Here is a 57,671-nt window from a genome sequence, read left to right as displayed (position 1 = left end):
ATGTCGTAGATGCCTTCGGCGGTGATCTCCAGGCCGGTGGCGTCGGCCACGGCCTGCACTGCGCGGCTGAACTCAATCTGCAGGCGGCGCGGCAGCACCAGGCCGTAATCCTGTTCCAGCAGGTAGGCCATGCCGCCCTTGCCGGACTGGCTGTTGACACGGATGACGGCGTCGTAGCTGCGGCCCAGGTCTTGCGGGTCGATCGGCAGGTAAGGGATCTCCCACAGCGCGCCTTCCTGCTGTTGGGCGAAGCCTTTCTTGATCGCGTCCTGGTGCGAGCCGGAGAAGGCGGTGAACACCAGGTCGCCCACGTATGGATGACGTGGATGCACCGGCAGCTGGTTGCACTCTTCAACGCACTTGCGCACTTCGTCGATGTCGGAGAAGTCCAGGCCCGGATGCACGCCTTGCGTGTACAGGTTCAAGGCCAGCGTGACCAGGTCGACGTTGCCGGTGCGTTCGCCGTTACCGAACAAGCAGCCTTCGACGCGGTCGGCGCCTGCCATCACGGCCATCTCGGCGGAGGCGACGGCGGTGCCACGGTCGTTGTGCGGGTGGACGCTGATGATCAGCGAATCGCGGCGCGCCAGCTTGCGCGACATCCACTCGATCTGGTCGGCGTAGACGTTGGGCGTGCTGCACTCCACGGTCGACGGCAGGTTGATGATCATCTTGTTCTGCGGGGTCGGTTCCCAGATCGCGGTGACGGCGTCGCAGATGTGTTTGGAGAAATCGAGTTCGGTGGTGGAGAACGATTCAGGCGTGTATTCGAAGCCCCATTCGGTCTGCGGGTGCTGCTTGATCAATTCCTTCACCAGCTTGGTGCCGGTGGTGGCGATGCTGGTGATCTCTTCGCGCGACATGCCGAAGACGACCTTGCGGAACACCGGCGCCACCGAGTTATACAGGTGGACGATGGCGCGCTTGGCGCCGGCCGCCGATTCCACGGTGCGGCGGATCAGCTCATCGCGCGACTGCGTCAGCACGATGATGGTGACGTCGTCCGGGATGCGGTTTTCCTCGACCAGCTTGCGCACGAAGTCGAAGTCGGTCTGGGAAGCGGAAGGGAAGCCCACTTCGATTTCCTTCAGGCCGATCTTCACCAGCAGTTCGAAGAAGCGCAGTTTTTTCTCGGCGCTCATCGGTTCGATCAGAGCCTGGTTGCCGTCGCGCAGATCGGTGCTCATCCAGATCGGCGGTTTCGAGATGACGTTGTTCGGCCACTGGCGGTCGGACAATTGAACTGGTGGGAAGGCGCGGTACTTCGCTGCTGGGTTCTGCAACATCATGGGGAACTCCTGTGTCTCAAATTGGGAAATGCTGGATGCCGCGGTCCGACGAATCGTCGTGCGCTGGCGCTGTGCTGTGGCGAAGGGCTGCCGTGCGGCCACGGGATACTAGGCTCGGCAACCGATCGGTAGTTTTAGCAGTAGCGACAAGGCTGGGAACATCGGTGCAAACTTTCCTGGGATTTGTAGACAGGTGCGGCTTGTGGCCGGCACTGGGGTACAGCTGGAACGCGGATTAAGCGCGTGCTAGTAGGCGCATCGCTAGCGATAGGGCGCTAGGCGACGGCAGCAGGAAAGCGGATAGGTGCAGATGCGAGGTCATGGCCTTAAATGTACGAGATCGGCGCCTTGGCTGTCAAGGAGAATTGACCTCGGTGGCATGAATGAATAATATCGTGGCATTTTTGATATCTTGAAAAAGGGGACATATGCCACTCAAGCTGCCATCCGCCATCGCGGGTTTTATCGGCGACGCCGTCCTGGAGCGGGACGAGATCGGCGAATCGCCTTGCCAGGTCCATCGCTTCCGGCGCGGGGACGAGGTGTTTTTCCTGAAGACGTCGCCCTTGGTGTACGCGTCCACCACCTACAGCGTAATGCGCGAGGCGGCGGTGCTGCAATGGCTGGCCGGACGGGTGAACGTGCCGGAGGTGGTCCTCGCCGCGCCGGCTGACGATGGCGAATGCATGATCACGCGCGCCGTGCCGGGCGTGCCGCTGTCGTCGCTGATTGCCGAGGGCCGCCCGGTGCTGGAGCTGTTCCGCGAAGCGCTGCGCCAGCTGCAATCGGTGTCCGTCGCCGATTGCCCGTTCGATTCCGGCGCGGCTGCGCGGCTGCGCGAACTCGATTACCTGGTCGGCAAAGGGCTGATCGACGAGGACTACGATTTCGAACAATGGCCCGGTCTGGCCACGCCGGCCGACCTGCTGGCGCGCTTGCGGGCCACCATCCCCAACGAGGATCTGGTGTTCTCGCATGGCGACCTGTGTGACAACAACGTGTTTGTCGACCAGCGCGGCGAGCTGCACTTCATCGACGCCGGGCGGGGAGGGCTGGCCGACCGCTGGCTGGACATCGCCTTCATCCACCGCAATCTGCGCGACGACGTATCGGAGCACAGCGCCGCGCAATTCCTTGATGGGCTGGGTGTGCCCGACGCGCTTGCAAAGCGGGAGTTTTTCGAGCAGCTCGACGAACTGTTTTGAGGGCGAGCAGTTATACTGTCGCCCTGCAAAATATTTAAGTTCGGGATATGTCGAAACAGAAGAAAGCGGTGGAAGCACCTCGGCTGCCGCCTACCAGGCAGGAGTCGGAGTCTGCGTGGTCCGCCGACCCTGCCGCTCAAAAGCTGGCGCGCGAGCACAGGGATGCGCAGGTGCGCGGCGTCACGTCGATACAGGCGATGCGCGAGGCGATCAAGCGCGTATCCCGCACGCTGCCCGCGATTACCGAAGTGCCGCGCATGCGGGCGCTCGACGCCGCCGCCTTCCGCAAGCGCGCGGCGGAAGGCCTGCCTTTCCTGATGACCGGGCTGGTCGACCGCTGGCCGTTGTGCGGACTGACGCCGCAGGCGCTGCGCGAGCACTACAGCCATCTGCCGGTGCGCGCGCGGGTGGGCGACTACATCAACACCGCATTCGCTCCCGACCGCGCCATGCAGGACATGTCGATGCTGGAGTATCTGGAGCTGGTAGCCGCCGGCACGCACGACCTGCCGCCGTATCTGGGCAATCTGGAGCTACGCGAGTTGAACCGGCTGTGCCACTGGCCCACGTACTTCGACAAAATGGGGCCACCGCGTTTCTGGCTGGGGCCTGCGGGCACGGTAACGCCGCTGCACTGCGATTACGACGACAATATCTTCGCGCAGATCTGGGGCACCAAGCGCATCTTCCTGGCGCCGCCGCACCACGACGAGTTCCTGTACCCGAACGAGGCGAACGCCATCCTGTTCGGCTCTCCGTTCGATCCCGAGGCGCCGGATTTCGAGAAGTTCCCGCTGGCGCGGCAGGCCACCACGATCGAAGTCATCGTCAATCCAGGCGACATGCTCTACGTGCCGGCCGGCTGGTACCATCAGGTGCGGGCGCTGACGTTCTCTCTGTCGTCCAACCGCTGGGCCAGGGCCATGCCGTTTGCATTGAACGGCGATACCTCTTTGCGGGCGCCGGAAGTTCAGTAAGATTGCGGTTGTTAAAAAAACACTCTTGTGGCGAAAACCGACTATCCGCCGACGCTCCTCGCGCGCCTGATGTCCCGCTGCGGGGGGGCGCCGAACAGGCGGCTATATTCGCGGCTGAACTGGGACGGGCTCTCGTAGCCGACCCGCGCGGCTGCGTTGCTGGCGTCGATGCCTTGGTTGAGCATCATCAGTCGTGCGCTTTGCAGGCGTAGCTGCTTCAGATACTGCAAAGGACTGATGCCGGCGAAGGCGCGGAAATGCTCCCTGAAGGTCGATGGACTCATGTGCACCATGGCGGCCAAATCATCGATAGGACTGCTCTCCGCGTAATTCGCCTTCAGCCAGTGGATCACGTGTGCGATCTGCCTCGCTGGTGTGCCGGCCGCGATCAGATGGTTCAAGGCCGTGCCCTGCGGCCCCAATAGCAGGCGCGCGAAAATTTCGTGTTGGATGAGGGGAGCAATCGACGCTGTGAGTTTGGGCTCGGCCAGTATCTGGATCAGTCTCCCCAATGCGTCGAGCACTCCGAGGTCCAGCGACAGCACGGACAGGGCGCGGAACGTCGCCCTTCGATTCGGCTTGGAGAGGTTCGCCGCTTCGGCAAACCGTGTGATCGTCTCCAACTCGAAATCCAGCCGTATGCCGAGATACGGAGCCGCCGCCTTCGCCCGCGTGACATGAACGGCGGCGGGCAGGTCGATCGAAGCCACCAGCGCCTGGCCTGGCCCGTGGTCGAACACCTGCCCGCCTTGCACGACCCGCTTGCCGCCTTGGATGGTGATGCCCAGCCCCATGGTGTACACAGTCGGCATCGGCTCCGTCACGGTGCTGCGGCGATAGATAGTCAGGGCCGGTATGGCGGTCGCATGGTCGCCGTCGATTCGTGCAATATCGGAAATTTGTCTGCCAAGTTTGTCCAGCTGCTCTTGCCTGGAGAGGAGCGCGGTATTCATTTGATGTTTGCGATTTATCGAGAGCTTCAGCGTATCACCTCTTGCGTGATTTACGCCGAAGTTTTTGTGAGGCTTCGTCGAATCAGGCAAGAAATTGATTGTATCCGGCAAAATGCTCCCTCCCTTTCGACCGATACTGATCGCACTGTCCACATCATCAGGAGATCAGAATCATGAGCAACCATATCAACGCAGTAAAGAAATTCTACGAAGTTTTCAGTACCGGCGATCTGACCGGCTTCGATCAGATCCTCGCCGGGGATTGGCAGCCGTTGCCTGCGGTGCCGGGCAATCCCGGCGGACGGGAAGGGCAAAAAGGCACTGTCGGGTATCTGCGCGCTGTGCTGTCGGATCTTACGTATTCGGTCGAAGAAATCTATGAATGTGCTCCCGACGTTGTGGCATGCCGGTGTGTGTTGCGCGGTGTGCAGCGCGGCCCATTCCTGGGTTTGACCGCGACCGGCGCCGCCATTGAGTTGGCGACGATGGAGTTCCATTACTTCCAGAATGGGCAGATCGTCGCCACGCGGCATCTGGAAGACTTCTTCGGCGTCTATCAGCAACTGCTGTCGGCGGGCGCTGCGCAGATTGCGTAAAATACAATGACAGCAATAGGACTCTTGAGGAGGCAAGCAATGACTGAAGTGGCGATGACCTTGTTTCAGGGCCGCGTGGCGGACCATAACAACCTGGCGATTCCCGGCGCGAAGTCGGTGGCGCGCGTGTTGGGCGAACAGTTGGATCTTGCCGTCACGGTGGTCGGCACGCCGGCGCCGGCACTCCACGAAGGCTGGCAGGTCGAGCTGGATGCGGCCAAGCCGGGACTGCGCGCGCTGGCCGAACAGCTCGATGCGGTCTTTGCCCGTCATGCCCGGCCGCTGACCGCGTTGAATCGCTGCGCCGCTTCGCTGGCGACCTTGCCGGTGGTGGCCAGGCATCGCCCGGATGCGTGCGTGGTGTGGCTCGACGCCCATGCGGACCTGAACACGCCAGCCACCAGCAGCAGCGGCTACCTGGGCGGCATGGCGATCTCCGGCCCTGCAGGGCTGTGGACGTCCGGACTGGGCGCGGGGCTGGCTTTGTCCAACGTCGTGCTGGTGGGCCAGCGTGATCTGGACCCGGCGGAAATCCACCTGATCGAGTCGGGCGCGGTGACGCATTTGCCGGTGGGCGCCGGGTTGGACGGGAGGTTGCGCGCCGCAGTCGCCGGGCGCGCCGTGTACATACACCTTGATTGCGACGTGCTCGATCCGGGCATCGTGCCTACCGATTACGTCAGCGACAACGGCCTGTCGCTGGACGACTTGCGCGCCGCCTGCATGGTCCTTGCGGAGCATGAGGTGATCGGCCTCGAGATCGCCGAGTTCCAGAATGCCTGGGAAGAGGGCGGCGAGCCGGTGTCCCCGGCGCCCCTGATCGATGCGCTTGCGCCTGTACTGAAGGCGCTGGGCCGCTCAGTCCAGCCTCAGGCTGCGGGATAGATGTCCGAACACCGTTGATACGCGCCGCAGGTGGCGCGATTCTGCGTGGCTGAGCAGCCATAGCTCGGTTTGCGCTTCGTCCAGCACGCCGCCCAGCTGCGCCAACTCCTTGCGCTGCCGCGCCAGGAACAGCGGCAGTATGCCCACGCCCAGTCCCAGCGCCACCAGCTCGGCCACGCTCAGGATGCTGTTGACGCGGAATTGCGGCGTCACCTTGGGATGATGTTTTTTGCGCCAGATGACCGAAGGGTGTTCGGGCAGCGCATCGTCCGGCGCGATCCACGGCGCCTTGTCGGCATTGGCCTTCTTCCATTTTCCGCCGCGCGCGGCGAACAGCGCCACGCGGATCGGGCCGATGTGTTTTCCGACCAGATGCGCGGGTGGCCGCTTGGTGGCGCGCACCGCGATGTCGGCCTCGTGGCGGGTCAGGTTCGCCAGCTGGTTGCTGGTGTCCAGCTCATAGGACAGCAGCGGGTGGCTGGCCTGCAGATCGCGTAGCGCGGACGCGATCAGCGCATGCAGGAAGGTGTCGGTGCTGGTGATGCGCACCGTGCCGTCCACCTGCTCGGGGCTTTGCAGCGCGGCCGCGCGCGCCGCGTCCAGCTGCGCCTCGACCTGCTCGCCGTGCTGCGCCAGCGACAACGCCAGTTCCGACGGCCGATATCCCTGGCGAGAGCGTTCGAACAGGCGCGTGCCCAGTCCTTTCTCCATCCGCTGCACCGAGCGGAAAACGGTGGAGGCGTCTACCGACAGCCGCTCTCCCGCCTCGGCCAGCGTGCCGCCGCGTACCAGTGCCAGGATGATTTCAAGATCCTGCGAGCCGAGTTTGTATTGCGTTTTTGCAGAGAGCATGTGCGTAGCCGCCTATTTTCATTGCGAAATTGAAATCGTATATTAACTCCATCGAACTTCTTGAGGGAGCAAATGATGAATGAAAAGACCAACAGCGCCGCTTATGGCGTAACGCTGCTGCGGGTGAGCCTGGGCGTGATGTGGATCGCGCATGCGATGCTGAAGTGGCTGGTATTTACGCTGCCCGGCACCGCGCAGTTCTTTGCCAGCGTGGGCTTCCCGGCGTGGCTGGCGTATCCGGTGTTTGCGGCCGAACTGCTGGGCGGCGCCGCGCTGGTGCTGGGTATTTATGCTCGCCAGGTCGCGTTCGGGCTGGCGCCGGTAATGGCCGCTGCTGCGTACGTCCATGCGGGTAATGGCTGGGTGCACACCAGCGCCGGTGGTGGCTGGGAATATCCAGTGTTCCTGCTGGCCGCGTCGTTGGCGCTCTGGCTGATGGGCGACGGCGCATTTGCGCTGCACCGCAGCCGCTCGATGGTGCCGGCATGAGGCCCGTCCTGGTCAGCCATCCGTTGTGCCCCTATGTGCAGCGGGCGGCGATTGTGCTGGCGGAGAAAGGCGTCGCGTACGAGCGGCGCGATATCGATCTGGCGGCCAAGCCGGACTGGTTCCTGGCTGTTTCACCGCTGGGAAAGACGCCGGTGCTGCTGACCGGCGGTGCTGCGGTATTCGAATCGGCCGTGATCTGCGAATATCTGGACGAGACCCATACGCCGCGCCTGCATCCGCCGGAGCCCTTGCAGCGCGCGCGGCAGCGTTCGTGGATGGAGTTCGGCTCTGCGCTGTTGAATGCGATTGGCGCCTTCTATAACGCCGCTGACGAGCGGGCATTGGCCGCCGGCGCTGCGGACATCCACCAGCGCTTCCAGCAGGTAGAGGCTGCGCTGGGTGACGGCCCGTTCTTCATGGACGGGCAGTTCGGCATGGTCGATGCGGTGTTCGGGCCGGTGTTCCGCTATCTCGACGTCTTCGATGGCATAGCGGATTTCGGCATGCTGGAAGGGCTGCCGCGAACGGCCGCATGGCGTACCGCGCTTGCTGCGCGGCCGTCTGTGCGGCAGGCCGTGTCGGCCGACTATCCGGACCTGCTGCGCGCCTTTCTGCGCAAGCGCGGCTCGGCGTTGACGGCCCGGATGGTTGAGTAATCAGGCCACCGTCACACGCGCGTCGCCTGCGGCCATGCGGCCGATGACGGCCGCTTCGCCGAAGCCTTCGCGGCGGAACAGCGCCAGCACTTCGTCGACGCTGCCGGCGTCGCATGACACCAGCAGGCCGCCCGAAGTCTGCGGATCGGTCAGCAGCATATGCTGCGCCTGCGATACCGATGGCGACAGCTCGACATCCTTGCCGTAGGCTTCCCAGTTGCGGCCAGAGGCGCCGGTGAAATAGCCGTCGTGTGCAAGCTGTTCAACGCCCGGCAGCAGCGGGATCTTGGCCATCTCCAGATGTGCGGCCAGCTTGGCGCCGCGCGCCAGTTCCAGCAGGTGGCCCAGCAGGCCGAAGCCGGTGACGTCGGTCAGCGCATGCACGCCCGCCATTTCCGACAACGCCTTGCCAGGTTTATTGAGCTTGGTGGTGTTGGCGATCATGGCCTGGTAGCCGGCGGCATCCAGCTTGTCCTTCTTCAGCGCGGCGGACAGCACGCCCACGCCCAGAGGCTTGCCCAGCACCAGCACGTCGCCGGCCTTGGCGTCGGCGTTGCGCTTCACCTTGGACGGATGCACGAGGCCCAGCACCACTAGGCCGTAGATCGGTTCGACGGAGTCGATGGTGTGGCCGCCGGCGATGGGGATGCCGGCTTCGGCGCAGATCGATTCGCCGCCCTTGATGATCTGGCCGATGGTTTCGATCGGCAGTTTGTTGATCGGCATGCCGACCAGCGCCAACGCCATGATCGGCGTGCCGCCCATGGCGTAGACGTCGGAGATGGCGTTGGTGGCGGCGATGCGGCCGAAGTCGAACGGGTCGTCGACGATGGGCATGAAGAAGTCGGTGGTGGCGATCAGCGCCTGCTCGTCATTGAGCTTGTAGACGGCGGCGTCGTCGGCGGTTTCGATGCCGACCATCAGTTCCTTCGGCACCGGGAAGCCGGACGAATTCTTCAGGATCTCGGACAGCACGCCCGGCGCGATCTTGCAGCCGCAGCCGCCGCCGTGGGAAAAGGAGGTCAGTTTGATAGCTTCAGTGCTCATGATGTCATTCCTAGGTTAGCTTTATGCAGCAGATTATCCACTAACTCCAGCAATGCCGCCTGCTCGGCGGCTGGTGCGAAGAGTGGGGCGCGTGCGTCGCACTGGGCGCGCAGCAGTTCGTAGTAGTCCGGATCCGCCAGCGCGCGGTCGATCAAGTGCGCCAGCGCTGCGGCGTCGCCGGCTGGGAAATAGCCTGCGTAGTCATCCCCCAGCATGCCCCGGTTGCCGCTGATGTCGCTGGCCAGCACCGGTACGCCGCTGCAGACGGCTTCGATGATGACGTTGGCGCCGCCCTCCATCTGCGAGGTGATCGCCATCAGGCGGCTGCGCTTGAGGCGCTGGCGCGTGGCCCCGTGCGGCAAGGCGCCCAGCCAGCGGTAGCGCGGGTGCGCGGCCTGCGTGGCGAGCGCCGCCTGCTCCAGCGACGGTTCCAGCGCGCCGCCGATGTGAACCAGGCGCGCTGCGGGCGCTGTCACCAGCGCGGCGGCACGCATGAAGGTCAGCGGATCTTTTTCCGTCCGCAGGTGGCCGATCATGCAGACGTCCAGGTGGCGACGGGAGCCTTGCGCGGCGGGCCGCAGCGTGGCGGCGGACTGGAAGATCACGCTGGCCTTGGCGCGCAGCGGCGCGGGCAGGGCGTCCAGGCCGGCCGGCTGCAACAGCACCAGCGCGCCGGCCTGGCGCAGCGACCGCTGGGCGCTGTCGTCGGTGTGGATGTCGCGATACAGGTCGGTCCCGGTCAGCAGCAGGATGGAAGGGCGTTGCGGGAAGGCCTGCGTGTATGCGTCCAGCGACGGCGCGGAGCGGCGCGCATGCAGGGCAATCAGCAGGTCGGGCGGCGGCAATGCGCCAGCGCCGGTGCCTGAGTCGGGCCACTGTTGCGAAATCGATACCCGGTAACGCGTGCGCAGAAACCGCGCCCAGCGGCTTGCGCTCTGCCAGTTGCCGTTGTTGGCGCGGGCCGAGGCCGGGCTGACGATCCAGATGTGGTGTGTGCTCACTGGTGTTTTGGCTGGAAGTCGTTACAATCGGCTCATGACTTCGAGCCCCTCTTCATTCAGGAACGCCACGCCGCAGCAGATGGCGCTGGCCCTGCGGCATGCGCGGGATTATACGCTGTCGCTGTTCGACTGCTTCGCCGCCGCCGGCATGGATGTGCCGATGCGGGTGCCGCAGCTGCGCATCGTCAATCCGCCGTTGTGGGAACTGGGCCACATCGCCTGGTTTGCCGAGTGGTTCATCCTGCGCGAGGCCAGCTCCAGCCATCCGGCCGACGCCCACGGCAACTGCCTGCTCAGCAAGGGCGATGACTGGTTCGACTCGGCGATGGTGCCGCACCGCAGCCGCTGGACGCTGGACCTGCCCAGCACCGGCGCGCTGAAGACCTACTGCCACGAGGTGCTGGACCGCGTGCTCGACAAGCTCTCGCGCGAACCGAACGACGACGCGGCGCTGTATCCATACCGGCTGGCGCTGGCGCATGAGGACATGCATGGCGAGGCGCTGCTCTATACCTTGCAGACACTTGGCCTGTCCGCGCCGGCGCAGGCGGCGCGCGGCGAGACCTCGTTGTTCGCGCCGTCGCAGATCGGTTTTCCCGGCGGGACCATAGAGTTGGGCAGCGCCGCCGGCCGAGGCTTCGTGTTCGACAACGAGCGCCAGGCGCATGCCTGCCGCGTGGCGGCGTTCACCATCGACAGCACCTTGGTCAGCAACGCGCAGTACGCCGATTTCGTCGGCGATGGCGGCTACGACAACCGCCAGTTCTGGAGCACCGCCGGCGCCGACTGGCTGATGCGCCAGGAGCGCTCGGCGCCGCGCTACTGGCAGCGTGACGGAGGCCAGTGGCGCACGACGCGTTTCGGCCAGCTTTCGACTTTGTCCGGCGCCGAACCGGTGCGCCACGTGAACCTGTACGAGGCGCAGGCCTACTGCGCCTGGGCCGGCCGCCGCCTGCCGACCGAGATGGAGTGGGAGTATGCCGCGCTGTCCGGCCATCCGGCGTTCCGCTGGGGGCAGTTGTGGGAGTGGACGGCGTCGCCGTTCGAGCCTTATCCGGGCTTCGAAGTGGATCGCTACCGCGAGTATTCCGAGCCCTGGTTCACCAGCCACCAGGTGCTGCGCGGCGCCTCGTTCGCCACGCCGCAGCGTTTCAGCTCGGCCAGGTTCCGCAATTTCTTCCTGCCCGAACGCGACGACATCTTCGCCGGCTTCCGCACCTGCGCGTGGCCGGGTTAATTTAAACAATAAGAACGATTTTTCGCGGGAGCTCTGCTATTCTTTTCTTTTCCAAGAAAAGGGCGCACCCGATGAAACTCAAGCATCTCCTGATCTCCGCCGCCGTCATGAGCGCCATGGGCGCGGCCGCGCCGTCGTTTGCCGATGCCGGCAAAGTGGTGGCGATACGCGCCGGTAAGCTGGTCGACGTGGTCGCCGGCACCGTCCTGAAGGACCAGACCATCGTCATCACCGGCGAGCGCATTACCTCGGTCGGCCCGAGCGCTTCGGCCAAGGTGCCTGCCGGCGCGCAGCTGATCGACCTGTCGTCGCAGACGGTGCTGCCAGGCCTGATCGACATGCACACCCATCTGACCGCCGACCCTTACCTGGGCGGCTACAACTCGCTGGGCGTGTCCGACACGCGCGCCGCGCTGTACGGCGTGCGCGCCGCGCGCAAGACGCTGGAGGCGGGATTCACCACCGTGCGCAACGTCGGCGCCGGCGGCTTCGGCGACGTCGCGCTGCGCGACGCCATCAACGACGGTGATTTCATCGGCCCGCGCATGCGCACCGCCGGCTACGCCATTGGCATCCAGGGCGGCCACTGCGACGAGAACCTGCTGCCGGCCGATATGAAGATCACCAGCCGCGGCGTGGCCGACGGCCCGTGGGAAGCCCGCGCCAAGGTGCGCGAGATGGCCAAGTACGGCGCCGACGTGATCAAGATCTGCGCATCGGGCGGCGTGCTGTCCAAAGGCGATGAGCCGGGCGCGCAGCAGTACACGCTGGAAGAGATGCAGGCCCTGGTCGGCGAGGCGCACAAGCTTGGCCGCAAGGTGGCGGCGCATGCGCACGGCAGCAGCAGCATCCGCGATGCGATCCTGGCAGGCGTCGATTCGGTCGAGCACGCGAGCCTGATCGACGACGAGGGCATCAAGCTGGCGCGCGAGAAGGGCACCTACCTGGTGATGGACATCTACAACGACGATTTCATTCTGCAGGAAGGCGAGAAGGCCGGTCTGCTGCCGGAATCGATCGCCAAGGAAAAGGTGGTCGGCCAGCTCCAGCGCGACAACTTCCGCAAGGCCTTCACCGGCGGCGCCAAGATGGCTTTCGGCACCGACTCCGGCGTCTACCCGCACGGCGACAATGCCAGGCAGTTCGCCTACATGATCAAGTACGGCATGACGTCGATGCAGGCGATCCAGGCGGCCACCATCAACGCGGCCGATCTGCTGGGTTGGAAGGACCGCGTCGGCTCCCTCACCGTCGGCAAGTACGCCGACATCATCGCGGTCAAGGGCGATCCGGCGGAAAACGCCACCGAGCTGACCAAAGTGACCTTCGTAATGAAGGGCGGCGAAGTCATCCGAAAGTAAGTCGTTTCAAAAAGCCCGCAGCGTCGTTGTGGCGCCTTGCCGTGCATACGCACTGTCTTCGGCGCCACGCCTAGCTGCGTGCATTTTGAAACAACTTACATAAAGGCTTGCCGGGTCATCCCGCTGGCTCGCGGGGCCATGCTGTTGTGGTGCGGATGGTATAGGGAGAAGATTGTTTTTCTATATACTTTTCGCTTTCAGACAGTGCACTGCGAGCCAGTATGAGTTTTCAAGCCTTCCCCCGTCATCTGGCCCTGCTGGCGATGGCCGCCGCACTTGCTGCCTGCGGCGGCTCCGGATCGTCAGCCAGCGGCACGCCGGCCGACACCACGGCCGGCACCTTCATCGACACCGCGCCCGACACCACCGCCAGCATCGCGCTCGACGGGCTGCCCCGGGTCGCTACGCTGCCGGGCGGTGCGGCGTTGAAGGGCATGAGCGATGCGCTGATCGTCGGCGACCATATCGTGATGCGCTCGTTGTCCGACTCCTCCATCACCGTCAACGGCAAGCAGGTATATGCGCGCACCCGTCTGAGCGTGATGGGCAAGGATGGCACGCTGCTCTCCAGCACCGATTATGGCTTCACGCTGGCCGCCGGCTACACCGGCGAGTGGGTGATGCTGCCGTCGCCCGATGGCTTCGTGATGGTGCAGTCCGGCACCGGCACCAAGCTGCTGCACTTCGACGCCCAGGCCAAGCGCGTCGGCGACGCCATCGACCTGTATCCGCCGGTCGCCGCGACATCGACCACCGAACTGGCGCCGGCCGAAGGCAGCGCTGCGGTGGATGGCAATGGCTTCTGGCATGTGGCGACCTTCTCGCTGCTGCCAATTACCGACAAGACGCAATACCAGCTCAAACTGTGCAAGTTCGATTTCAACGGCCGGCAGCTGACGCCTCCGTTCGAGATATCGACATCGGCCCTGCATCCGCATGTGGCGGCGACGGGTGGCGCGGTGCTGACCACCTGGCTCGAAGGCGGCGGCGCCATGGTCGGCATGTGGCCGAAAGGACTGGGCGCTCCGGTCCTGCGGTCGCTGGGCACGGGCGGCGCCCGGCCTTACGCGGTGGCGCTGGACGACAACGGCAAACTGGGCGTGATCTGGAATGGCAAGGCCACGCTGTCGAGCCCCGGCGGCGTGATGGGCGTGGCGCTCGACAAGAACGGCGTGGCTGTGCTGCCGGTCGGCCGCACCGATCTGGGACAGGAAACCCTGTCCAGCAAATGGGCCGGCACCAGCCGCGCACCGGAGATCGACGCCCGCCTCTACAAGGGCAGTTTGCTGCTTGCCGATGTGGTGGTCGGTTCCTACAACCCCGGCGATCCGGTCGGCGATGTGCTGGTGGTGGCCGATTATGGCGTCGGCACGGCGGCGCAATCGGCGCAGAAGTCAGCCATCCTGCGTATCAAGCTGTTTGGTCCGGGCTCCGAGATTGGCAACACGCCCGTGCTGCGGCAAATGGTGTTCGGCGATCACGCCGTGCTGTTGATCGGCGACGAGAATCATCTGAACATCCAGCAGTTGACTCGCAAGTGAACGATTTGGCCGAAGCAGGGATGATGTAGTTTATTTTCATCATTAGTTAATGCATAATCCGCATAACGAAAACTGCTGATCAACGCGCGCCCCAAACAGCGCCGCGCGTTCTCTTGTTTTTCCCATATCCCTCATTGAGCCAGCGACGCCGCAAGCGTCGCCGTTGGCGTTCGCCCTTTTCGACAGGAAGATTGCATGGAATCGTTCAAGAAGTTAAAAATAGGTAGCCAGCTCGCGCTGAGTTTTGGCACGCTGACGGCATTGATGCTGATCCTGGCGACGTTCGCCGTGGTGCGCATGTCGTCGATCACCGGCGCCTTCCAGTTGCAGCAGCAGGTGGCGGCGCAGAAGCTGGAGCCGCTGTACGTGGCTCGCGAAGCGCTGGCGCAGACCGGCCTGGCCGCGCGTAACGCTTACATTTTCACCGACAACGCGCAGGCGGCCAAGGAACTGGCGCTGCTCGACGAGCAGAAGGCCATCTACCTGGCCGCGCTGGAGAAGATGACGCCGGCCTATGCGGGCGACGCCAACTTCGAGAAGGTGCGCAGCGGTCTGCTGAAGATGGCCGATGCGCTGAAGCGTCCGCGCCAGTTGCGCGAGGCGGGCGACAACGAGGCCTTCGGCCGCTTCCTGACCGAGGAATGCAGCCCGCTGCGCCGCCAGATCGTGGCCGACATCGCAACGGTGATGGCTGCGGCGCAGGCGGAAACGGCGGCCGCCAGCGCGGGCGTCAACGCCCACGCCAGCGATGCGCGGCTGTGGATCGTGCTTCAGGCGGTGCTGTCGTTCGTTGTCAGCGTGCTGATTGCGTGGGCGAATACGCGCCTGCTGCTCAAGCAGCTGGGCGGCGAACCGGCTTACGCCACCGAGATCGCCAACAAGATCGCCGAGGGCGACCTGGCCATCGACGTCGAGGTCAAGTCCGATGACAAAACCAGCCTGCTGCATGCGATCAAGGCGATGCGCGACAGCCTGTCGTCCATCGTCGGCCAGGTGCGCCAGGGTACGGACATGATCGCGACGGCGTCGTCGGAGATCGCTTCCGGCAACCGCGACCTGTCGCTGCGCACCGAGCATCAGGCGGAGTCGCTGGAGAAGGTGGCGACGGCGATGGAAGAGCTGACGTCGACCGTGAAGCAGAATGCGGGCAATGCGCAGCAGGCCAATGTGCTGGCGGTGTCGGCTTCGGAAGTGTCGGAGCAGGGCGGCCATGTGATGGAGCAGGTGACGGTGACGATGGCGTCGATTAACGAGTCGTCGAAGAAGATCGTGGACATCATCTCGGTCATCGACGGCATCGCGTTCCAGACCAACATCCTGGCGCTGAATGCGGCGGTCGAAGCGGCGCGCGCCGGTGAGCAGGGCCGCGGCTTCGCGGTGGTGGCGACCGAGGTGCGCAACCTGGCGCAGCGCTCGGCCGCTGCGGCCAAGGAGATCAAGTCGCTGATCGACGATTCGGTGGAGAAGGTCGGCACCGGTTCGGAGTTGGTGCATAAGGCTGGCGAGACCATGCACGAAGTGGTGGCCAGCGTGAAGCGCGTGACCGAGATCATGGGCGAGATCAGCGGCGCCAGCATGGAGCAGACGGCGGGCATCGAGCAGGTCAACGACGCCATCGGCGAAATGGACAGCATGACGCAGCAGAACACCGCGCTGGTCGAACAGGCGACGGCGGCGGCGCAGGAGCTGCAGGATCAGGCATCGAGCCTGGCGCATGTGGTGGACGTGTTCAAGCTGAGCGAGGGCCAGGGCCAGCGCTCGGCCAGTGTGCTGGGCATGCGCGGCCGCGCGCGCCGCCAGCCTCCAGCGGGTGCACGACGCAGCGATGAGGTGCGCCGTATCGCCAACGGCTAGATATCGCTTGCATACGTGGAGCCGCTCATTACATAATTGATAAATAATTATGATTAATGGGGGGCTTGGTGAAGCGTGTATTCAAATGGTCGGCAGCGGCGCTGTCGGCCGCGTTGTTGGTTCTGGCGGCACTTGTCGCGCATACTATTTATTTCAAACCGCTGAAGCTGGACTGGTTTTATACGCGGCTGTTTGCGGTGTTCGCGCTGCAAAGTCCGGAGCAGTTGTCAGCCATGCGCATTCTCCCCGGCTGGATGGACTTCTCCAGCGCGAAGCTGGACGACGCTACGCCCGCGCACGAGCAAAAGATGGCCGACCTGGCCAGGGACGCCCTGGCCACACTCAAACGCTACGACCGCAATGAGCTGGACCGCGAAGGCCAGCTCTCCTACGATACGCTGAACTACTTCCTGCAAACCCAGGTCGACGGTGAACCGTTCAAGCTGCACGATTTCCCGGTCAACCAGCTGCACGGCGTGCAGAGCGCGTTGCCGGATTTCCTGGTACAGACGCATGAAGTGGAAAGCAAGGCCGAAGCGGAGAACTACATCACGCGCCTGAAACTGTTCCCGCAGAAGTTCTCCCAACTGACCGAAGGCCTGAAGCTGCGCGAGGCGCGTGGCGTCATCCCGCCGCGCTTCACGGTGGAGAAGGTGCTGGTGCAGATGCGGGGCATGATCGCGCAGGCGCCGCAGCAGCATGTGCTGTATGTGAGCTTCAAGCAGAAGCTGGACAAGATCCCGGCCGGCGAGATGGACGCCGACACCCGCAAGCGCTTGCTGTCCCAGGTTGAGGCGGCGCTGGGGGAGCAGGTATATCCGGCTTACCGTGGCCTGATCGCCTACTTCACCACGCTGCAGCCGAAGGCGCAGCGCAACGACGGCGCCTGGAGCCTGCCGAATGGCGACGCCTACTACGCGTGGTGCGTACGTAAGCACACCACATCCGCCATGACGCCGCAGCAGGTGCACGACCTGGGCTTGGCCGAAGTGGCGCGGGTGAGCGGGGAGATGGACGCCATCCTCAAGCTGCAAGGCCTGTCCGACGGCTCGGTCGGCGCGCGCGTGCAGCAGTTGGCCAGCCGCCCGGAGCAGCAGTATCCGAATACGCCGGCGGGCAAGAAGGACATGCTGGGCCGCTATCAGGTGATACTCGACGAGATCAACCAGGGCATCGGGCGCGCTTTCGATATCCGTCCTAGCCTGGGTGTGAGGGTCGAGCAGATTCCTCCGGCTTCCGAGGCGACCGCTCCGGGAGCCTATTACAGCGAAGGTTCCTTCGATGGCAGCCGGCCCGGCATTTTCTACGCCAATATGCGCAATCCCGGCGAGACGCCGAAGTTCGTCATGCGTACGCTGGCTTATCACGAAGGCATACCAGGCCATCACTTCCAGGTGGCGATTGCGCAGGAACTGAGCGACGTGCCGTTCTTCCGCCGCGTGATAGGCTTTACCGCCTATGCGGAGGGCTGGGCGCTGTATGCGGAGCGGCTGGCGTACGAGCAGGGATACGAGAAGGATGAGCTGGACAACCTGGGTCGCCTGCGTGAAGAGATGCTGCGCTCGACGCGGCTGGTGATCGATACCGGTATCCACTACAAGCACTGGACGCGCGAGCAGGCCATCGGCTACATGATGGAGAACACCGGCATGCAGGAAGGCGATGCGACGGCGGAGGTGGAGCGCTACATCGTCGACCCGGGGCAGGCGCTGGCTTACAAGACCGGGATGGTGAGGATACTGGCGATGCGCGAGCACGCGAAGCAGGAGTTGGGCGCGAAGTTCGATCTGAAGCAGTTCCACAACGAAGTGCTGTCCCACGGTTCGCTGCCGCTCGCCGTTCTGGAGCGGGTGATCGACGACTGGATCGCGCGCCGCAAACAAGGATAGGAACACAGCCTATGAATTTTAGCTTCCGAAGCACGGTGTTGGCCCTGGCGGCCGTCACCAATTTCGCGATGGCCGACGAGAGCGTCGTTTTGCGCGAGCCGTACACCTTGCGGCTGCACCAGGATAAAACCCACTACGTGGAGTACCCGGTTGGCAAGGTGCCGTTCGTGCACAATGGCTCGGTGTATCTGTTCAAGGACGACTATTTCGGTGTCAACCTTGATGTCCAGAATGACGCGGTGGCGGCGGTCAGCAAAGGCCCTGTCGGCACCAGCATCATTCCGGTCCAGGCAGGACTGGTCAACTTCGAGTCGTGGCCCCATCCGATCGCGCAGTTGGTCCTGACCAAGCTGGCGGTTAAATGACGATGAAAACTAGTGCCCCGACCTTGCATCTCTTCCGATTCGGCGCCGTTGCGGTCAGCGCCTGCTGCACCATCGGTGCGGCGCAGGCGCTCGACATTCCGATGGAGGCCAGGCTGGCGGCCGAGCGGCTCGATTCCAAGACCTGCTACGCGGTGCTGAAGACCAAGGGCAGGCTGGTGGGCTATGAACTGGGAGGGGAATTGCTTGTTTCGTCAGGCGGCAAGCTGACTTCGGTGCCGTCGGCCAGCAGCCACGATGTGGGCGACGGCATGCCGCGCCGCTACGAGGGCGGCGGGCTGCGGTTCGATATCAAGCCGCTCAGCGACCAAAAGACCGAGACGATCAAGGACATCACCTACACCATCAAGGAGCGCGCCGTCGCCGTCTTGGTCGACCAGGGCAAGCGCCGGCGCCTCAAGCTCGATATCCTGCTGAGCTGTTCCTAGATCAGATCAGCGATTCCGCCAGGTCGCGCAGGTCGTCCGCGTATTCCAGCTCGATCAGTTCTTTGCGGGCGACGCCGCTGCGCCAGGCGGCGGTGGCGATCTTCGGCGTGACGCCGCTCAGCAGGCGCGGATCCAGCAGGCCTGGCACCACGTAGTCCTTGCCGAAGCGCGCGTCGCTGCGCGCCATGTCGGCCAGCGCCACCACGCAGGCGCGCTTCATTTCCTGGTTGATGGTCGAGGCGCCGCAATCGAGCGCCGCGCGGAACAGGTAAGGGAAGCACAGCGCGTTGTTGATCTGGTTCGGATAGTCCGAACGGCCGGTGGCGATGATGGCGTCCGGCGCCACTTCGCGCACCAGTTCCGGACGCAGCTCCGGCTCCGGATTGGCCAGCGTGAACACGATAGGCTGCGGCTTCATGCGCTCGATATCCAGCGGCGACAGCACGCCGGGACCGGATACGCCGAGGAACACGTCGGCGCCTTCCATCACGTCGGACAGCTTGCTGGCAGTGGTGTCCTGCGCCCAGGCGGCTTTTTCGCCGTCCAGGTTGCGCGCGGTGGTCAGCACGCCCTTGCTGTCGCAGACGTAGATGTTCTTGCGCTCCGCGCCCAGGTCCACCAGCAGCTCCAGGCAGGCGATGGCCGCCGCGCCGGCGCCGGAGCAGACGATCTTCACGGTGGCGATGTCGCGGCCGGTCATCTCGATCGCGTTCAGCATGCCGGCGCCGACCACGATGGCGGTGCCGTGCTGGTCGTCATGGAACACCGGGATCGACAGGCGCTCGCGCAGCTTGCGCTCGATGTAGAAGCACTCCGGCGCCTTGATGTCTTCCAGGTTGATGCCGCCGAAGGTCGGGTGCAGCGCGGCGATGATGTCGATCAGCTTATCGGGATCGGTTTCGTCGATCTCGATGTCGAAGGCGTCGATGCCGCCGAATTTTTTGAACAGCACCACTTTGCCTTCCATCACAGGCTTGCCGGCCAGCGCGCCGATATTGCCCAGGCCGAGCACCGCCGTGCCGTTGGTGATCACGCCGACCAGGTTGCCCTTGGCGGTGTACTCGTAGGCCTTGGCCGGCTCGCGCTGGATTTCCACGCATGGCGCGGCCACGCCCGGCGAGTACGCCAGCGCCAGGTCTTCCTGGGTGCTGACGCTCTTGGTCACTTCGATGGCGATCTTGCCGGCGCTGCCGGCGCGGTGGTAGGCCAGCGCTTTCTGTTCGATGGTGCTCATGGGTGTCCTCGTTATTTTATTGGCTCTGAATGCGAAAAACGCCTGCACGGGCCGAAGCCGGTGCAGGCGCAAACTGCTGGGGATTAGTCGATCATGGATACAGGCCGCGTACTTCGCGGGCCTGCAGCACGCGGGTGCACGCCAGGATGAAGGTGGCGGTACGCAGCGTAACCTTCTTCTCCTGCGACACCGACCATACGGCGTTGAAGGCGTCCTGCATGATGCGGGTCAGGCGGGCGTTGATCTCGTCCTCGCTCCAGAAGAAGCTGGAGAAGTCCTGTACCCATTCGAAGTACGACACGGTCACGCCGCCGGCGTTGGCCAGAACGTCCGGCACGATCAGCACGTCCTTGTCGGTCAGGATGTCGTCCGCTTCCGGGGTGGTCGGGCCGTTGGCGCCTTCCAGGATGATCTTGGTGCGGATCTTCGGCGCGTTGGCGGCGGTGATCTGCTGTTCCAGTGCGGCCGGAATCAGGATGTCCGATTCGATGCCCCAGAACGCGTCGCGGTCCAGGAAGGCTTCGGCGCCGGCGAAACCGGTCACGCTGCCGCATTCGGCGACGTGCTTGTGCAGACGTTCCACGTCCAGGCCACCTTGATGCACGACGGTGCCGGTGTGATCCTGTACGGCGATGACTTTGGAGCCGGCTTCCGCGAACATGGTCGCTGCCACGCCGCCGACGTTGCCGAAGCCCTGGATGGCGACACGAGCGCCTTCGATCGCCACGCCACGCTTGGCGGCGGCTTCGCGGCCCACGACGAACACGCCACGGCCGGTCGCTTCGCGGCGGCCCAGCGAGCCGCCCAGCGAGATAGGCTTGCCGGTGACGACGCCGGTCGACAGATTACCTTCGATCATGGCGTAGGAGTCCATCATCCATGCCATCACCTGTTCGTTGGTGTTGACGTCCGGTGCAGGGATGTCCTTGTTTGGTCCGATGATCAGCGAGATTTCGCTGGTGTAGCGGCGGGTCAGGCGCTGCAGTTCGCCACGGGACAGGGTCTTGGGGTCGACACGGATGCCGCCTTTGGCGCCGCCGTATGGCACGTTGACTGCCGCGTTTTTCACGGTCATCCATGCCGACAGTGCCATCACTTCGGACAGGGTCACGTCCTGGTGGAAGCGCACGCCGCCTTTACCTGGACCACGCGACATATTGTGCTGGACGCGGTAGCCTTCGTAGTGGGCGATGGTGCCGTCATCGCGCTCGATCGGCACGTCGACGGTCAGGATGCGCTTCGGACGCTTCAGGGTTTCGACCCAGCGCGACAGGCTGCCCAGGTGCGGGGTAACGCGGTCGATCTGCTGCAGGTAGACGCCCCAAGGGCCCAGGTCTTCTGGATTGAGGTAGGAAGGCAGTGCGTGTGCTTGTACAGTGGTCATGCTCAAGTCTCCGATGGAATTCGTGGCTGGAATCCGCTCGTGGCGGTCTTCAAGTGGAGCGAATCATAGGCCTGGAGGCTTGGGGCGGGCCAATGCTGTATGCGCATTCGGCTATGCAAAAAATGCATAGTTAACGAAGTGGTACTGCAGCGGTACTCCGTAGTGCTACTGAATCGGCTAGCGTTCCGACACCGCGACGCGGCGCTTGCGGCCGCTGTTTTTCTGCTGCTGTTCGAGGAATTCCCACAGCCGTTCGACGATGGCCTTGCCGCGCCGGTGCGCCGACGGGCGCTCGCGGTACAGGCGGATTTCCATCTCGATTTCCCAATCCGAGGCGCCGCCGTCGGCGCGCGCCAGCTGCTTTTGCTTCAGTTCCCGCGTCACCGCCGATTCGGGCAGGAAGGCTACGCCGCGGCCCTCCAGCGCCATCATCTTCAGGCCTTCGGCCATGTCGGTCTCGTAGTGCGGGTCCAGGTGCAGCGGGGTTTTGGCGTCGGTCAGGATCAGCTCCACCATGCGGCCCAGGTAGGCGTTATTCGTGTACGACAAAAACGGCAGCGGCTCCTTCTTGGTGCCGGGCAGCGTGAATTCTGGCGCCTTGTTCTTGTCGCAGCGGGCGTAGGCGCGCAGCGATTCGCGGCCCAGCACCAGCATGTCGTAGCGGCCCGGATCGAGCTGCACCGGCTGGCGTGGATGGTGGTAGCACAGCAGCAGGTCGCAGCCGCCTTCGACCAGCTGCATCACGGCGTCGTGCACGTTGAGCGCCATCAGGCGGCTGCTGATCGGCGCGAAGTCGTGCTCCAATGCGGTCAGCCATTTCGGCACGAAGGTCAGCGACAGCGTGTGCGGCACGGCCAGGTCGATGCTGGTCTGCGCGGCGGCGCGCTTGGAGCGCAGCATGTCGCGCGCGCCGTTGATTTGCGCCAGCATCTCCAGCGCCTGTTCGTAGAACACGATGCCGGCCGGGGTCAGCGTGGTGGGGTAGGAGGTGCGGTCGACCAGGTCGGTGCCCAGCCAGTTTTCCAGCGACTGGATGCGGCGGGAAAAGGCGGGCTGCGTCACGTGCCGCAGCGCCGCCGAGCGGCTGAAATTATTGGTCTCGACCAGCGAGATGAAGTCTTCCAGCCATTTGGTTTCCATGCGCGTTTCCTTTTACTGCGGTTGCGGGGTGTTGGTAGTGTTCGTGATGCTGCGGATCGGCGTGAGCAGATACGCCAGCGTCGCGAACACCACCAGTATGATGCCACCGCCGAACAACAATTGCGACAGCGAGATCACCGTCAGCACCCAGCCGGTAACGGCGGCCGACAGCGGCGCCAGTCCCATGAAGATGAACATGAAGATGCTCATGGCGCGGCCCATCATGTGCGGCGGCACGCGGCGCTGTATCCAGGTGAAGACGTTGACCTGCATGTAGCCGGACAGCAGGCCTAGCGCCAGCATCAGCGCGGCCGCCTGCCATGCGGCTTGCACGGCGCCCAGCGGCATCACCAGCAGGCCGGCGACGCCGTCCACCAGCAGCAGCAAGGTGCCGAAGCTGGCGAAGCGCAGGCGCGCTCCGGCCACGGCGCCGCCGGCCATCCCGAGCAGCATGCCGGCGCCGTTGGCGCCCATCAGCAGGCCCAGGGTGGAGGCGCCGTGCAGCTGTTCGCTGGCCAGCACCGGGATCGCCACCTGCATCGAACCGCCGATGAACAGCGAGACGATGCCCCAGTAGATGAAGCACATGCGCATCGGCACGTCGTTCCACACCATCATCAGGCCGGCGCCGACCGAGCGCAGCACCGATTGCGGCGCTTCCTGCTGCGCCGGCGCGGCCAGCTTGCCGACCTTGGACAAGGTCCAGGCCGAGGCCAGGAAGCTGAGGCAGTCGAGACCGAAGGCGAAGGCCAGGCCGCGGGCGTCGGCGATCACGCCGCCGCTGCTGCCGGACAGCGCCAGCAGCCCGGCCGCCATCAGCGGGCCGATCAGCATCGACAGCTGGCGCAGCCCCATCAGGAAGCCATTGGCCGCCTGCAGGTGCTCGGCGGCGATCGCCTGCGGCATGATGCTGGTGCCGGACGGGATGCCGAAAGCCTGCGCCAGGCCGATGCCGAAGGCCAGCACGTAGATGATCATCAGCGTCAGGTGCGCGTTCAGGTCCAGCGTCACCGACAGCGATGCACTGAGCGACACGGTCATGGTCGGCTGGTTGTTCAGCACCAGCAGGGTCAGCAGGCCGAGCAGCAGGGCGTTGGCGTATTTGCTGAGCATCAGCACGCGCTTGGGCGAGTAGCGGTCCACCACGGCGCCGCCGATCAGGATGAAGACGGCGCGCGGAATGCTCATCAGCGCGATGACCAGGCCCAGCGCCAGCGTGTCTCCGGTCAGTTTGAGCACCAGCCAGGGCAGGGCCACCATGGTCAGTTGATCGCCCAGCATGGAGATCACGCCGCCGCGCAGCAGCCATTTGAAGTTGTGGTTGCGCATCAATGCCGCGCGCTGCAGTTTTTTAGGATCGTCCATGACGGAGTTCTCGTTCAGGAGTTGGTGGCGTTCATGCCGGCGATGAGGGCGAGTGCGCCGCTCAGTTCGTCGAAATGCGCGGTGGGGCAGTTGCGCAGCAATTCCTTGCTGATCTGATCGGCCACGGTGACGGCGTTGGCCAGCAGCTCGCGGCCGGTGGCGGTGATGGCGGCGTAGGCGACGCGGGCGTCGCGCGGGTCTTGCTGGCGCTCGACCAGGCCGATCTTTTCCAGCGGCAGCAGGGTGCGGGTGACGCCGGACGCGGTCAGGCCCTGGCGCTCGGCCAGGTCGACGCGGCGCAGGCGGCCGCCGGGGGCGCGGTTCAGGTAGTGCAGCAGCATGAAGTCGCCAAAGCTGATGCCGTGGTAGCCGCCCAGCACCTGGTCGAGCCGCCGCACCAGCGTGGCCTGGGCGCGCGCCAGCCGCAGGGCGAATTCAAGGCTAGGGCTGACGTCGGCCGGGGTGTCGTGATTGATCTCGTTCATGCTGGTTCCTATTGTTGATTTGTTCTTGATAAATACTTGATTTAGCAAGTATATCGCATTTACTTGCGTGCGCAAGTAAATTTTTGCACTGAACGCGACAGAATTCAAACTACGTTGTTTTGCCGGGGCGGTTCGGCGCTAGAATGTCTGCGGTTCAAGATAGGCTTTACCTAAACTACAGAATAAATAGCGGAGACTTTTTATGCACATGGGGACCACCGAGATCTTTCTGATCGCGATGTTGATCATTTTTAGCGTGCCGTATCTGATCTGGCGCTTCGGCAACACCGACTACTACGCGCCGCTGGTGGTGGTGCAGATCATCACCGGCATCCTGCTGGGGCCGGGCATCATGGGCCGCGCTTTCCCGGAATATTACAGCTTTGTCTTCAACCCGCAGGTGGTGCAGTCGCTCAACGGCATCGCCTGGTGGGCGGTGATGATCTTCGTGATGATCGCCGGTATCGAGCTGGACCTGAAGAAGGCCTGGGAACACCGCCGCGAAAGCACCATCACCGCCGGCCTGGCGCTGGGTACGCCGCTGGCGTTCGGCTGCGTCGCCGCGCTGGGCCTGGTCGGCTACGCCGGCTGGATGGGGCCGAAGGCGCAAAGCTGGCAGTTCGTGCTTGGCATCGGCATGGCTTGCGCGGTGACGGCGCTGCCCATCCTGATCCTGCTGATGGAAAAACTGGAGATCCTGCGCCAGCCCATCGGCCAGCGCATCCTGCGCTACGCCAGCCTGGACGATATCGCCATCTGGGGCGTGCTGGCGGTGATCCTGCTGGATTGGGACCGCGTCGGCCGCCAGTTGGGCTTCCTCGTGGTGTTTGCCGTGGCGACCAGGCTGTTCCGCATGATGATGGTGCGGCTGCAGGAGCGCGACCGCTGGTATATTTCCTTCATCTGGCTGGCGGCATGCGCGTTCGCCGCCGACTGGGCGGGCCTGCACTTCATGGTCGGCGCCTTCCTGGCCGGTGCGGTGATGGATGCCGACTGGTTCAACCAGGAGAAAATGGACTTCCTGCGCGCCAATGTGCTGATGGCCATCATGCCGGTGTTCTTCCTCAGCACCGGCCTGCGCACCAACTGGGCGATGGGCGGTTCGGCGGTGTTCATCGTGGCCGCTGTGTTGCTGATCGCCTCGGTCAGCGGCAAGCTGGCCGGCATTCATCTGGCCGGCAAGATCCTCAAGTGGGGGCCGGGCGAGGCGTCCATCATCGGCTGGCTGTTGCAGACCAAGGCGCTGATCATGATCATTTTCGTCAACATTTTGCTCGATAAGCAGATCATCACCAGCGAGACGTTCACCGCGCTGCTGCTGATGGCGATAGGCAGCACCATGCTGACCGTGCCGATGGTGTACCCGAAATTGCAACGCGTGGCGCAGCTCATCTTCAAAACCAGCTGATATAATGCCGGGATGAACGATACTACTCAACTCCCTCCGCTGCCCGATCGCCTGTCGATCGACCCGCGCAGCAAATTCCACGTTGCCGCCGTGTTCGAACACGATGTGGGCATCCGTTTTAACGATAAAGAACGCCTGGACGTCGATGAGTACTGCATCAGCGAAGGCTGGATCAAAGTACCGGCCGGCAAAAGCCTGGACCGCTACGGCAATCCAATGCTGATCAAGCTGAAAGGCAAGGTCGAAGCGTTTTATCGTTGATACGATCGCTGTAATGCAAAAAACCACCGGCACTGAACGCGTTCAGGCCGGTGGTTTTTTTTCGCCGCTTAGAACTTGTGGTTGTACTCCGCCGAGAAGCGCACCTGGCGTTCAGGCGCGCGGCCCAGCACCTGGTTGTAGTACGGGTTGATGGTGTCGGCGCCCGAGTTGTAGACCGGCTGGGTGGCCAGCACGGTCTGGCGGTTGAGCAGGTTGAACACATCGGCCTTCAAGGTCAGGCCCTTGAACCAGGCCGGCATGTAGGTCGCGTTCAGGGCCAGGCGCATATCGGTCGGCAGCGTGCCGGCCGAGCCGCGCGGCGCAAGCTTCTCGTCGCAATAGTAGGTGGCGGCGCCGTACCAGCCGGCCGGGTTGTTGTTGACGTTGAGCGCCTTGGGCAGGTTGCCGATGCAGGACTTCGGCGCGCCGGTGGCGATGTTGATGTTGGTGCCCACGCGCCATTCCGGCGTCAGCTGGTAGTAGCCGTAAGCCTTGAGCACGTGCGTGTGGTTGTTGGGCAGCAGGCCGTTGGCGCCGTCCATCAGCTCGGGATAATCGAAGGCGGTGGTGGCGGCGATGTCGGCCTGGCCGATGTCGGACGCCACCTGGCCTTCCATATTGCCGCGGCTGCGCGACAGCGTGTAGTTGATCTTGCCGTACCAGCCGTTGCGCAGCGGATGCTCGGCGAAGATGTCCAGCGCGGTGTAGATGCGCTGTACTTTCGGCAGGCCGATATCCTCGGCCGACAACGGCACCGTCACCAGCTGGCCGTTGCGGCCCAGGTCCAGCTCCAGCGTATTGCCCTGGCCCGGATTGATCAGCAGGCAGGGCATGCTGTAGCGGCTGGCGTCGACCTTGTTGCGCTTTGCCCAGGCATCCACCGGACGCTGGTCGCACCAGTCTTCGATGGTGTTGCGCAGCGTGCGGTAGGTGAACTTGGCGCCCACGGTGTAGGCCGGCGTCAGCGCCGCTTCGAAGCCCAGCGCCAGTTCGTCCTGGTAGGTGGCGCCCAGGTTGCTGGCCGCCACCTGGTGCGGATCCTTGGCCTGGCCGTACTCATTGCCGGCGGAGAAGGGCGGGCTGATTTCGGTCAGGCCGGTCGGCGCGCCGGTCTTGGCATCGACGCCGGTGTAGGTGAAGTAGTGGTCGATGTGCACCGGATTGCCGGCCAGGCGCAGCGCCACGCTGGTGGGGATTTGCAGGTGGTAGCGGCCGGCGTTGGCGAAGAGCTTCAGGCTGCTGTCGCCGCGCGCATCCCATGCCGCGCCCACGCGTGGCGCCAGCATGTGGCGTTGTTCGGCATAGGCCACGCCGGCGCTGTTCTTGTTGGTGAACTGCTCGTTGCGCAGGCCCAGGTCCAGCAGGATCCGGTCCGTGATCTGCCAGCGGTCCTGCACGTACTGCGCGCTCTGGTCGGTCTTCGGCGAGGCCGCATCGCTCTGGTGGTACTCGTTCACGTAGTAGCCCTGTGTGCCGTAGCCGCCGCCGGATGCGGGCGAGCGGCCGCCCGGCACTGGCGCGTTGGGATTGGTGGAGCGCGAGTAGATCCAGCTGCCGCCGCCCGCCAGCGACGAGCCGTTGATCGAGGACACGTTGTTGTGGTCGATACCGGCGCGCAGGCCGTGGTCGCCCAGCTTGTACTCGACGTCCAGGCGCAGCGTCGATTGCTTGTCCTCGGCGTTGGCCACCTGCATGGTGCCGCCTATGGTCTGCGGGTTGCTGTAGATGAGGCCTGGCACCTGCGCGCGCGCCGGTGCGCTGACCTGGAAGATGCCAGGGACATAGCCTTCGGTGCTTTGCGGGTAGGTCGACTTGAAGCGGCCGGCCAGCGCCGTCACGGTCAGGCGGTCGGTCAGGAAGCCGGTGTACTTGAGGATGGAATCGTTGGTGATGGCGCCGTCGCCCGTCACGCCGTCGGCCCGCACGTTGGTGCGTTGCAGGTCGGTGTAGCTGAAGCCGTAGTTTTGCTGGGTCTTCTTGGTCTCGTCATGGATCTGCGTGAATTCGAGACGGTGATCGTCGGTGATGTTGTAGTCCAGCTTGACCAGGTAGCGCGGCGTGCGGCTTTCGCGTTCGGTCCAGCCGTTGGTCTTGTTGGTGGAATCGGAATCCTTGCTGATGTAGGCGGTGTTGAAGCGGTCCTGCTCGATGTTGGCGAACACGAACAGCTTGTCCTTGATCAGCGGCCCGCCGACATAGGCGCTGCCGAAGACGTCGTTGGCGGTGTTGGCGCCGCGATAGGTCAGCAGCTTGCCGTCCGTGGCCGGGTTGGCGCCGGTTTGCGGATAGTAGGTGTCCTCCGGTTTGGCGCGCAGCTTGTTGGGCGTGTACTGCAGCACCGCGCCGGCCTCCCAGCGGTTGGTGCCGCTCTTGGTGGTGATGTTGACCACGCCGCCGGTGGAGCGGCCGAATTCGGCGCTGTAGCCGCCTTGCAGTATCTGCGCCTGGGCGATGGCGAAGAAGGGCAGCGTGGTCGAGCCGATCTGCTTGTACACGTTGGTGACGGGGAAGCCGTTGATGTAGTACGAGTTCTCCGACACGCCCGCGCCGCCGAAGCTGTCGCCGCCGATGCGCGGACTGCCGCGCGTGGTGGCGGGAGCCAGCTGGATGATGCCCGAGATGCTTTGCGCCACCGGCAGCGCCTCCAGTTCGCGCGCGGTGAAGACGGCGCCGTTGTTGGTGTTGCTGACGTCGATGGTGCGGCGGCGCGACGATACGGTGACGGCTTGCAGGGCTTCGAACGAGGCTTCGACGCCCTGGCCGATCAGGGCTTCCACTTCGAGCGTGCGTTCGATTTCGCCATTCCGCATCAGCATGACCTTGTAGCTGCCTGGCTGCATGGAGGTGGCCTGGTAGCGGCCGCTGGCGTCCGGATGGACCGTGCGGCGCGCGCCGGTGGCGATGTTCTCCAATACCACGCTGGCGCCGTTGTGATTGGCGATCTGGCCGAAGATGATGCCGGTGGCGTTCGATTGGGCGTAGGCAGGTGCGGTAATGCCGCCGGACAGCAGGGCTCCGCCGAAAGCCAGCGCGAGGGCGTGGGCTACAAGCGTCATCCGGATGGGGTTCTTCATGATGTCTCCTAGTCGTTTTTATGATCGTCGGCCACCACGGGCAGCCGACGAAGACATACTAGGGAAGGAGGCGTTGGCGATCTAATGAATCTTTGGTCGCCAGCATTGCTGAAAACGATATGCGGAGTTTATTCGGGCAGCGTGATCTGCAACGGCGCCTTGCCGTCCCAGGCTTTATCGAACAAGGTCTTGCCGTCCAGGCGCACCAGCACGCGTTGCGCGGCTAGCCCTGGACGCAGGCGCGTCGTCACCAGGTCGAGGCCTTCACCCGTGCCGCCTGCACCGAACGCGCGTATGCGCCGCAAGGCCATGCGCGGCCAGCCCTTGGGCAGGCGCGGCGCGAAGCTGAAGCTGCGCAGGCCTGTCGGCTCGATGCCGAACAAGCCCTCCGTTATCACCCGCGCATACAGCCCGCTTTCCGCCGACAGGTGGCGTTGCTGACCTTCCGGCCAAGCTTCCACCGCATACGGTACGTGCTCGCCGAGCAGGCGGCGGCCGGAGTAGTAGCGCAGATAGGGCATGGTGCGTTCCAGTTCGCCCGCTTTCAACAGGCCGCGCAGTGCGTACAAGGTGGCGCGGTCCCAGAAGGTCTTGTCGCCGGCCTCGGTCAGCACGCCGTTCTCCGACCACAGTTGCGGCGACAGCAGCGCGTCGATGGTGCCGTGCTGGCGCTCGTTGATACCCAGCGCCAGCGGCAGCGCTATCCATGCGCGCAGCTTGTCGTTGCCGGCGTAGTAGCGATACGTGTCGTAGCCGCCGATGGATGTGCCGAAGTGGCGCTCGATGGCGGTGCGCTGCTCCTGCGCCTCCTGCCGCAGCGCTGTGGCGCGCTGCTTGTCGCCCAATGCCGCGTTCAGGCGCGCGGCGCCTGTCAGTCCGCCGTAGGCCAGCACGTTGGTGGACAGGTTGGCTTTGCCGGATGGGAAGCGGCCTTCCAGTTCGTCGCTGTCGGAGTGGACGATGCCTTCGCTGTCGCGCTGGCGGCGCGTGAATTCCAGGCACCAGTCGATCAGGGGCAGCAGCTGGCGCGCGGTGCCGGCGTCGCCCTGGGCCAGCGCGAACTGGCTGGCGCCGTAGGAGATCATGGCGCAGTCGCCGCGGTCGCCGGCGCCGTTCCAGTAGCCGCGCCCCTCGGCGATGATGGAGGAGGGCAGCGGCCGGTACTCGGGATTCATGTAGCGGGCGAACAGGCCGAAGCTGGTGAGCGCGCTTTGCACGGCGGCGCGGTCGCCCAGGTAGGGGAAGAAGGGATTGACGTATTCCGCCTGGTCGTTGGCCCAGACGGCGGCGTAGTAGCGGGTGCCGCCCGGCCCGTGCAGCAGGCCGCCGCGCGTGGCGAACACGCTTTCGGCGGCGCGCACTTTGGAGAATGCGAACATGGCGTCGAGTACCGGGTCCGGCGTTTCCAGTACCAGCTCGTTGCGCCATTGTGCGACTTTGCGGGCGCGTGCTTGCAGTGCTTCGTCCGCATCCACGTACACCATCTCGTTTTGCAGGCGGCCGCTGATGATGACATCGACGTGCACCCGCGCGCCTGGCGCCAGCGTGCCTTCGCGTGCGGCGGACTGCACTGCGATTACGTAGGCGCCGTGGGTGCCGCGTTCGGCCGGCGTGGTCTCGTTGCTGTCCAGCGCGGCGAAGCTGTAGCGGCGGGCGGTCTTGCCGTTGTTGACCAGCTCCAGCCGCTCCACCAGCGCCGGTTCGTCCGGCGACGGCGTCAGCGTGCGGTTCAGCAGCAGGCCGGGCGCCAGTTCGGATTGCAGATTGAGTTGGCCGTCGAAGCGTACTTGCCGCAGGCGCTCGGCGGCGACAGGCGCGCCGTCGATGGCGATGGCGGGCGTGGCTTCGGGGCCGAACTTGCGCAGCAGGCTGGCGTGCGTGTCGTCGGGGATGGTGCGCAGCATCGGCCACACCACGGTGCGTGTCAGCAGCAGCGTGCCGTCGGCCTGGCTGCCGTAGTCGATCACTGCGGAGACCTGGCGGCCGCTCATCTCCAGCTGGTCGCGATGGGTGTCGCCGACTTGCCAGCGGATGGCGTTGCCGTCGATCTGCCAGCGTGGCGTGAACGCGGGTGGTGCTGCGTGGATCGCGCTGGCTGCGTGCGCGGTGGCTATGGTGGCGGCCAATGCGGCGGCCAGTACGACCGCGCGCGGGCGAATTGCTTGGTTCATGCTGTGGTGCTCCTTATTGCGTCTGCTTGTTCGGGCGGATGATGGCGGTCCAGCCGCCACCGGGGGCCAGGCGCATGGTGAGGCGGCTGTCGCGGGTGACGCTGGCGCTGCCCGGCTGCACATCGGTGGCGAACACCGCTGCGTTCGGGCCGTCCTCCATGCTGCTCATCTGGTAGCTGCCTTCGCCGAGGAAGGACAGGTCCAGCGCCAGTTCGCGGCCGTCGCTGCCGGTCATGGCGCCCACGTACCAGGTGTCGCCGCGACGGCGCGCCATGGCCACGTAGCGGCCAAGGTCGGCGTGCAGCACGCGGCTTTCGTCCCACTCCACCGGCACCTGGCGGATGAAGGCCAGCGACGATGGATTGGCGCGGTATTGCGACGGGCTGTCGGCCAGCATCTGCAGCGGGCTTTCATAGATCACGTACATCGCCAGCTGGTGGGCGCGCGTGCCCTGGCTCATCGGGCGGTCGAAGCTGGCGACGAAGTCCTTGCGGTGGGCGTTGCTCATCGCGCCCGGCGTGTAGTCCACGGGGCCGGCGAACATGCGGATGAAGGGCAGCGTGACGTCGTGCTCCGGGGTTTGCTTGTCGCTCCACTTGTTGTTCTCCAGCCCTTTCACACCCTCGAAGGTGAGCACGTTGGGCCAGGTGCGTTGCAAGCCGCTGGGCTTGAAGCTGCCGTGGAAGTCCACCAGCAGTTTGCGTGCCGCCGCTTCGCGCGCCACGCGTTCGTAGTAGTTGACCATCCACTGGTCGGCGCGCTGCATGAAGTCGACCTTGATGCCGGCCGCGCCCCAGCGTGCGAACTGGTCCAGCGCCGGCGTCATTTGCGTGTCCAGCGTTTTCCACGACACCCACAGGATGATGCCCACGCCACGTTCCTTGGCATGCGCCATCAGCGCCGGCATGTCGATCTCCGGCTTGACCGCCAGCAGGTTGCCGAGCTCGTACCAGCCTTCGTCCATGATGATGTATTCGAGGCCGTTCTCGGCCGCGAAGTCGATGTAGTGGCGGTAGGTGCGCGTGTCCAGGCCGGATTTGAAGGGCACGTTGTACAGCTTGTTGCCGTTGTACCAGTCCCAGGCGACCTTGCCCGGCTTGATCCAGTCGGTCTGCTTCAGTTCCTGCGGCTCGGCCAGCAGATAGGGCATCTGGTTCAGCAGCAGGCCGCCGGCGTCGGCGGCGATGCCGAGGATGCGCCACGGGTAGGCCCGCGTGCCGGCGGTGCGGGCGATGTAGGGAGCTTCCTGCGTCACGGGGACGTTGCGGTCGTCGCGTGCGGTATCGGCCAGCGCCACTTTCGGGAACACGGCGCGCAGGCCGTCCGCTTCGCCGTGCAGGTACATGCCGGGATAGTCGCGCAGGCCCGATTCCGTCAGCACCAGATGGGCGCCGCCGCCGCGCACCAGCGCCGGCACGCCGACCAGCTTGCCGGCGGCCTCGCTGACGGCCAGCTGCTGGTAGTAGTGCTCGTTATGCGACTGCATCGACTTTTCCTGCGGCCAGTACAGCGTATCCTGCGGCCGCACGTGGACGCCGGCCAGTTCGTCCTCCACCGTCACCTGGCCGGGCAGCTCGGTGCGGAAGCGGTAGGCGATGCCCTCGTCGTAGGCGCGCACCTCCAACGTGTAGCCGCCGGCGAAGTCCAGCCGCAGGGCGTTGTAGTGGTCGCGCACCTGGCGCGATTTCTGCGCCACCAGCGGGCGCACGGTGTTGTCGATGCTGACGCGCTGCTGCTTGGCCAGGCGCGGCTTTTCGCCCAGCGTGCCGATGCCGCTCAGTTTGAGGCCGATCGGCGTGGGCAGCACCAGCTGCGTGTCGCGGTGCCGGACCGCCAGCGTCAGCTGCTCGCCGGTGTCGATGGTGACGCGCAGCTGGCGGTCGGGCGAGCTCAGTTCCAGCGTGGGCGCGGCGTGGCCGGCCAGCGGAGCGATCAGCAATAGTGCGCCGGCCAGGCGGCGCGTCAGGGATAAGGGCAGTTGTTTCAAGGGAGGTCTCCGTCCAGGTGTTTGGGGCATGCTAAGCGCGCCGGGCATAGCGGTCCATTCACCTTTTATGCGGCTGCTATACCGAAGACGGTATAGCCAGCGCAGCCTGCCGCCGTATGGCTTGCAGCAGCAGCTCGGCGCCCGGCGACAGCAGGCTGTCGCGCCGGCGGATGATGCCGAACGGGTCCATCTGGCACGCCAGCTCGATCGGCAGCACCGTCAGCAGGCCCAGCTCCTGGTAGTGCAGCGCGACGTCGGCCGACATCACGTTGAGCGCGTCGCTCATTTGCAGCATGCTGGTGATCAGCACGATTTCGCTGGTGTCGACCACGTCGCTCGGCGGCTCCAGGCCGGCGTTGTGGAACAGCTGGTCGAAGCGCTGGCGCAGGATGCTGCCCGGCGGCGGCATGATCCACGGCGCGCGCGCCACGTCCTGCAAGGCAAGCTGCGCGTGCGCGGCCAGTGGATGGCCGGCGCGCGCCACCACGACCACCGGCTCGGCGGCCAGTTCCTCGTACAGCAGGTCGGCGCTGTCGTGGAAGGTGGTCATGCGCGCCAGCAGGAAATCGAGGGTGCCGCGTTGCAGGCGTTCGAGCAGCACCATGCTCGACTCGATCTGCACACCGATGCGCAATTGCGGCACCTGCTGTTTGATGCGGGTGATGGCGCAGGGCAGCAGCCGCATGGCCGGCGTCATGATGCTGCCGACGTCGACCTGGCCCGCCAGGCCGGACTTGAGGGCGACGATGTCCTCGTGCGCGCGCGCCAGGCTGGTCAGGGCCATGCGGGCGTGGCGTATCATGCTTTCGCCGTAGATGGTGGGCTCCATGCCGCGCGGCAGGCGCTCGAACAGCGCGATGCCGAGCATGTCCTCCAGCTCCCGCAGCTGCTTGGACGCGGCCGGCTGTGTCATGCACAGGGCGTCGGCCGCGCAGCTGAGCGTGCGCTCGTCGTCGAGCGCGATCAGCAGCAGCAGTTGGCGGGTTTTCAGCCGCGCGCGCAGGAACCAGTTCGGATTCGGCGCGTTCATGCCCATGGATGCTTCCATCATGGTGTCTCCCTTGTTGTTATAAAAAAATTATAACGGGCGGAGCAATAGCCAATCAATGATGCATTCGAGGCCTCAGATATCGAAATCGGCATAGTGCCGCGCAGTCAAGCAGTCCATTTGGACTGATGCGTATTTACTTTGGGCAAGAGATAATAGAAGAATATTGTTGCCATTTAAGGCAAGACATCTGTGTGCGCGCCGCGCCACGGGGCAGCAAATGTCGGTTTCCTGTTGCGAGATGTCGATGGCGATCTTGACCAGGGGGCAGGCATGAAGTGGTGGAAGTCCAAACAAGCGGCGCCGGCAGCGGCGCCCGCAAACCGGCCGGCGCGGCTGTTGTTGCAGGCGCTGGAGCCGCGCCTGATGTTCGACGGCGCGGCGGTGCAGACGGCCATCGCGGCGCTGCACGCCGACGCCGCCCATGCGGCGCCGGAGCGCGCCGCCGACGCGGCCGTTCCGGCCGAGGCCAGCGGCGCGGCCCGCCCCGGCGGCGACCGCGCGCCGGCGTTGCAGGCACGCGCCCTGCAATTCAATGCCCGCGCTCTGCTGGCGCAGCCGACGGCGGGCGTCAGCGATTTCAACCTGGTCGGCGGCCCGGTCATCGTGTCGGGGTCTTCGGTCGGGGATGGCCTCTCGGCCATCAACGTCGACGGCTGGGACTTCACCTTGTCCAGCAACGCCGCCACCAACTGCTATATTGGCGCGGAGACGTTGACGGGCCAGACCATCATGATCAGTGGTGTCAGCAATGATGGCAGGCCGCTCAACTATCTTCAGGTGCGCCCCGATAACAGCACCCGTTTCACGCTGAGCTCGGTGGATATCGCGATGAACGGCGCATCGGTTGGTTCCGGCGGGGTCATGCGGCTGCAGGGCTATTTGAATGGCGTCGCAGTGGCGGGCGCGACCATGAGCCTGCAAGTGACCGACGCGTATTTAGGCGGCCAGCTGGTGACGTTCAACGTCAGCAACAACAGCAATTTCCAGGGGATAGACGCGTTCCGCGTGCATACCGACGGCAGCTTCCAGGTGACTGGCGCCATCGGCGTCGATAACATCGTGGCATCGGACTACTTTCATCCCGGTCCGGTGCTGGCGCCGAGCGCCGGCAACAGCGCCTACCGCAGCGGCGACGGCAATGCAGTCGCCGTCGACGGCGGACTCGCGCTGTCCAGTTCCAGCGGCACCAAACAGCTCATGGCCACGGTGGCGATCACCGGCAACTTCCACAGCGGCGAAGACCTTTTGGCGTTCAACAACAGCGACGCCGCGCGCTTCGGCAACATCTCCGGCAGCTACAACAGCTCCACCGGCGTGCTGACGCTGACCTCCGGCAGTGCCAGCGCCACCAATGCGCAGTGGCAGGCGGCGCTGGAGGCGGTCACTTATCGGAACAGTTCGCTCCTCCCGCTGACCGATATGCGCACCATCAGCTTCGTCATTGCCGACAACGACGGCGTCGCCAGCGCCACGGTGAACAAGCTGCTGACGGTCAGCCCGGACGCGGCGCCGGCGATCGGCAATCTCCATGGCGACAGCGTCAGCTACACCGCCGGCGGCGGCGCCGTGCGGCTCGACAGCGGCGCCGTCGTCGTTGTCAGCGACAGCGACACGCCCGGCTTCAGCGGCGGCTCGGTGGCCGTGCGCGTCACCGGCAACGCCCATGGCGCCGAGGACGTGCTCGGCATCGACGTCGGCGGCGCCGTTTCGCTCAGCAGCGGCACCAGCGCCGGCAGCACGGTGTCGGTGGGCGGCGTTGCCATCGGCACCATCGCCAGCAACGGCGTCGGCGGCCACGACCTCGTCGTTACGCTCAACGGCAACGCCAGCACGGCGCGGGTGTCGGCGCTGGTGGGCGCGCTGACCTACAACGACAGCGCGGTGTCGCCCAACACCGCCACCCGCACCGTGCAGGTGGTGGTTAACGACGGCCGCGGGCAGAGCAGCGCGGCCGCCAGCGTGACGGTGGCGGTGATCAACGCCCCGGTCCTGACGCCGAGCGGCGGCAGCGCGGCCTTCAGCGCCGGCGACAACGCCGCGTCGACGCCGGTGGTGGTCGATGGCGGCATCACCGTGGTCGATCCGGGCAGCGCCACGCTGGCCAGCGCCACAGTGGCGATCACGGGCAATTTCCGCAGCGGCGAGGACGTGCTGGCGTTCGCCAACGATGGCAGCAGCATGGGCAACATCGTCGGCAGCTACAACACCGGCGGCGGCCTGTTGACGCTGACCTCCAGCGGCGCCACGGCGACGCTGGCGCAATGGCAGGCGGCCTTGCGCGCGGTGACATACACCGACAGCGCCGTGACGCCGAACACGGCCACGCGCACGATCAGCTTCCAGGCCACCGACGGCAACGGCCACGTCAGCGGCGCCGGCACGCGCACCGTCACGGTGGCGGCCACCGACCAGACGCCGATCGCGACCGCCAGCGGCGGCAGCGCGGCCTACACCGGCAGCGACGGCGCGGCCGGCGCGCCGGTGGTGGTGGACAGTGGCATCACCTTGTCCGACCTGGACAACACGACGCTGGCCGGCGCCACGGTGGCGATCACCGGCAATTTCCGCTCCGGCGAGGACGTGCTGGCCTTCGTCAATAGCAGCGCCACGCTGTACGGCAACATCAGCGCCAGCTACAACGGCGCGACCGGCGTGCTGAGCATGACCTCGTCCGGCGCGACGGCCACCGTGGCGCAATGGCAGGCCGCGCTGCGGGCGGTGAGCTACGGCGACAGCGCCGTGGCGCCGAACACGGCCACGCGCACGGTCAGCTTCACCGTCGACGACGGCAGCAAGGCCAGCGCCGCCGTCAGCCGTTCTGTGACGGTCGCGGCCGTCGCGCAAACGCCCGTGCTTGCCGCCAGCGGCGGCAGTACGGCCTTTGCCGGCGGCGACAATGGGCCGGCAACGCCTGTGGCCATCGACGGCGGCCTGACGCTGTCCGACCTCGACAGCACGACGCTGGCCAGCGCCACGGTCGCCATCACGGGCAACTTCCACGCGGGCGAGGATGTGCTGGCCTTCAGCAACGGCAACGCCACCTTGTACGGCAACATCAGCGCCAGCTACAACAGCACGACCGGCGTGCTGACGATGAGTTCGTCCGGCGCGACGGCCACGCTGGCGCAATGGCAGGCGGCCTTGCGCGCCGTGACGTACACCGACAGCGCCGTGACACCGAACACAGCCACGCGCACGGTCGGCGTGACCGTCAACGATGGCGGCAGGACCAGCGCCAGCGTCAGCAAGGCCGTGACCGTCAGCGCGGTCGACCAGACGCCGGTCGTCGTGGCTGGCGGCGGCAGCGCGGCCTACACCGGCGGCGACGGTGTGGTCGGCGCGCCGGTTGTCGTGGCCGGCGGTCTCACCTTGTCCGACCTGGATAACACGACGCTCGCCAGCGCCACCGTGGCGATCAGCGGCAATTTCCAGGCGGGCGAGGATGTGCTGGCCTTCAGCAACAGCAGCGCCGCGCTGTTCGGCAACATCAGCGCCAGCTACAACAGCGCGACCGGCGTGTTGACGATGAGCTCGTCCGGCGCGACGGCCACGCTGGCGCAGTGGCAGGCCGCGTTGCGCGCGGTCAGCTACGCCGACAGCGCCGTGGTGCCGAACACGGGTACGCGCACGGTCAGTTTCACCGTCGACGACGGCAGCAAGAGCAGCGCCGCTGTCACCCGCTCGGTGACGGTGACGGCGCCCGACCAGACCCCGGGGCTTGCCGGCTCGTCCGGCAGTGTGCATTTCACCGCCGGCGACGGCGTGCCTGCCACACCGGTGGCGGTGGACGCGGGCCTGACGGTCAGCGACCGCGACAATGCGACGCTGGCCAGCGCCACGGTCGCCATCACCGGCAATTTCCGGGCGGGCGAGGATGTGCTGGCTTTCATCAACGACAGCGTGGCCAACTTCGGTAACATCACGGCCAGCTACGACGGCGCCACCGGCGTGCTGAGCCTGAACTCCAGCGGCGCGAGCGCGACGCTGGCGCAATGGCAGGCCGCGCTGCGCGCCGTCACCTACAGCGACAGCGCGGAGACGCCTAACCTGGCGACCCGCACGGTCAGCGTGACGGTGTCGGACGGCAGCAAGAGCAGCGGCGCCGTGTCGCGCAATGTGGCGCTGGCGCTGCCGGACTACACGCCGGTGGTGGGCGCCAGCGGCGGCCAGGCCCAGTTCCTCGTGGGCGGCGGCGCGGCTGCGGTGGACGCGGGTCTGCATGTGTCCGACCGCGACAGCGCGACGCTGGCCGGCGCCACGGTCGCCGTCAGCGGCAACTTCCGCGCGGGCGAGGATGTGCTGGCCTTCTCCAACAACGACGCCACGCGCTACGGCAATATCGCGGCCAGCTACAACAGCGCCACCGGCCTGCTGAGCCTCAGTTCCAGCGGCGCCACGGCCACCGTCGCGCAATGGCAGGCGGCGCTGCGCGCGGTGAGCTATGCCAACAGCGCCGGCTTGCCGGACATGGCGGCGCGCACGGTGAGCTTCAGCGTCAACGATGGCGGCCGCACCAGCCAGCTGGCCGCGCGCGGCGTACAACTGGCGCTGCCTGCGCCGCAGATCGCCGGACTGGGGGCCGGCAGCGACAGCGGCGCCAGCGGCAGCGACGGCATCACCTCGCGTACCCAGCCGACCATAGGCGGCACCGCGCTGGCGGGCGCGCTGGTGACTGTCACGGTCGATGGCGCGGCGGACGGCACGGTCCACGCGGACGGCAGCGGCGCGTGGAGCTACACCCTGGCCCATGCGCTGGGCGACGGCGCGCATAGTGTGCGCGCCACCATCGGCAACGGCGGCGTCAGCAGTCCCGCCTCGGCGGCGCTGGCGCTGCTGATCGATACCCAGGCGCCGGGCAGCCCGGCCGCTATCCGGCTCACCAGCGGCAACGGAGCGCGGCCGGCGGCCGGCGGCAGCGCCGAAGCGGGCAGCACCGTCACGGTGTTCGTCGATGGCGTGGAAGCGGGCAGGGTGCAGGCCGACAACCAAGGCGTATGGACCTGGCAGTCCGCGACGGCCTTGGCCGATGGACAGCACAGCCTGCGCGCCGTCTCGACCGACCTGGCCGGCAATGCCAGTGCCGCATCGAGCGCGCTCGGCTTCGTCGTCGACACCCGAGTGCCGCCGCCACCGCCGCCGCCTTCTCCCACGCTGGGACTGGCGCCGGGTTCGGACACGGGCAGCAGCGCTGGCGACGGCTTGATCAGGGAGAGCCGCCCCACCATCAGCGGCACGGCGCAGGCGGGGAGCACGGTGACGGTGTCGGTCGACGGCGTGGTGGCCGGCACGGCCAGCGTTGGCGCCGATGGCGGCTGGAGCTATACCTTGGGCGGCAGCCTGGGCGACGGCGCGCACAGCATCACGGCGGTGGCCGCGAACGCTGGCGGCAACAGCGCGCCATCGGCGGCATTGCACGTGACCATCGATACGGCCGCTCCCGGCGCGCCGGTCATCGCCGCCGTCGGCGGCGATGCGGCCCAGCCGCACGTCAGCGGCAGCGCCGAGGCCAACGCCACGGTAATCGTGTACGTGGACAACGTGCAGGCAGGCTCGGTGCTGGCCGACGCCGGCGGCAACTGGACCTATGCGCTGAGCGGCAAACTGGCCGACGGCGTGCATACCGTGCGGGCGGCGGCCGGCGATGCGGCGGGCAATACCGGCGCGACGTCGGCGGCGCGCAGCTGGACCGTGGACACGGCGCCACCCGCCGCACCGGCCGGACTGGCGCTGGCGGCCGGCTCGGACACGGGTAGCAGCGGCAGCGACGGCGTCACCGCTGCGCGCCATCCGCTCATTACCGGCACGGCCAGGGCGGGCAGCCGCGTGACCGTCAGCGTCGACGGCGTGGCGCTGGGCAGCACCGTGGCCGATGCGCAGGGCGCGTGGAGCTGGCGTCCCGGCGCGGCGCTGGCCGATGGCGTGCATCGCCTGACGGCGGTGGCGGCCAATGGCGATGGCGCGGGCAGTGCGGCGTCGGCGCCGTTGCTGATCACCGTCGACAGCGGGCCGCCGCGACTGGTGGCGATCGACGCCGCCGGTGCGGCGACGACCCAGGCGGGCAGCTTGCGCTATGACGTGCAGTTTTCCGAGCCGGTGCAACTGGCGGCCGATGCGTTCGGCGTGGCGCTCGGCGGCGGCGCCAAGGCCAGCATTGCGTCCATCGTGGCCAGCGGGGAGGGGCGCTATGTCGTGCTGCTCAACGCCAGCGGCGAGGGGAGTGTGGCGCTGACCTTGCGCCAGGGCGGCGCCAGCGATTTGGCTGGCAATGTGCTGGCGCAGGGCGGCAGCGGCCGCGCGTATCAGTTGCAGGCGCCGACGCCGACGCCGACACCTGCGCCGGCGCCGATACCGGTTCCCGTGCCGGCTCCGGTGCCGGTTCCGGCGCCTGCACCAACGCCAACGCCAGTGCCAGCGCCGGTCGCCGACACCATCCCGACCGTGGACGGCAGGGTGCCTGCGCTTGCGGGCAGCGCGGCGCCATCCGGCGTGGCAGGGGCGCCGGTGCTCAGCACCATCAGTGCTGGCGCCGGGCCGGTAGCAAGCAGCCACCTTGCGGCGCCGGGCGAGTCGCCGCTGTCCGCGCCGACGCAGCCGGCCTGGGGGCTGGACCGCTTTGTCGGCGACGGCGGGCGCGGCATCCAGGACATGGGTGTGCGCGCACTGGACGCGGGCCGTTCCTTCGAGTTGCGCCTGCCTGCACAGGACGGCCAGCAACTGCAGGTGCGGCTCAGCGACGGCCGGCCTCTGCCAGCCTGGCTGCGCTTCGACCCCGAGACTGGCGGCCTCGCCGGCGCCGTGCCTCCGGGGTGGAAGGATGCGCTGACGCTCGAAGTGCGGAGCAGGGATGCGGCCGGGCGCGAGCAGATCAGCCATCTGCAACTGCGCCCCGCCGACGCGAGCGCAGCGAAAGCTGCCGATGGCAAGCCTGCCCCCGCCAAGGAGGCGAAGGCGCCGCCGGCCAAGCCGGAGAAGCCAGCGCCGGCCAAGGCCGCCTTCAACGACCAGTTGCGCCAGTACGGCAAGGATGGCTTCGAGCAGCAACTGGCGGCCTGGCTGGTGAGCGAGGACTAGGCATGACCAATCAACAGACCAGCAATCAGAACCACTATCAGGAAAACTGCATGGATCAACAATCTTCACATACGCCGGCCGCCGGCCCTTACCGCTGGACCGCCGTGGTCGCCGCGCTGGTGCTGAGCGGCTGCGCCGTAACGCCCGCGCCGCTGACCGTCGGCGAACGCCAGGCCACGCTGGGCGCCGACCGCCTGGCCATGTCGGCAGGCCAGCAAGCGCTGAGCGGCCCGGTCAGCTTGCAGGAAGCGATGGCGCGCGCCCTCAAGTACAACCTCGACTACCGCGTCAAGATGATGGAAGAAGCCCTGGCGCAGCGCCAGCTCGACCTGTCCCGCCTCGACATGCTGCCCAAGCTGGCCGCCGGCGCGGGCTTCACGGCGCGCAACCATGACCTGGCCTCGTCGTCGCAGAACGTGGCGACCGGCACCCAGTCGCTGGTGCCGTCCGTCTCGACCGAGAAACAGCAGCACACGGGCGACCTGAGCCTGAGCTGGAATGTGCTCGATTTCGGCGTCAGCTATTTCAGCGCGCAGCAGCAGTCCGACCGCGTGCTGATCTTGCAGCAGCGCCAGCGCAAGGTGGCGCAGCAGCTGATGCAGCAGGTGCGCGAAGTGTGGTGGCAGGCGGTGGCCGCGCAGCGCCTGCAGGACCGCATCGACGCGCTATTGAAGGAGACGGAGTTGGCGCTGGCCGATGCGCGCCAGGTCGAGCAGCAGAAACTGCGCTCGCCGCTGGAGGCGCTGAACTACCGCCGCCAGTTGCTGGACGTGGTGCGCCAGATGGGCATCGTCCGCAACAACCTGGCCCTGGCCAAGCCGCGCCTGGCCGCGCTGATGAACCTGCCTGCGGGCCAGGACTTCCAGGTGGCGGTGCCGTCCGGCATGCCGGCGCCCGCGCTGGGCCTGGACCTGGAACGGATGGAGGAGATGGCCTTGCTGAACCGTCCCGAACTGGCCGAGGCGCGCTACATGGAACGCATTGGCGCGCTGGAGACGCGCAAGGCCATGGCCAGGCTGCTGCCGGGCCTGGAGTTCAGCGTCGGCCAGCACTATGACAGCAACAAGTTCCTGGTCAACCACGCGTGGAGCGACGCCGGCCTGCGCGTCAGCTGGAATCTGCTCAACCTGTTCAATGCCGGCACCATCAAGGGCACGGCGCAGGCCCAGCTCGATCTGGCCAAGGCCCAGCGCCTGGCCCTGAACATGGCGGTGCTGACCCAGGTGCACGTGGCCTACCTCGATTTGCAGGGACGCAGCCGCCAGTTCGCGCTGGAGCAGGAATTGAGCGACGTCGAGCAGCGCATCTTCGAACAGAACCGCAACGCCAGCGCCAGCGGCGCGCAGGGCCGCCTGCCCGCCATCCTGGCCGACGCCAACGCCGTGTTCTCGTCGCTGCGCCTGTACCAGGGCTATGGCGATTTGCAGAACGCCTATGGCGCGCTGGGCGCCAGCCTGGGCATCGACGCCTTGCCGGACAGCGCGGCCAGCCACGAGCTGCCGGCGTTGTCGGCCGCGTTTGCCGGCGCGGAAACCCAGTGGCAGGCCAGGGTGTCGTCGGCCAGGGCGGCGGGAGCGGGGCAATGAAGCAGCGTGCATTGATGGCGCTGGCCTGCGCGCTGGCCGGTCCGGCGATGGCGACGGCGAGCGTCCCTGCGCAGGTACAGGCGGCGCCGGGCGATGGCCGCGTGCGCGTGCAGATGATGGCGCGCCAGGCGGTCACGCTGTCGGGTGAAGTGGCGGCGCGCATCGCCGCGCTGCCGGTGGCCGAGGGCGGCAGCTTCAAGCGGGGCCAGACGCTGGCGGAGTTCGATTGCGGCACCTACCGCGCCCAGCTCAACAAGGCCCAGGCCACGCAGGAGGCGGCCAACCGCCTGGCCGAGGTGAACAGCCAGCTGGCCAAGCTCAATTCCGCCGGCAGCCTGGAGGTGGCGCAGGCCCAGGGCCGCGCCAAGGAGGCCGCGGCCGAAGTGAGCTACATGCAGACGGTGGTGGGCAAATGCAGCATCGTCGCGCCGTTCGCGGGACGGGTGGCGCGCCGCGTGGCGGCGGTGCATCAGTACGTCAATCCGGGCAATCCGGTGCTCGACATCGTCGACGCCGGGCCGCTGGAGTTGCGCATGCTGCTGCCGTCGAAGTGGCTGACCAGCATGAAGCCGGGCAGCCGCTTCACGGTGGTGGTCGATGAACTGGGCGCCAGTTTCCCGGCCCGCATCGAGCGCCTCGGCGCGCAGATCGATCCGGTCAGCCAGTCCATCCCGGCGGTGGGCGTGATCGACGGCGGCGCCGCCGCGCTGCTGCCCGGCATGAGCGGCTGGGCCAGCTTCAAATAGGAGAAATGCATGGCGCATGCCGATGGAAGCCGCGAACTGGCGGCGCTGATCGCCCTCATGCATCGGGCGCGGGCGGCCGGCGACGTGGCCGAGCTGGGGTTTGTCATCGTCAACGAAAGCCAGCAGCTGCTGGCCTACCGCCAGGCGGCGCTGTGGCGCGAAGGCTGGCAGCGGCAGGTCAGTGCGCTGTCCGGCCTGTCCGAGATGGAACCGACCGCGCCCTATGTGCAGTGGCTGGGCGGCGTGTTTCGCCATCTGGCCGCGCAGCCTGGCGCGGACTGCCGCCTGCTGCGCGCCGGGGATTTGCCGGCGCCGCTGGCCGACGAGTGGGCGGCCTGGCTGCCGGAACAGGCGCTGTGGCTGCGCCTGGCCGATCAGGGCGCGCTGTTGCTGGCGCGCGCCGAAGCCTGGAACGCCTACGAACAAAAGGTGGCGCAGGAGCTGGCGCATTGCTACGGCCACGCGCTGACGCTGTTCGCGCCGCGCCGCAATCTGCGCGAGCTGGCCTGGGACTGGCTCAAGCCGGGGCCGCGCCAGCGCAAGCTGTTACTGGCCGTGCTGCTGCTGGCGTGCGTGCCGGTGCGGCTGAGCGTGCTGGCGCGCGGCGAGGTGGTGCCGCGCGATCCCTTGCTGTTGCGGGCGCCGTTGTCGGGCGTGATCGCGAGCATTGCCGTGCAGCCGAACCAGCGCGTGGCCAAGGGCGCGCCGCTGTTCGCTCTGGACGCCACCCAGCTCTCCGGCCAGCATGCGCTGGCCAGCCGCGAACGCGATGCGGCCCAGGAGAGCTACCGCGTCAGCGCCCAGCTGGCCGTGACCGACGACAAGGGCCGGCTGGCCATGGCGCAGGAGCGCGCCCGTCTGGAAGAAAAAAGCATCGCCGCCGACTACAGCGGGCGCGAGCTGCAACGCCTGCAAGTGACGGCGCCGCAAGCCGGGGTGGTGGTGTTCTCCGACCGTAACGACTGGCAGGGCAAGGCCGTGGCGGTGGGCGAGAAGGTGATGACGCTGGCCGATCCGGCCCAGGTCGAGCTGGCCGCGTGGCTGCCGGCGGCCGAGGCCATGGATGCGGCGCCGGGCGCGCGCATCGTGCTGTATCCGAACGGCGACCCCACCGCCACCTACGAGGCCGAAGTGCTGCGGGTGGCGTACAAGGCGGAAGCGGCGGAGGGCGGCTTGCTGGCCTACCGCGTGCAGGCGCGCTTTACCGATCGGGCGCCGCCGCGGCTGGGACAGATGGGGACGGCCAAGGTGTATGGCGACTGGGTGCCGCTGGCCTACTACGTGCTGCGCCGGCCGTTGACGGCGGCGCGCCAGTGGCTGGGGTGGTAGGCGTGGGCGCGCGCGCCTTGCCCGTCCTGCGCCAGGAACTGAGCCTGCATCCGGGGCCGGTGCAGGCCGACGGCTCGCCCAGCTGGACGCTGCACGACCCCAGCGTCAACCGTTTCTATCAATTGGGCTGGGCCAGTTTCGAGATCCTGCAACGCTGGCATCTGGGCAGCGCCGAAAGCGTGCTGGCGGCGCTGCGCGCCGAGACCACCTTGCAGCTGGAGATGGAGGACATCGATGCGGTGCTGGCCTTTCTCGGACGCCACCAGCTGCTGGTGGCTGCCACCGCCGGGCAGAGCGCCCGCCTGTGGCAGCGGCGCCAGGCGAGCCGGCCCGGCCGCGCCATGTGGCTGCTGAAAAATTACCTGTTCTTCCGCGTTCCCCTGCTGCGGCCGGAAGCGCTGCTGCAGCGCCTGCTGCCCTGGTGCGCATGGCTGTTCGCGCCGCGCTTCTGGTGGGCCATGGGCGCAGCGCTGCTGCTGGCCCTGGGCCTGCTGTCGCGCCGCTGGGATGAGTTCACCCATACGTTTTCCAGCTACGGCGGCTGGACGGCGGCGCTCGGCATCGGTGCCGCGCTGAGCCTGGCCAAGGTGCTGCATGAGCTGGGGCATGCGCTGACGGCGCGCCGCTACGGCTGCCGCGTGCCGACCATGGGCGTGGCCTTCCTGGTCATGATGCCGGTCCTGTACACCGATACCAATGAGGCGTGGAAGCTGCGCTCGCGCCGCCAGCGCCTGCTGATCGGCGGCGCCGGCATGCTGGCCGAGCTGGTGCTGGCGGTGTGCGCCACGCTGCTGTGGTGCGTGCTGCCGGACGGGCCGCTGCGGGCCTGCGCCTTCCTGCTGGCGTCCACCACCTGGCTGGCGACGCTGGCGGTCAACGCCAGTCCCTTCATGCGCTTCGACGGCTACTTCCTGCTGGCCGACTACGTGGGCTTGCCCAACCTGCACAGCCGCGCCTTCGCGCTGGCGCTGTGGCGGCTGCGCCTGTGGCTGCTGGGGCTGGACGATACGGCGCCGGAGCACTTGCCGGCCGCGACCCGGCGCAAGCTGATCCTGTTCGCCTGGGCCACGTGGTTGTACCGGCTGGTGCTGTTCCTGTCGATTGCGCTGCTGGTCTATCACCTGTTCTTCAAGGCGCTGGGCATATTGCTGCTGTGCGTGGAACTGGGCTGGTTCATCGCGCGTCCCATCGCGGGCGAGCTGCTGCTGTGGTGGCGCCGGCGCGACGAACTGCGCTGGTGCCGCGCCAGCCGGCGCAGCGCCGTGCTGCTGGCCCTGCTGCTGGCCTGGCTGGTCCTGCCGTGGCAGGCGGAAGTGGCGGCGCCCGCCGTGCTGGGCGCGCGCCAGTCGCAGGGCTTGTATGCGCCGGCGGTGGCCGAGGTGGACGCGGTGTGGGTGCGCGACGGCCAGCAGGTGCAGGCCGGCCAGGTGCTGGCCCGGCTGCGCTCGCCCGTGTTGTCGATGCAGCTGGCGCAGGCCGAGGCGCGCGAGCGCCAGTTGGGCTGGATGGCGCAGCAGCAGGCTTTCCACAGCGATCTGCAGCAGCAGGGCGCGGTCTTGCAGCAGCAGTGGCTGGCCGCGCAGGAGCAGGTGGACAGCCTGCGCCGCCAGCAGGCCAGGCTGACCCTGCAGGCGCCGTTTGCCGGCCGCGTGGCGGAGCTGGGCGAGGCGCTGCGCGCCGGCACGGTGATCGCGGAAGGCGAGCACCTGCTTGACGTGCTGGGACCGCGTGGTGCGCGGGGCGAAGCCTTTGTCGGCGAGGCGCAGCTGGGCACGCTGAAAAGCGGCGTCACGGCGCGCTTTGTGGCCGACGGCGGCCTGCATCGCGTGGTGTCATGCCGGGTGGGGGCGATAGACGATTTGAATTTGCCGCTGCTGGATCAGCCCTTGCTGGCGTCGGTCCATGGCGGCCCGCTGGCGGTCGAGGCGCGTGAGCGGGGATTGGTGCCGCTGGCGGCGCTGTTCCGCGTGCGCCTGGACGACTGCGACAGCGAGGCGGCGCCATCGCGTGAAATGGCCGGGGTGGCGCGCTTGCCGGGCGAACGCCGGAGTCTGCTGTTAGAGGGGTGGCAGCGCTTGCTGGCGCTGCTGCGCAGGGAAGGCGGCTTGTAAGGCCCGTTGGCGACAGGCCTTGCAAGCGAACGCATCACCGCGAACCGGCGTTCATTGCGGCTGCGGTTCGCCGCGCAGCCTGTCCAACATCTGCAGGGTTGCCGGTAGCAGATTCATGATGCCGTGATAGGCGCAGTATTCACAAAAAGCTTCCTCCGGACTCATGGCGGTGATGCTGGCGTCCGAGTGTCCGCGGCGGCGCAGTGCGCGTAAGCAGGCTGCGTCCATATTCCTGGCGTTCATGCGCTGTTTCCCTTTCGAATAAGTGGGTTGAATATCATGTTGTGAAGCAATTATATGCTCAAAATAGTTCTGTGTGGCAACTATATTGGATTTTCTTAATTACTGGAAGCATTTTGCTACGATGGCGCCGCCGCATCGGGCGCAGGAGGAAGGTGGGGATGCGCAACGGCGGGCGCCGTTGCGCAGGGGATGGAACCGGGCGTGACTCAGGCAGCGGCTTGCTGCGCCGGTGCGGCCAGGGTGTTGCGGTTGAGGCGCCACAGCAGCGCCAGGCCGACCAGCGAGGTGCCGACCACGACATAGCCCACCACGTCGAAGTTCTGCAAGCGGCCGGTCGCGCTTTGCGTGACGATGTGGCCGGCCAGCACCGACGCCAGGCCGCCCGACAGCTGCTGGATCGACGCGCTGATGGCGTTGAACGAGCCGCGCTGGGTCTGCGCCGGCACCGAGGCCATCATGGCCTGGAACGGGATCATGCGCGAGAAGATCCCGATGAACATCACCGTATTGACGATGATGAGCACCACCAGCGACGTCGGACCCAGGTGGGTGTAGACCAGCACCATGGTGATGGTCAGCGCGGTGCCGAACAGGAAGACGCGGAACTTGCCCAGCGCATCGGCCGCCTTGCCGACCATGGGGCCGACGAAGATGGTGCACAGGCCCGTGACGAGGTAGACCGTCGGCAGGTGTTGCAGGGCTATGCCCAGGTTGTTGACCACGTAGGCGCTGCCGAACGGCATCAGCATGAAGCCGCCGGTGGTCAGCAGGGCGGTGGTGGCGAAGGCCAGCAGGTAGCGGCGCTCGGTCACGGTGTGGAACAGGTGCATCCAGGCGCTGTGCTCCTGCGGCTTGCCCAGGTGGCTGTTGACCGGCTGCAGTTTCCACGCCACCAGCAGGCCGCCGGCCAGGCCGAACGCCGCCATGGCGACGAAGGGGATGTGCCAGTTCCACTTGCTCGACAGGTAGATGCCGGCCGGGATGCCCAGCACCTGGCTGGCGGCGAACGCGGTCTGGATCAAGCCCATGACGCGGCCGCGCTGCTGCGCTGCGAACAGGTCGGTGGCGATGGCCAGCACGACCGAGCCGATGACACCGCCGAACAGGCCGGTGACGATGCGCGCGGCCAGCAGCGATTCAAAGCTCTGCGCCAGGCCGCACCACAGCGTGCCCAGGATGAAGCCGGTGTAGAAGAACAGCAGCAGCTTCTTGCGGTCGAAGCGGTCGGCGAAACCGGCGGTCAGCAGGCCGGAAGCGCCGGCGCTGAAGGCGTAGGCCGACACCACCAGGCCGAACTGCTTGGGGCCGATGTTCAGCGCCGGCATGATGACCGCGCCGAGCGGCGACATCAGCATGAAGTCCAGGATGACGGCGAATTGCAGGAAGGCCAGCATCGCCACCACAGCTTTTTGGTAGCCGCTAAACGGCGTCGGTACGGGTTTGGTCATAGGTCTTTTGGTTCTTTGTTGGGCCGGCAGAAGCCGTGTCGGTCTTTGTGAAACTGGGCCCGCTCTTCAGGCGTCATCGCCTGCCAGCGCTGCCAGCGTTCGCGGCCGCCGTGGCGGTGGCCGTGGCGTCCGTGGAAGCCGCCGAACAGGATGCGGCATAGTACCAGCAAGCCCAGCGCGCGCCAGTAGTCGATTTGCAGGCTGCCGGCGAACAGGCCGGGCATGACCCAGTTCCACAACAGCATCACGACCCATCCGAGCAGGGCGACTCCGGCGAGGACCAGGGGCAGGAACAGCAGTTTCTTTTTCATTTCAGATTCTCCTTTCTAACATCATTCGTTGTCGTACAGGGTTTGCAGCCGCGTGCGCAGGTACAGCACCGCGTAGCGTTTGCGCGCCAATAAGGTGTTGACCGAGGTGCCGCTTTGCGCGGCCATTTCCTTGAAGCTGACGCCGTCCAGTTCGTGCGCGACGAACACCTCGCGCTGACTGGCCGGCAATTCTTCCAGCGCCGTTTGCAGTTCTTCCAGCAGCACGGAGCGGGCGTAGGCGTCTTCCGGGCTGCCGTCGGCCGAGGGCAGCAGCAGGTCGAGGCGGCAGTCCTCGCCGTCGTCGTCGGTCATGTCGTCGAGCCGCACCTCTTTCTTCTTGCGGAAGCGGTCGATGATGCGATTGCGCGCGACCCGGAACAGCCAGGCGCTGACTTGTTCGATCGGCTCCGGCAGGCGGTAGGCCTGGACGAACTCGTAGAAGACGTCCTGCAGGATGTCGTCCGCATCGGTCGGATCGCGGACGCGGCTGCGGATGAAATGCCCGAGGCGCGAGCGTTCCCGCAGTACGGTTGCTGCGATGTCCTGCTCGGTGGTTGAGTTCGGTGGTGTCATTGCTTGGTAGACGACTCACGGCTGCTTATATTGTGGCAACTTGCAGAAATAATTATTTATACAATTGATAAGCTGGTGTAAAACGTCACCATACTCCAACCGGGACAAGGCCATGCAGCTTTCCAACTATCTTTTCTTTACGACGATGTGCGAACCGGCGCTGGCGTTTTATGCGCGCTGCGGGCTGGGCCAGATCACCGATGTGTTGCGCTATGGCGTGGACGGCATGCCGGTCCACAACGAAGCCATGCGCGGCCGCATCATGCACGCGAAGTTCGAGGGACCGGGCGTGTTGTTCTTTGCCTCGGACAACGACGATGCCGAACCCATGCGCGGCTCGTCGCATATTCTGCAGATGAACGACAGGCAGCAGACCGAGCAGCTGTTCGCGCGCCTGGCCCAGGATGGCAAGGTGACGACGCCGCTGGCCATGCAGCCTTGGGGCGATTACTACGGCAAGCTGACCGATCAATTCGGCGTGCAGTGGATGCTGAATTGTTCGGTTTAATTTAAGCGCGAGCGCCGATGTTCCAGCAGGCGGCAGTGTAGCGTACTTGGCCGTTGTCGATGTAGGGCGCGAAGCCGGCGCGGGCGGCGATGCCGACTTGCCGGCGCGTGTGCTCGTCGGCCGTCTGCAGCAGCCTGCCGACCGGGCCCATCTGGGTGGCGTAGCGCTCCAGCTCCGTTTCTGGGAAGTTGCACGCGACGTCGAGCGGCTGGATATCGATGTCGCGCCAGCCGGCCTGTTCCAGTATTGCCTGCACGCGGTGGCGGTCGGCGAAGCCGAACTGGCCGGGTTCGTTCGGCACGCGGGGCGGCAGCTGGGGCAGCAGGTGCGCCGCGCTGCGCTCGGCGGCGGTCATGAAGGGATTTTCTTCCGGGCTGCGCCAGGCGATCATGCGCAGCGTGGCGCCGTCGCGCGCGGCCAGCCGCAGATTGCGGAAGGCGGCGACTGGATCGTCGAAGAACATCACGCCGAAGCGCGAGATGATGGCGTCGTAGCTGGCCGGTTCGAAGGCGTGGCGTTGCGCGTCGTCCTGGATGAAGGCGGCGGAGGAGCGGCTGTGTGCGGCGCGTTCGCGGGCGGAGGCCAGCATGGGGCCGGAAATATCGATGCCGGTGCAGTGGCCGTCCGGGCCCAGTTGGCGAGCGGCGGCCAGCGTGGTGGCGCCGGTGCCGCAGCCCACGTCCAGCAGGCGGCGCGCGTTGGCGGGCAGCGATTGCACCAGCAGGTCTTCGAAGGGCTGGTACATGCGGTCGAGCAGGTTTTGTGTCGCGACCCAGGTGTGGCCGGCCGCGCCTTGCCACATGGCGTTTTGTTGTGAGTTCATGATGGGGCCTTTCGCTTGTTGGGGAGTAGGGAAGGTGCTACTGTGCCACTTCAAGTCAACTTGAGGTCAAGCGATGGCGAGCATGGACATAGCGGAAGTGGCCCGGATCTCCGGCATGCCGGCGTCTGCGCTGCGATATTATGAAGAAAAAGGACTGATCGTGTCGGTCGGCAGGCGAGGTCTGCGGCGGCTGTTCGATGATGGCGTGCTGGAGAAGCTGGCGTTGATTGCCTTGGGGCGCGCGTCCGGTTTCTCGCTGGACGAGATTGGCGGCATGTTCGGGCCTGATGGCGACTTGCGGATTGATCGCCAGTTGTTGGTGGCGAAGGCGGATGAGCTGGACCGCACGATCAAAAAGCTGGCCTCCATGCGCGACGGCTTGCGTCACGCGGCGGTGTGCAAGGCGGCCAACCATCTGGAGTGTCCGACCTTCCGCCGCATCCTTCGGATCACGGCCAGGAAATAAGCAAGCTTATTTCTCCACGGAGGAATGAAATGGTGTCGTTACTTGGCCAGGAGAGCTTGACCTGGCACCGGACGCCATGCACGACGAGATCCGGCGTAAGGGGGGCTGGATTTTGACCTGAACCGTGCTTTATTCATACGTCCCTGAGACCCCTCGCACCCAACGCAAAAAGCCCCCGCCGGCACTGGTCGCGATCTTGATCGCGTCCAGGCCGGCGGGGGCTTTTTAGTTCAGCTGGCTACCGATTAACGGTCGCCGTAGCTGCGGCGTGCGCCGTCGGTGCTGCGTGGGTTGCTGCCTTTGTAGCCGCCGCCGGTGCTGCCTTCCTTGCGCGGTGCGCCTGGCTTGCTGAACGTGCGCTGGCCCGATGGCTTGGCGCCGCCGCGGTTGTCGCCTGGCTTCCAGCCGCCTGGACGTGGCGACGAACGCGATGCCGACGCGGTCTTCTTAGGCTCGTAGCCTTCGATGACGTTGACCGGAATCAGCTGCTTGGTGAAGCGCTCGATGCGCTTGACGTTCATGCCTTCAGCGTGGTTCACCAGCGAGATCGCCAGACCGTTGCGGCCGGCACGGCCGGTACGGCCGATGCGGTGCACGTAGTCTTCTGGGAACTTCGGCAGGTCGTAGTTAAACACGTGGGTGATGGTCGGAACGTCGATACCGCGAGCGGCGACGTCGGTGGCGATCAGGATCTTGACCTGGCCGCGACGCAGGCTGTCCAGCGTACGGTTACGGGCGCCCTGGTGCATGTCGCCATGCAGTGCGGCAGCCGAGAAACCGGCGATGTTCAGACGGTCGGCGATGGTGTCGGCGTCACGCTTGGTGGCGGTGAAGACCACGGCCTGGTCCAGCGAGTCGTCGCGCAACAGGTGGTCCAGCAGGCGGTTCTTGTGCGACAGGTCGTCGACGAAGTGCACGCGCTGGGTGATGTTCTCATGCTTGTTGGCGGCGCTGACGATCTGGATGATCTGCGGATCTTTGGTGATGCGGCGGGCCATGTTGCCAACCACGCCGTCCAGCGTGGCCGAGAACAGCATGGTCTGGCGGGTCGACGGGGTTGCGTCGACGATCTTCTCGATGTCGTCGATGAAGCCCATGTCCAGCATGCGGTCGGCTTCGTCCAGCACCAGGATTTCCAGTTGCGAGAAGTCGATCTTGCCCGATTCCATGTGGTCGATCAGACGGCCTGGGGTTGCCACCAGAATCTCAGGATTCTTGGCCAGCAGTTGCATCTGTTTTGGATATGGCATACCGCCCAGGATCGACACGGCCTTGATGCGGCGCAGGTTGACGCTGTACTTGTCGGTATTGGTGGTGACTTGCAGGGCCAGTTCGCGGGTTGGGGTCAACACCAGCATTTTTGGCTGTGCAGCTTTGAAACGTGGGCGCTCGCCACGGGCACGGGCGGCTTGCATTTCTTGATTTGGAGTCTTGCCGGCGGCTGCCGGGTCGATCTCGGACAAACGGTGCAGCGACGGCAGCATGAACGCTGCAGTCTTGCCGGAACCGGTTTGCGAGGAAACCAACAAGTCCTTGCCTGCGATAGCGGCAGGGATGGCCTGCTGCTGTACTGGAGTCGGCGCGGTGTAGCCGGCGTCGGTCAGGGCTTTAATGATGGACGTGTTGAGACCAAGTGCTTCAAATGTCATGCTGTTCTTTCGTAAAAAACCGGCGTTCGTGCAAAAGCCGAACGCGAAATAGCTACGCCTACCAAAACGAAATGACTCAATCAAAATCGAAAGAAATTTCGGCACAAAAGCTTTGCGCCGGGACGGTGTCAGGTGCGACACCAAAGGCGGGAGGGCTTTAATAGCGACATCAGGGTGATGCGCTAAGGCTTGCGAAGCTGCTAGTAATACCTGGCTGAACAATCGGCGCTGCTTTTGTTGCAGCGCGCTCATTGCAGCGCACAGGCAACACTATACAGCAGTTGCCCCTCGCTGTATAGGTCAAAGCATTTCTATTGTGCAGCGCCGCAGTTATTTATATGATAATTTTATGGTTTTGATTGGGATGGGCGATGCGAATTCTTTGGGGTGTGTCGATGATGCTTGCGGCGGCGCAGGCCGCCGCCGGGCCGGTGACGGAGTTGCAGCCGCAGCAGCTGGAGGCGTTTATCGCCAGGCACGAGTATGTGGTAGTGCAGCTGACCTCGCCCGATCCGGGCTGCGGCTATTGCAAGGGCGCCGACCAGACTTTCGATCAGGCCGCAGCCTTGCCGCACCAGCCGGCGCTGGCCTTCGTGCGGGTGCAGTGGACGCCGTGGCGCAAGATTCCCGATTTCAGCAAGCTGATGAAGGTCTACGGCGTGCCGACGCAGTATGTCTTCAACAAGGGCAAGCTGCTGGGCGATATCAGCGGCCGTCCGCCGGCGGCGCCGGCCTTCCTGGCGAAGATCGACGAGGTGATCGCCGATCCGCCCGCCGACCGGGTGGCGGCCGAGCCGCAGGCCGCGGCGCCGGAGGCGCCGTCGGTCCCGCTCACCGCGGCGGAGCAGGGCGCTTTGCGGCAGATGATACGGCGCGACGCCCTGAAGCAGGTGACGGGCATGTGCGCCAACCGCTTCCCCGACCATGCCAGGGCCTATCAGGACGCTTTGCAGGCCTGGAGCGGCGCCCGCCAGGCGGGCCTGAACCAGGCCGCCACGCTGATGCTGGCGCGCACCAGCCGCGCCGATGCGGCTGTCATGGGCAAGCTGGTGGACGAGGAGCAGAAGGCCATGCAGGCCTGGCATACGGGCAAGCTGGGGCTGTCGATGCAAAAGGCGCCGGTGCTGGCCGATTGCGACAAGATCGCCGCCGGGATGAAAGAGCTGCCGTGAGCTGCGCCTGGCTTGCAAAACCGTAGTGCGCATGCGTCTGCACGGTTCGGTGCGCGGCACTTGATGGTATAAAAATTACAATTTATACTGCTGAGGCTGGTACACGCACATTGCTACTTATAACTCAAGGGATGCACAATGAAACTGAAATCGACCTTGCTGGCCGCTGCGCTGGCGATGGCTGCGCATGCGGGCGCGGCCGAATTGATCACCAACGGCAGCTTCGAAGCCGGCAGCATCGTCGTCAATCACAGCGATGCCGGCGCGCAGCAGCTGTTCAGCGGCGACAGCTCCACGCTGGCCGGCTGGACCGTCATCGGCGGCAATGACGTCGCCTGGATCGGCCTGGGCAATCCGTATGCGATCAACGCGTCGGATGGCAACAACTTCCTCGACCTGACCGGCTGGCACGACCAGAGCTCGACCGGCGGCGGCGTCAAGCAGACCATCGCCACCACGGCGGGCGCGACCTACACGCTCAGCTTCGATATCGGCAATTCGATCAACTACAACTACGGCATCAACGACAGCCTGTTCGTCACGGCCGGCAGTGTGGTGGGGCAGCAGGTCTGGACCACGGTCGGCAACCAGGCCAGCTCGTGGGAGCATGTGACGCTGTCCTTCGTGGCCAGCGGCGCCACCACCGACGTGTCCTTCGCCGGCGGCCAGGCCGTGTGGTACATCGGCCTGGACAACGTCAGCGTGACGGCCGTGCCGGAGCCATCGTCGGCGCTGATGCTGGGCGCCGGCCTGCTGGGCATGGGCGCCTGGCTGCGCCGCCGCCGCGGCTGATCTTCTGGCCAGCCAATAAAAAACGCCCTGCATGCAGGGCGTTTTGCTTGGGCGGGGCGGGCAGGGCTTAGGTGTAGTCTTCCGCGTTCAGGCCCATGACGTGCGAGAAGCCGCCGTCGACGTAGGTGATCTCGCCGGTGATGCCGGAGGCCAGGTCGGACAGCATGAAGGCGGCGGTGTTGCCCACTTCTTCGATCGTCACGTTGCGGCGCAGCGGGGCGTGCGACGAGGCAAAGCCCAGCAGCTTGCCGAAGTCCTTGATGCCGGACGCGGCCAGGGTCTTGATCGGGCCGGCGGAGATGCCGTTGGCGCGGATGCCCAGCTTGCCCAGGTTCTCGGCCAGGTAGCGTACCGACGCTTCCAGCGATGCCTTGGCCAGGCCCATGGTGTTGTAGTAAGGGATGGCACGCACCGCGCCCAGGTAGGACAGGGTCAGCAGCGACGAGCCTTCCTTGAGCAGCGGCAGCGCGGCCTTGGCCATCGCCGGGAAGCTGTAGGCCGAGATGTCGTGGGCGATGCGGAAGTTCTCGCGGGTCAGGCCGTCCAGGAACTCGCCGGCGATCGCTTCGCGCGGCGCGAAGCCGATCGCGTGCACCAGGCCGTCCAGCTGCGACCAGCTCTTGCCCAGGTCGGCGAACAGCGCGGCGATCTGCTCGTCGCTGCCGACGTCGCAGTCGTACACCAGGGTGCTGCCGAATTCGGCGGCAAATTCAGTGATGCGGTCTTTGAAGCGTTCGCCGACGTAGGTGAACGCCAGTTCGGCGCCTTCGCGATGGCAGGCCTTGGCGATACCGTATGCGATGGAACGGTTCGACAGCAAACCAGTGATGAGGATTTTTTTGCCTTGCAAGAACGCCATAGTGACTCCGATTGCAACTGCGCGCCCTGGCTTGCCTTTTGGCAGGCTGGCTGGCGACGTCAGTGGGGTTGTTATTGATGTGAGAGGCCCGTTGCCGGCCGCTGCAAGACCAAGATTGTAGGGCGAGTGGGCCGCGACTGCAACCTTTGATCGCGGTCCCGGCCACGGCGCCATGCGCCGCAAGCGGGACCGGACGGGCTTTAACGCTCGTTTTTGCGGCGGGACTTGCCTTTGGCGGCATCGTGCGATACGCGCGCCTTGACCAGTGCGACCGGGCTGGATTTGGCGGCCTTGCCGCCCTTGGCCAGTTTGTAGCCGGCCTTGCTGGTGGTGCGCTCGCGCTCGGCTTCGAAGGCGACGGTGGCGTTGCGCTCAACGTCCGCCGGGATGTCCACGCTGGCCGAGGTCGAGATCTTCGGCACCAGGATGGTGGAGCCGGCTTTCAACATCGACTTCTGCGGAATGTTGTTGGCCTGGCGGATGACTTCCGGCGTGGTGTGGAAGCGCGAGGCCAGCGTGCCGATGCTTTCGCGGGCGGTGGTGATCTTGTGCGTGGTCCAGGTCGACAGATCCTTGCCCCATTGCGCCAGGTTCAGGTGGAACTTGTCGGCGTTTTCCTTCGGCAGCAGGATCTTGGTCTGCTCGTCGCCGGTGATGACCGGGCGCTTGAACTGCGGGTTCAGCGCCTTGAACTCGTCGACCGACAGCTCGGCCAAGTGGGCGGCGATGGTCAGGTCGATGTCGCTGGTCTTGTCGACGGCGGTGAAGTAGGGCGTGTTGTCGATGGCCGGCAGGTTCAGGCCGTACTGCGCCGGGTTGGCGATGATGTTCTTGACCGCCTGCAGCTTGGGCACGTAGTTGCGGGTTTCGGCCGGCATCAGTTCGGCCAGGCTTTCGAAGTCGGTCGGCTTGCCGGCGGCCTGGTTGCGCTTGATGGCCTTCTGCACCGAGCCCTCGCCCCAGTTGTAGGCGGCCAGCGCCAGCTGCCAGTCGCCGAACATGTCGTACAGCCGCTGCAGGTAGCTCAGCGCGGCGTCGGTCGAGGCCAGCACGCCGCGGCGCTCGTCCTTGAAGGCGTCCTGCTTGAGGTTGTAGTCGCGGCCGGTGCCCGGCACGAACTGCCACATGCCGGCGGCGTTGGCGCTGGACAGCGCTTGCGGGTTGAACGCGGATTCGATGAAGGGCAGCAGCGCCAGCTCGGTCGGCATGCCGCGCTTTTCCAGCTCGGTGACGACGTGGAACAGGTAGCGCGAGGCGCGCGCCGTGGTGCGGGCGATATAGTCGGGACGGGTGGCGTACCAGTTGACGTGCTTGCCGACCAGGTCGTTATTAATGTCCGGGATCGCGTAGCCGCTGCGGATGCGGCCCCAGACGTCTTTTTCGCGGAAAGCGTCATCCTCGGCCAGCTTGACCGGTTTGTTGGCTTTCAGGGAAGAGACATCGAGGGAGGGAGACTTGGCTAATGCGTTCGGCAGGGCGGACAGCGGCAGGGACGCCGCCGGCGGCAGGCCCGGCGCTTCATCGTGGGCCTGGCTGATCGCCGGCGCCATCAGCGCCAGCAAGGTGGCCAGGGCCGCGGATTTGGAAATTCGTGCTTGCATAGTTTTCCATTGTTGCCGACGAGTAACATCGGACGGACTATGAATAAACGTGGAGTGTACGAAGGTCGCCCGGTGGAGTCAAGAAATATGTCAGGCGGATGACTAATTCTTTTACGCAATAGTTCTATGTAAATAAGCCGGAGATCGCTGCAAAATGGCTGAAGTATGAGTTCCCGCAAA

The 57,671-nt window shown here is 65.8% G+C and carries 46 protein-coding genes (1 of these 46 cut by a window edge); 24 read left to right on the top strand and 22 right to left on the bottom strand.

What is annotated here, in order from left to right; translation table 11 throughout:
- A protein-coding gene (gene leuA, locus DUGA2_RS12260; RefSeq protein ID WP_070269530.1) for a 2-isopropylmalate synthase crosses the window boundary here: on the bottom strand, positions 1-1,289 show its 5' portion. 412 nt of this gene lie to the left of the window's left edge; only the first 1,289 of its 1,701 coding nucleotides appear in the window; the start codon lies at positions 1,287-1,289; its stop codon lies beyond the left edge, outside the window.
- A gap of 428 nt (positions 1,290-1,717) precedes the next feature.
- Between leuA and DUGA2_RS12255 the strand changes: the two genes are divergently transcribed.
- Positions 1,718-2,494 carry an APH(3') family aminoglycoside O-phosphotransferase gene (locus DUGA2_RS12255; protein WP_070269529.1) on the top strand — a complete coding sequence of 259 codons (777 nt, stop codon included), beginning with the start codon at positions 1,718-1,720 and terminating at the stop codon, positions 2,492-2,494.
- A 47-nt stretch (positions 2,495-2,541) separates the two neighbouring features.
- Complete coding sequence (locus DUGA2_RS12250) at positions 2,542-3,471, top strand: cupin-like domain-containing protein (RefSeq protein ID WP_070269528.1); 930 nt, start codon at positions 2,542-2,544, stop codon at positions 3,469-3,471.
- Between the two features lie 41 nt (positions 3,472-3,512).
- On the opposite strand, the gene DUGA2_RS12245 is transcribed toward DUGA2_RS12250, so the two are convergent.
- Positions 3,513-4,424 carry an AraC family transcriptional regulator gene (locus DUGA2_RS12245; RefSeq protein WP_070269527.1) on the bottom strand — a complete coding sequence of 304 codons (912 nt, stop codon included), beginning with the start codon at positions 4,422-4,424 and terminating at the stop codon, positions 3,513-3,515.
- A 173-nt stretch (positions 4,425-4,597) separates the two neighbouring features.
- On the opposite strand from DUGA2_RS12245, the gene DUGA2_RS12240 reads away from it, so the two are divergent.
- Together DUGA2_RS12240 and DUGA2_RS12235 are read left to right on the top strand one after the other, a co-directional pair.
- Entirely contained in the window at positions 4,598-5,020 is a 423-nt protein-coding gene (locus DUGA2_RS12240; RefSeq protein ID WP_083296297.1) for an ester cyclase, read from the top strand.
- Positions 5,021-5,059: 39 nt separating this feature from the next.
- Complete coding sequence (locus tag DUGA2_RS12235; protein ID WP_083296296.1) at positions 5,060-5,905, top strand: arginase family protein; 846 nt, start codon at positions 5,060-5,062, stop codon at positions 5,903-5,905.
- Here the strand turns inward: DUGA2_RS12235 and DUGA2_RS12230 are convergent.
- Positions 5,879-6,757 carry a LysR family transcriptional regulator gene (locus DUGA2_RS12230; RefSeq protein ID WP_070269524.1) on the bottom strand — a complete coding sequence of 293 codons (879 nt, stop codon included), beginning with the start codon at positions 6,755-6,757 and terminating at the stop codon, positions 5,879-5,881. The genes DUGA2_RS12235 and DUGA2_RS12230 overlap by 27 nt on opposite strands.
- Positions 6,758-6,829: 72 nt before the next feature.
- Between DUGA2_RS12230 and DUGA2_RS12225 the strand changes: the two genes are divergently transcribed.
- Positions 6,830-7,246 carry a DoxX family protein gene (locus DUGA2_RS12225; RefSeq protein WP_070269523.1) on the top strand — a complete coding sequence of 139 codons (417 nt, stop codon included), beginning with the start codon at positions 6,830-6,832 and terminating at the stop codon, positions 7,244-7,246.
- Positions 7,243-7,902, top strand: coding sequence for a glutathione S-transferase family protein (locus DUGA2_RS12220; RefSeq protein WP_070269522.1), 660 nt, complete (start codon positions 7,243-7,245; stop codon positions 7,900-7,902). The genes DUGA2_RS12225 and DUGA2_RS12220 overlap by 4 nt, the downstream gene beginning before the upstream one ends.
- Here DUGA2_RS12220 and selD read toward each other — a convergent pair whose 3' ends face one another.
- Both selD and senB read right to left on the bottom strand, forming a co-directional pair.
- Entirely contained in the window at positions 7,903-8,949 is a 1,047-nt protein-coding gene (selD, locus tag DUGA2_RS12215; protein WP_070269521.1) for a selenide, water dikinase SelD, read from the bottom strand.
- Positions 8,946-9,950, bottom strand: a complete 1,005-nt coding sequence (senB, locus tag DUGA2_RS12210; protein ID WP_070269520.1) for a selenoneine biosynthesis selenosugar synthase SenB — start codon at positions 9,948-9,950, stop codon at positions 8,946-8,948. Before senB ends, selD begins: the two co-directional genes overlap by 4 nt.
- A 79-nt stretch (positions 9,951-10,029) precedes the next feature.
- On the opposite strand from senB, the gene senA reads away from it, so the two are divergent.
- The 7 genes from senA (at position 10,030) to DUGA2_RS12175 (ending at position 18,643) form a co-directional block, all read left to right on the top strand.
- The gene (gene senA / locus DUGA2_RS12205) at positions 10,030-11,187 is read left to right on the top strand and encodes a selenoneine synthase SenA (RefSeq protein ID WP_070269519.1); all 1,158 of its coding nucleotides are present in this window, start codon (positions 10,030-10,032) and stop codon (positions 11,185-11,187) included.
- Positions 11,188-11,258: 71 nt separating this feature from the next.
- On the top strand, positions 11,259-12,548 hold the full coding sequence (locus tag DUGA2_RS12200) for an amidohydrolase family protein (protein ID WP_070269518.1): 1,290 nt from the start codon (positions 11,259-11,261) through the stop codon (positions 12,546-12,548).
- 221 nt (positions 12,549-12,769) lie between these two features.
- A complete protein-coding gene (locus DUGA2_RS12195) occupies positions 12,770-14,089 on the top strand; it encodes a hypothetical protein (RefSeq protein WP_070269517.1) in 1,320 nt (439 codons plus the stop codon).
- A 195-nt stretch (positions 14,090-14,284) separates the two neighbouring features.
- Positions 14,285-15,943 carry a methyl-accepting chemotaxis protein gene (locus tag DUGA2_RS12190; RefSeq protein ID WP_070269516.1) on the top strand — a complete coding sequence of 553 codons (1,659 nt, stop codon included), beginning with the start codon at positions 14,285-14,287 and terminating at the stop codon, positions 15,941-15,943.
- 68 nt (positions 15,944-16,011) lie between these two features.
- Positions 16,012-17,832 (top strand): DUF885 family protein, encoded by a 1,821-nt coding sequence (locus DUGA2_RS12185; RefSeq protein WP_070269677.1) that lies wholly within the window; start codon positions 16,012-16,014, stop codon positions 17,830-17,832.
- A gap of 11 nt (positions 17,833-17,843) precedes the next feature.
- A complete protein-coding gene (locus DUGA2_RS12180; RefSeq protein WP_141753245.1) occupies positions 17,844-18,197 on the top strand; it encodes a hypothetical protein in 354 nt (117 codons plus the stop codon).
- 2 nt (positions 18,198-18,199) lie between these two features.
- Positions 18,200-18,643: a hypothetical protein gene (locus DUGA2_RS12175; RefSeq protein WP_141753244.1), complete on the top strand. Its 444-nt coding sequence runs from the start codon at positions 18,200-18,202 to the stop codon at positions 18,641-18,643.
- Between the two features lies 1 nt (position 18,644).
- Here the strand turns inward: DUGA2_RS12175 and DUGA2_RS12170 are convergent, their stop codons facing one another.
- From DUGA2_RS12170 to DUGA2_RS12150, 5 genes are all read right to left on the bottom strand, one after another.
- Positions 18,645-19,877 carry a malic enzyme-like NAD(P)-binding protein gene (locus tag DUGA2_RS12170; protein WP_070269513.1) on the bottom strand — a complete coding sequence of 411 codons (1,233 nt, stop codon included), beginning with the start codon at positions 19,875-19,877 and terminating at the stop codon, positions 18,645-18,647.
- Positions 19,878-19,968: 91 nt separating this feature from the next.
- Positions 19,969-21,261 (bottom strand): Glu/Leu/Phe/Val dehydrogenase, encoded by a 1,293-nt coding sequence (locus tag DUGA2_RS12165; RefSeq protein WP_008447193.1) that lies wholly within the window; start codon positions 21,259-21,261, stop codon positions 19,969-19,971.
- A gap of 177 nt (positions 21,262-21,438) precedes the next feature.
- Positions 21,439-22,401 carry a LysR substrate-binding domain-containing protein gene (locus DUGA2_RS12160; protein ID WP_070269512.1) on the bottom strand — a complete coding sequence of 321 codons (963 nt, stop codon included), beginning with the start codon at positions 22,399-22,401 and terminating at the stop codon, positions 21,439-21,441.
- Positions 22,402-22,413: 12 nt separating this feature from the next.
- Entirely contained in the window at positions 22,414-23,766 is a 1,353-nt protein-coding gene (locus tag DUGA2_RS12155) for an MFS transporter (protein WP_070269511.1), read from the bottom strand.
- A 14-nt stretch (positions 23,767-23,780) separates the two neighbouring features.
- Positions 23,781-24,251 (bottom strand): MarR family winged helix-turn-helix transcriptional regulator, encoded by a 471-nt coding sequence (locus DUGA2_RS12150; RefSeq protein WP_070269510.1) that lies wholly within the window; start codon positions 24,249-24,251, stop codon positions 23,781-23,783.
- Between the two features lie 202 nt (positions 24,252-24,453).
- Here DUGA2_RS12150 and DUGA2_RS12145 point away from each other — a divergent pair, with 202 nt between their 5' ends.
- Together DUGA2_RS12145 and DUGA2_RS12140 are read left to right on the top strand one after the other, a co-directional pair.
- Positions 24,454-25,659, top strand: a complete 1,206-nt coding sequence (locus DUGA2_RS12145; protein ID WP_070269509.1) for a cation:proton antiporter — start codon at positions 24,454-24,456, stop codon at positions 25,657-25,659.
- Positions 25,660-25,671: 12 nt separating this feature from the next.
- Positions 25,672-25,920, top strand: a complete 249-nt coding sequence (locus DUGA2_RS12140; RefSeq protein ID WP_008447201.1) for a DUF3297 family protein — start codon at positions 25,672-25,674, stop codon at positions 25,918-25,920.
- A gap of 68 nt (positions 25,921-25,988) precedes the next feature.
- Here DUGA2_RS12140 and DUGA2_RS12135 read toward each other — a convergent pair whose 3' ends face one another.
- From DUGA2_RS12135 to DUGA2_RS12120, 4 genes are all read right to left on the bottom strand, one after another.
- Positions 25,989-28,994 carry a TonB-dependent receptor gene (locus DUGA2_RS12135; protein WP_083296295.1) on the bottom strand — a complete coding sequence of 1,002 codons (3,006 nt, stop codon included), beginning with the start codon at positions 28,992-28,994 and terminating at the stop codon, positions 25,989-25,991.
- Between the two features lie 128 nt (positions 28,995-29,122).
- A complete protein-coding gene (locus DUGA2_RS12130) occupies positions 29,123-31,165 on the bottom strand; it encodes a hypothetical protein (protein WP_070269508.1) in 2,043 nt (680 codons plus the stop codon).
- A 13-nt stretch (positions 31,166-31,178) separates the two neighbouring features.
- Positions 31,179-33,152 carry a glycoside hydrolase family 97 protein gene (locus DUGA2_RS12125; RefSeq protein WP_070269507.1) on the bottom strand — a complete coding sequence of 658 codons (1,974 nt, stop codon included), beginning with the start codon at positions 33,150-33,152 and terminating at the stop codon, positions 31,179-31,181.
- A gap of 76 nt (positions 33,153-33,228) precedes the next feature.
- Positions 33,229-34,182 (bottom strand): LysR family transcriptional regulator, encoded by a 954-nt coding sequence (locus DUGA2_RS12120; protein ID WP_070269675.1) that lies wholly within the window; start codon positions 34,180-34,182, stop codon positions 33,229-33,231.
- A 291-nt stretch (positions 34,183-34,473) separates the two neighbouring features.
- Between DUGA2_RS12120 and DUGA2_RS12115 the strand changes: the two genes are divergently transcribed.
- The 5 genes from DUGA2_RS12115 to DUGA2_RS12095 are packed head-to-tail and all read left to right on the top strand — an operon-like array spanning position 34,474 to position 47,046.
- Positions 34,474-41,274 (top strand): Ig-like domain-containing protein, encoded by a 6,801-nt coding sequence (locus tag DUGA2_RS12115; RefSeq protein WP_070269506.1) that lies wholly within the window; start codon positions 34,474-34,476, stop codon positions 41,272-41,274.
- Between the two features lie 50 nt (positions 41,275-41,324).
- Positions 41,325-42,860 (top strand): TolC family protein, encoded by a 1,536-nt coding sequence (locus DUGA2_RS12110; protein ID WP_070269674.1) that lies wholly within the window; start codon positions 41,325-41,327, stop codon positions 42,858-42,860.
- Positions 42,857-43,606 carry an efflux RND transporter periplasmic adaptor subunit gene (locus DUGA2_RS12105; protein ID WP_070269505.1) on the top strand — a complete coding sequence of 250 codons (750 nt, stop codon included), beginning with the start codon at positions 42,857-42,859 and terminating at the stop codon, positions 43,604-43,606. Before DUGA2_RS12110 ends, DUGA2_RS12105 begins: the two co-directional genes overlap by 4 nt.
- 9 nt (positions 43,607-43,615) lie before the next feature.
- Positions 43,616-44,935 carry an efflux RND transporter periplasmic adaptor subunit gene (locus DUGA2_RS12100; RefSeq protein WP_070269504.1) on the top strand — a complete coding sequence of 440 codons (1,320 nt, stop codon included), beginning with the start codon at positions 43,616-43,618 and terminating at the stop codon, positions 44,933-44,935.
- The gene (locus DUGA2_RS12095) at positions 44,920-47,046 is read left to right on the top strand and encodes an HlyD family efflux transporter periplasmic adaptor subunit (RefSeq protein ID WP_229214669.1); all 2,127 of its coding nucleotides are present in this window, start codon (positions 44,920-44,922) and stop codon (positions 47,044-47,046) included. Before DUGA2_RS12100 ends, DUGA2_RS12095 begins: the two co-directional genes overlap by 16 nt.
- A gap of 51 nt (positions 47,047-47,097) precedes the next feature.
- Here the strand turns inward: DUGA2_RS12095 and DUGA2_RS12090 are convergent, their stop codons facing one another.
- The 4 genes from DUGA2_RS12090 to DUGA2_RS12075 all read right to left on the bottom strand — a co-directional run bounded on the left by DUGA2_RS12090 (position 47,098) and on the right by DUGA2_RS12075 (position 49,621).
- On the bottom strand, positions 47,098-47,289 hold the full coding sequence (locus tag DUGA2_RS12090) for a hypothetical protein (protein WP_008447211.1): 192 nt from the start codon (positions 47,287-47,289) through the stop codon (positions 47,098-47,100).
- 206 nt (positions 47,290-47,495) lie between these two features.
- The gene (locus DUGA2_RS12085; RefSeq protein WP_070269358.1) at positions 47,496-48,737 is read right to left on the bottom strand and encodes an MFS transporter; all 1,242 of its coding nucleotides are present in this window, start codon (positions 48,735-48,737) and stop codon (positions 47,496-47,498) included.
- Positions 48,734-49,048: a hypothetical protein gene (locus DUGA2_RS12080; RefSeq protein ID WP_070269357.1), complete on the bottom strand. Its 315-nt coding sequence runs from the start codon at positions 49,046-49,048 to the stop codon at positions 48,734-48,736. The genes DUGA2_RS12085 and DUGA2_RS12080 overlap by 4 nt, the downstream gene beginning before the upstream one ends.
- A gap of 21 nt (positions 49,049-49,069) precedes the next feature.
- The gene (locus DUGA2_RS12075; protein ID WP_070269356.1) at positions 49,070-49,621 is read right to left on the bottom strand and encodes an RNA polymerase sigma factor; all 552 of its coding nucleotides are present in this window, start codon (positions 49,619-49,621) and stop codon (positions 49,070-49,072) included.
- Positions 49,622-49,733: 112 nt separating this feature from the next.
- On the opposite strand from DUGA2_RS12075, the gene DUGA2_RS12070 reads away from it, so the two are divergent.
- A complete protein-coding gene (locus DUGA2_RS12070; RefSeq protein ID WP_070269355.1) occupies positions 49,734-50,129 on the top strand; it encodes a VOC family protein in 396 nt (131 codons plus the stop codon).
- 1 nt (position 50,130) lies between these two features.
- Here the strand turns inward: DUGA2_RS12070 and DUGA2_RS12065 are convergent, their stop codons facing one another.
- Entirely contained in the window at positions 50,131-50,952 is an 822-nt protein-coding gene (locus tag DUGA2_RS12065; RefSeq protein ID WP_070269354.1) for a class I SAM-dependent methyltransferase, read from the bottom strand.
- Positions 50,953-51,025: 73 nt separating this feature from the next.
- Between DUGA2_RS12065 and DUGA2_RS12060 the strand changes: the two genes are divergently transcribed.
- The gene (locus tag DUGA2_RS12060; RefSeq protein WP_070269353.1) at positions 51,026-51,418 is read left to right on the top strand and encodes a helix-turn-helix domain-containing protein; all 393 of its coding nucleotides are present in this window, start codon (positions 51,026-51,028) and stop codon (positions 51,416-51,418) included.
- 245 nt (positions 51,419-51,663) lie between these two features.
- Here DUGA2_RS12060 and DUGA2_RS12055 read toward each other — a convergent pair whose 3' ends face one another.
- Entirely contained in the window at positions 51,664-53,067 is a 1,404-nt protein-coding gene (locus tag DUGA2_RS12055; protein WP_070269352.1) for a DEAD/DEAH box helicase, read from the bottom strand.
- A gap of 371 nt (positions 53,068-53,438) precedes the next feature.
- Between DUGA2_RS12055 and DUGA2_RS12050 the strand changes: the two genes are divergently transcribed.
- Complete coding sequence (locus DUGA2_RS12050; RefSeq protein ID WP_141753243.1) at positions 53,439-54,239, top strand: thioredoxin family protein; 801 nt, start codon at positions 53,439-53,441, stop codon at positions 54,237-54,239.
- Positions 54,240-54,377: 138 nt separating this feature from the next.
- Positions 54,378-55,031, top strand: a complete 654-nt coding sequence (locus tag DUGA2_RS34460; protein ID WP_070269502.1) for a DUF642 domain-containing protein — start codon at positions 54,378-54,380, stop codon at positions 55,029-55,031.
- Positions 55,032-55,098: 67 nt separating this feature from the next.
- Here DUGA2_RS34460 and fabI read toward each other — a convergent pair whose 3' ends face one another.
- Together fabI and DUGA2_RS12035 are read right to left on the bottom strand one after the other, a co-directional pair.
- On the bottom strand, positions 55,099-55,890 hold the full coding sequence (gene fabI / locus DUGA2_RS12040; RefSeq protein ID WP_070269501.1) for an enoyl-ACP reductase FabI: 792 nt from the start codon (positions 55,888-55,890) through the stop codon (positions 55,099-55,101).
- Positions 55,891-56,090: 200 nt separating this feature from the next.
- On the bottom strand, positions 56,091-57,491 hold the full coding sequence (locus DUGA2_RS12035; RefSeq protein WP_070269500.1) for a transglycosylase SLT domain-containing protein: 1,401 nt from the start codon (positions 57,489-57,491) through the stop codon (positions 56,091-56,093).
- Positions 57,492-57,671 lie beyond the last annotated feature (180 nt).

It is taken from the genome of Duganella sp. HH101 (genome assembly GCF_001758795.1).
GTDB classification, from domain to species: Bacteria; Pseudomonadota; Gammaproteobacteria; order Burkholderiales; family Burkholderiaceae_D; genus Rugamonas; species Rugamonas rivuli.
This window is presented reverse-complemented; position numbering and strand designations above follow the sequence as displayed.

Coding starts and splice junctions, on each gene's coding strand:
- DUGA2_RS12065 (WP_070269354.1), bottom strand. CDS start 50,952: ATGAACTCACAACAAAACGCCATGTGGCAAGGCGCGGCCGGCCACACC.
- DUGA2_RS12055 (WP_070269352.1), bottom strand. CDS start 53,067: ATGACATTTGAAGCACTTGGTCTCAACACGTCCATCATTAAAGCCCTG.
- selD (WP_070269521.1), bottom strand. CDS start 8,949: ATGAGCACTGAAGCTATCAAACTGACCTCCTTTTCCCACGGCGGCGGC.
- DUGA2_RS12120 (WP_070269675.1), bottom strand. CDS start 34,182: ATGAACGCGCCGAATCCGAACTGGTTCCTGCGCGCGCGGCTGAAAACC.
- DUGA2_RS12140 (WP_008447201.1), top strand. CDS start 25,672: ATGAACGATACTACTCAACTCCCTCCGCTGCCCGATCGCCTGTCGATC.
- DUGA2_RS12135 (WP_083296295.1), bottom strand. CDS start 28,994: ATGAAGAACCCCATCCGGATGACGCTTGTAGCCCACGCCCTCGCGCTG.
- DUGA2_RS12050 (WP_141753243.1), top strand. CDS start 53,439: ATGCGAATTCTTTGGGGTGTGTCGATGATGCTTGCGGCGGCGCAGGCC.
- DUGA2_RS12240 (WP_083296297.1), top strand. CDS start 4,598: ATGAGCAACCATATCAACGCAGTAAAGAAATTCTACGAAGTTTTCAGT.
- DUGA2_RS12190 (WP_070269516.1), top strand. CDS start 14,285: ATGGAATCGTTCAAGAAGTTAAAAATAGGTAGCCAGCTCGCGCTGAGT.
- DUGA2_RS12085 (WP_070269358.1), bottom strand. CDS start 48,737: ATGACCAAACCCGTACCGACGCCGTTTAGCGGCTACCAAAAAGCTGTG.
- DUGA2_RS12080 (WP_070269357.1), bottom strand. CDS start 49,048: ATGAAAAAGAAACTGCTGTTCCTGCCCCTGGTCCTCGCCGGAGTCGCC.
- DUGA2_RS12250 (WP_070269528.1), top strand. CDS start 2,542: ATGTCGAAACAGAAGAAAGCGGTGGAAGCACCTCGGCTGCCGCCTACC.
- DUGA2_RS12255 (WP_070269529.1), top strand. CDS start 1,718: ATGCCACTCAAGCTGCCATCCGCCATCGCGGGTTTTATCGGCGACGCC.
- DUGA2_RS12175 (WP_141753244.1), top strand. CDS start 18,200: ATGAAAACTAGTGCCCCGACCTTGCATCTCTTCCGATTCGGCGCCGTT.
- DUGA2_RS12070 (WP_070269355.1), top strand. CDS start 49,734: ATGCAGCTTTCCAACTATCTTTTCTTTACGACGATGTGCGAACCGGCG.
- DUGA2_RS12150 (WP_070269510.1), bottom strand. CDS start 24,251: ATGAACGAGATCAATCACGACACCCCGGCCGACGTCAGCCCTAGCCTT.
- DUGA2_RS12105 (WP_070269505.1), top strand. CDS start 42,857: ATGAAGCAGCGTGCATTGATGGCGCTGGCCTGCGCGCTGGCCGGTCCG.
- senA (WP_070269519.1), top strand. CDS start 10,030: ATGGCGCTGGCCCTGCGGCATGCGCGGGATTATACGCTGTCGCTGTTC.
- DUGA2_RS12230 (WP_070269524.1), bottom strand. CDS start 6,757: ATGCTCTCTGCAAAAACGCAATACAAACTCGGCTCGCAGGATCTTGAA.
- DUGA2_RS12225 (WP_070269523.1), top strand. CDS start 6,830: ATGATGAATGAAAAGACCAACAGCGCCGCTTATGGCGTAACGCTGCTG.
- DUGA2_RS12090 (WP_008447211.1), bottom strand. CDS start 47,289: ATGAACGCCAGGAATATGGACGCAGCCTGCTTACGCGCACTGCGCCGC.
- DUGA2_RS34460 (WP_070269502.1), top strand. CDS start 54,378: ATGAAACTGAAATCGACCTTGCTGGCCGCTGCGCTGGCGATGGCTGCG.
- DUGA2_RS12060 (WP_070269353.1), top strand. CDS start 51,026: ATGGCGAGCATGGACATAGCGGAAGTGGCCCGGATCTCCGGCATGCCG.
- DUGA2_RS12245 (WP_070269527.1), bottom strand. CDS start 4,424: ATGAATACCGCGCTCCTCTCCAGGCAAGAGCAGCTGGACAAACTTGGC.
- DUGA2_RS12160 (WP_070269512.1), bottom strand. CDS start 22,401: ATGGAAACCAAATGGCTGGAAGACTTCATCTCGCTGGTCGAGACCAAT.
- fabI (WP_070269501.1), bottom strand. CDS start 55,890: ATGGCGTTCTTGCAAGGCAAAAAAATCCTCATCACTGGTTTGCTGTCG.
- DUGA2_RS12220 (WP_070269522.1), top strand. CDS start 7,243: ATGAGGCCCGTCCTGGTCAGCCATCCGTTGTGCCCCTATGTGCAGCGG.
- DUGA2_RS12235 (WP_083296296.1), top strand. CDS start 5,060: ATGACTGAAGTGGCGATGACCTTGTTTCAGGGCCGCGTGGCGGACCAT.
- DUGA2_RS12170 (WP_070269513.1), bottom strand. CDS start 19,877: ATGAGCACCATCGAACAGAAAGCGCTGGCCTACCACCGCGCCGGCAGC.
- DUGA2_RS12165 (WP_008447193.1), bottom strand. CDS start 21,261: ATGACCACTGTACAAGCACACGCACTGCCTTCCTACCTCAATCCAGAA.
- DUGA2_RS12200 (WP_070269518.1), top strand. CDS start 11,259: ATGAAACTCAAGCATCTCCTGATCTCCGCCGCCGTCATGAGCGCCATG.
- DUGA2_RS12115 (WP_070269506.1), top strand. CDS start 34,474: ATGAAGTGGTGGAAGTCCAAACAAGCGGCGCCGGCAGCGGCGCCCGCA.
- DUGA2_RS12195 (WP_070269517.1), top strand. CDS start 12,770: ATGAGTTTTCAAGCCTTCCCCCGTCATCTGGCCCTGCTGGCGATGGCC.
- DUGA2_RS12075 (WP_070269356.1), bottom strand. CDS start 49,621: ATGACACCACCGAACTCAACCACCGAGCAGGACATCGCAGCAACCGTA.
- DUGA2_RS12180 (WP_141753245.1), top strand. CDS start 17,844: ATGAATTTTAGCTTCCGAAGCACGGTGTTGGCCCTGGCGGCCGTCACC.
- DUGA2_RS12100 (WP_070269504.1), top strand. CDS start 43,616: ATGGCGCATGCCGATGGAAGCCGCGAACTGGCGGCGCTGATCGCCCTC.
- DUGA2_RS12155 (WP_070269511.1), bottom strand. CDS start 23,766: ATGGACGATCCTAAAAAACTGCAGCGCGCGGCATTGATGCGCAACCAC.
- DUGA2_RS12130 (WP_070269508.1), bottom strand. CDS start 31,165: ATGAACCAAGCAATTCGCCCGCGCGCGGTCGTACTGGCCGCCGCATTG.
- DUGA2_RS12035 (WP_070269500.1), bottom strand. CDS start 57,491: ATGCAAGCACGAATTTCCAAATCCGCGGCCCTGGCCACCTTGCTGGCG.
- DUGA2_RS12145 (WP_070269509.1), top strand. CDS start 24,454: ATGCACATGGGGACCACCGAGATCTTTCTGATCGCGATGTTGATCATT.
- DUGA2_RS12110 (WP_070269674.1), top strand. CDS start 41,325: ATGGATCAACAATCTTCACATACGCCGGCCGCCGGCCCTTACCGCTGG.